This window comes from Psychrobacter sp. TWP2-1-2 (genome assembly GCF_049896785.1).
Classification (GTDB): Bacteria; Pseudomonadota; Gammaproteobacteria; order Pseudomonadales; family Moraxellaceae; genus Psychrobacter.
Window position 1 is genome coordinate 288,357 of the sequence record NZ_JAFCVA010000001.1, and the last position, 57,671, is coordinate 346,027.

Genomic DNA, 57,671 nt, shown 5'->3' on the forward strand with positions numbered 1-57,671 from the left:
ATCAACCTGTGCTATCCAATCAAAATAGTACAATTAGTCATAAGAATAATAGCGAGAACAAACTTTTACCTGATTCAGAAACCGATGTTTTTGCAGATATGCTTGCCGACTTAGCAGATGAAGTGTTGCACCAACAGCTTTAAAAAATAATACGTCACACACCGCATTTTATGTAAACTTGACACAAACCCATTAAGAGAAGAGCAGTAACATATGAGAGACTACAAGCTGCTACTGGCTGGGCTAATTTTACTGCTGCTGATAATCTTTATTGCAATCTTTACGTGGTTATGGAGCAGTAACCGTAAAAATATAGACCCCCTACCGATCATGGCAAATGCAAATGAGCCGTCAGCCACCACTCAAGACGAGGTAAATACCCTCACCGACAGTACGCTGTATATAAAGGCAGAAGAGGATTTACAAGCGCCCTTAGACGATATCATCGTTAGCTTCGAATCTCGTTATCCTCATGTGCAGGTTGTGCCAAGTTATGTACCTGCCAGCGACCTCTTAACATTATCAAACGCCAATCCTAGCCATGATAAACGCTCAGAATTAGTAGCTGATATAGACATGATCATCGCTAACGACAGTCTATCTGCAGATAGACTCACACCGTTACAAGCAGAGCTAAAAGCGGCTCAAGATAAAATAAACCTAGACAAAGAAAATATCAACAATACTGATGATAAGAAAGTAGATACTGCTGAGACTGACAATGCAGAGGCACGTACCCTAAATTCTTTCAGCTATGCACTGAGAGACAAGCAAGCGCTTGAAGGGGTTATCTTGACAGAGAATACTGCTGCTACTAACTTCCGTAATTTTTTACTTTCGAGTACGGGACAAGATATATTAGAAAAGTACGATTATTATAATATCGAAGGTTATAAAAACAGTGTAAATGACTTGTTTAATCCAACATCACGTGCACAAAAAGCAGCAAATGCCAACACTGTGAATGTCGCTGACGCCTTGAGTAATGGCAAGTAATGATAAAATCTTTATATTTTGTTGATTGCTTTTATGAGCGATTTTTCCTACAATGTTATTCTAAAATGCGCCTATAGCTCAACAGGATAGAGCAGTTGCCTCCTAAGCGATCGATCCGAGTTCGAGTCTTGGTGGGCGCACCAACAAATATTATCAAAAGTAATCAAAAGACCTCACAGCCTATCAGTTGTGGGGGCTTTTAATGTCTTATCTCATCATAACATTGCATAACTTACAATATATTTTCATACAGCATACCGTCAAAACACAAAAAAGCCTTTCAAGCTTTATATCTCATAGCTTGAAAGGCTTTTTCGATCGCATATTTTTATCCAGTTAAGCGTTTTAATATTAGGATTTGCTTACCGTTTAGAGCCGCTCTTACTCTATGTTCAACATCGATTTTGCCACGGCTTCTGCCACTTTAATACCATCAATCCCTGCTGACAATATGCCACCTGCGTAGCCAGCGCCTTCGCCTGCAGGGAATAAGCCTTCGGTGTTAATGCTTTGGAATTCTTTATTACGTTTGATGCTGATTGGTGACGATGTTCTGGTTTCTACGCCAGTTAGTAAACCGTCGTCAGATGAAAATCCTTGGATTTTCTTATTAAACGCTGGAATGGCTTCACGTATGGCATCCACGGCAAAGTCAGGTAATGCTTTGCTTAAGTCGGTTAAGGTAATGCCCGGTGTGTAAGACGGTTTTACATCGCCCAATTCTGAGTCTGGTTTGCCTTTTAAGAAATCACCAATGGTTTGCGCTGGTGCACTGTAGTCTTTGCCGCCCAATTCAAACGCTAAGGTTTCTAGTTGTCTTTGTAATTCGATACCAGCAAGAGGATGGTTTGGGTAATCTCGCTCTGGGTCGATGCCTACCACAATAGCACTGTTGGCGTTACGCTCATTTCTTGAATACTGGCTCATGCCGTTAGTGACCACACGGCCTTCTTCTGATGCTGCGGCAACCACGGTTCCACCTGGACACATACAGAAGCTATAAACAGAACGACCATTTTTGCAATGATGAACCAGTTTATAATCCGCAGCGCCAAGTATTTCGTTTCCGGCATTGTCACCAAAGCGTGCTTGGTCTATGGTTGACTGTTTATGTTCAATCCTAAAGCCAATTGAGAAAGGTTTTGCTTCAATATACACGCCTTTATCATGGATCATTTGGAAGGTGTCACGGGCGCTATGACCAACAGCAAGAACAACATGGCTAGTTTTTAAGGTTTCGCCAGTATTAAGGGTCACGCCAGTTACTTTTGAGTCAGTAATGTGCAAGTCGTCTACGCGAGTCGCAAAACGGACTTCCCCACCGAGTGCTATGATCTCGGCACGCATTTTTTCTACCATGGTGACTAACTTATAAGTACCTATATGCGGTTTACTGACAAATAAAATCTCATCTGGTGCGCCGGCTTTAACAAACTCGGTCATGACTTTACGGCCATAATGATTGGGATCTTTCACTTGGCTATATAATTTGCCGTCAGAAAAAGTACCTGCTCCGCCTTCACCAAATTGCACGTTAGATTCTGTGTTTAATTTACGCTGACGCCAAAAGCCAAAGGTGTCTTTGGTGCGTTGTCTGACTTCATTACCACGTTCAATGATAATAGGTTTAAAACCCATTTGAGCAAGGGTAAGTGCTGCTAATAAACCACAAGGTCCAAAACCAATCACAACAGGACGCTCAGTTAAATTTTTTGGCGCTGCACCTACATATTTATAACTGGTGTCTGGTGTTGCTTTAACATGGTTGTCTGACTCAAACTGAACCAGTAAATCATTGGTCAAATCCGAATCGGTCAGTGTGATGTCTAACGTATAAATTAATTGGATATTTCTTTTATTACGAGCATCATAACCACGTTTAAACATCACAAATGACGCCATTTGCTCAGCAGAAATTTTAAGTCTTGTGGTTATAGCAGTCGTTAGATCTTCAGGCGCATGATTTAACGGCAATTTAATTTCAGTTAAACGTATCATTGGTTACTCATAAACTCGTGTAGAAAACAGTCTCGCATTTTACTGGTACTGGTACAAATAAGCGAATAAATATTTTGCTTATAAAGGGTAAATTTACGGTTTCTTAAGCATAGCTCAGCACCCTCTTATAAAAACTAAATGTCAGACTTCACCCCAAGCTAGCTGCCAAGCCTAATGGCTAACGTGCTTTAGCCAAAAACAAAACTTATCTTTAGTTGAGTTGACATCATTTAGTACGTTTGCTTCTTAATTTCCTTCTGTTCACACTTTCTGAACTCAAAAAAACATCGCTTCTGATGTCGTCATTTTTTATACCACTTTAGCATTTCTTAACCAGACATAAATGGTGCATAGAAAATCATAAAAACCAATTATGGTGCACAAAAGTGCCCTAGCTCCTGATAAAGACCAATATTGGTGCATTTGTCTAGTATTTTATATTGGCATAGATATTGAAGTATTAATAATAGTTAGGAATGGCTCGTTCACTCGGCCTACCATGCTGCTACTTTATCTTTCTGGAGAAATATATGTCTTTATTGCCAACGCTTATCACTGCTACTCCTATAAGCACAAATTATCGTATCGACTCAAAATTGACATCACGTTTGTCTCTACTAGCAGTAGCCGTTGTCGGCAGCTTAAGTCTTATGGGTTGTCAAAAACCTGCGGAAACCAGTGCAGAAACCAATTCTACCGCCACAAAAACGGACACCTCTGAGACGGCTGCTACCACTGCGGCAGATGGTGACACCATCAAAGTTGGTATCTTGCATTCTTTATCTGGAACGATGGCCATCTCTGAGACGTCATTAAAAGATACGGCGCTCATGACCATTGATGAAATTAATGCCAATGGCGGTGTGTTAGGTAAGCAGCTAGAGCCAATCGTCGTAGATCCCGCTTCTGATTGGCCGTTATTCGCTGAAAAAGCTCGTCAGCTGTTAACCCAAGATAAAGTGGATGTGATATTTGGGGGTTGGACGTCGGTGTCACGTAAGTCTGTGCTACCTGTCGTTGAAGAACTAAATGGCCTCATGTTCTACCCCGTGCAGTATGAGGGTCAAGAACAGTCAGAAAACATTTTCTACACTGGTGCTGCACCAAACCAACAAGCTATTCCTGCCGTTGAATACTTAATGAGTCCAGAGGGTGGTAGTGCAGAACGCTTTGTCTTACTTGGGACAGATTATGTTTATCCTCGGACTACTAACCAGATACTGCGGGCTTTCTTAAAATCTAAAGGCGTCGCTGAAACAGATATCATGGAAGAGTACACCCCTTTCGGTTTTAGCAACTATCAGACCATCGTTGGCAATATTAAGAGCTTCTCGACGGGTAAAAAGACGGCGGTTATCTCTACCATTAATGGGGACTCAAACGTACCCTTTTATCGAGAGCTTGCCAACCAAGGTATTAAAGCCTCTGATATCCCAGTCATGGCATTCTCAGTAGGAGAAGAAGAGCTTCGCGGTATCGATACCAGCTTATTGCAAGGGCATTTAGCGTCATGGAACTACTTTATGTCGGTTAAAAATCCTGTCAACAGCGACTTCACTAAAAAGTATAAGAAATATGCGCTGGACCATAAGCTACCCAATGCTAACAAAGTCGTGACCAATGATCCTATGGAAGCCACCTACGTGGGTATCAATATGTGGAAACAAGCAGTCGAAAAAGCTGGTACGACTAATGTCGATAAAGTGCGTATTAGTATGGGAGGTCAGACTTTTGACGCGCCATCAGGGTATACATTGAAAATGGATGAGGAAAACCATCATTTATGGAAGCCTGTCATGATCGGTCAAATCCGTGCCGATGGTCAGTTCGATGTAATTAGCAAAACGCCAACAGTCATTCGTGCTGAGCCATGGAGTCAGTACATCCCTAAATAAGGTTGTGGTCACTTAAACCGTAATCCTTAGCCCCTTAATGGTATCAAAACCAGCAACCCTTTAACTTCTACTGATAAAACAGTTTTTAGTAGAGGTTAAAGGAGTGTTGACTGCAAAAAAGGAATCATCATGTCACATTACTCTTCCTATTATAAAAGTGACGCGCAAGCCAATTATTCTAATAAGACTTTTATAATCGCCTTATTATCTTTACTCCTCCTCATTGCTATCACATCAGCTGCTCATGCTCACGAGACGCCAGTAGTACACAGCCACGAGCGCGATGAGGCAGTATCTACTAATACTGTGGCAGCGACATCCAATGCTGTAAGTGAAGAGACCTTACTTGCTCAAGACGACACCTTACTTGCTCAGAACAAGCAGTCTGTAACGACATCAGCTGATCTTGCGATAAGTAAAGGGGATGCTATCGAACAGTTCGTTGCTGCTGACTTCACCAAGCGCCAAACCATGCTCAATCAGTGGCCGGGGTCAGTTGAGAGCTTGGATACTTTAGTTGAGCTTATAAAAAACGATGAGCTATACCAAGATAATGCTGGGCAAACCTACCTACTTAACAGCGAAGATGAGCTATTTACTTATCCTGCTAAGCAGCTGACCACCGAGTGGCCTAGCGACTTGGCGCAAGTGACTTTGACCAATACGCTACGCTCAGCCTTAGTCTTTGGACAAGCCAAGGTTAAGCTTGAGTCAGACGATCCTACGCAACGTGTGCAGGCAGTTGCCATCTTAGCGGACAATATCGAACAGCTAGATCCAGCACTCATAAGTACTGCTGCCACTAATGAGGAAGACGACGACGTCAAAACAGCGTTGAGTACTTTACAAGCGAGGATTGATTTTGGAGATGGCGACGTTACTACCCAAATTGCCGCGCTTACTGTGCTCGCTGATAGCGATAGCCCGCAAGTCTTAGTTGATGTCAAAAAAGCATTGACGGCAAATGATATCGATCCTGTACTCAAATCTGCGCTGTTAGACGCTGAAGAAAGTATTGAGCAGCGCATTACCCTCAGTACTTGGATAGGTCATCTATTCACGGGGCTTAGTACGGCAAGTATCTTACTACTGGCGGCATTAGGGCTGGCCATTACTTTTGGGCTACTGGGTGTCATCAATATGGCTCATGGTGAGCTCATTATGATTGGTGCTTACGCCACTTATATGGTGCAAAATCTCTTTCAAGCGTATTTTCCTAGTATGACTGGATGGTATTTGGTTGCCGCTATACCCGTCGCTTTCTTAGTCAGTGCCATTATCGGCATGATTATCGAACGAATCATTATTCGCCCGCTTTACGGTCGTGAGCTTGAAACCTTACTGGCAACCTTCGGTGTCAGTCTGATTCTCATGCAGTTGGTTCGGATGATATTTGGCGCGCAAAATGTCGAAGTCAGCAATGTCGACTGGTTGAGCGGTGCCTATCAAGTGTCTTCTAGCCTTGTACTTCCCTTCAATCGTATCGCTATTATCGGCTTTACCATCATTATTCTTATGCTACTGGTGTACTTACTGAACAAGACTCGCTTTGGGCTATTTGTGCGCGCTGTGACTCAAAACCGGCAAATGGCACGTGCAGTTGGTATCTCATCTGCTCGCATCGATATGTTGGCTTTTGGACTTGGCTCAGGCCTCGCAGGTCTCGCTGGCTGTGCTTTGGCGCAAGTAGGCAATGTCGGACCCGACTTAGGTCAAACTTATATTATTGATGCGTTCTTAGTCGTCGTGGTTGGCGGTGTTGGGCAAGTATGGGGCGCGGTATTGGCATCTTTAGGTCTTGGTGTCAGTGGTACGGTGCTTGAAATTGGCATTGGTGCTGTGATGGCTAAGATTGTGTTACTGGTTCTTGTGATTTTGTTTATTCAAAAACGTCCACAAGGTTTATTCGCCCTCAAAGGCCGTTTTGTGGATTAAGGAGAACCTCATGCGTTTGACTCAATTATTATCTGATTCCCCACGTAATGCCATTTTGATTGGTTTGTGTTTTTTAGTGCTACTGATATTGCCTTGGCTCCATTTACTACCTGAAACTTCTAGTTTTCACCTGTCTGCTTATTGGATAACTTTGATTGGTAAAATAATGGCACTCGCCATGGTAGCCCTGGCTTTAGACTTGGTATGGGGCTATGCAGGCATCCTAAGCTTAGGTCATGGTCTTTATTTTGCGCTAGGAGGTTATGCTTTTGGTATGTACTTGACGCGTGAAACTGCTGGCACGGGCTTGCCAGATTTTATGCGTTTTTTGAGTTGGACTGAATTGCCATGGTATTGGGCAGGCACTCAACATTTCTGGTGGGCAATGGCTTTAGTGGTGCTAGTTCCCGGTCTGGTCGCTTTTATCTTTGGCTATTTTGCTTTTCGCTCAAAGATTAAAGGGGTTTATTTTTCGATTATTACTCAGGCCATGACCTACGCGGCAGCTTTACTGTTTTTCCGTAACGAAACAGGCTTTGGTGGTAACAATGGCTTCACAGGTTTTACGACGCTACTAGGTTATGACATCACTGCCTCTTCAACGAGGACTGTGCTGTGCTTTACGACCGCTTTGGCGCTGCTACTGTCATATCTTGGACTACGCTATCTGATGAGCCAGCCTTATGGGCGTGTACTCGGTGCCATCCGTGATAGTGAAAATCGCTTGCAATATCTAGGCTATCGCACGCTTTGGTACAAGCTTTCAGCTTGGGTATTGTCTGCAATAATAGCTGGTATCGCTGGTGCTCTATATGTACCGCAAGTTGGCATCATTAATCCAGGTGAGATGAACCCCGTCAACTCTATCGAGATGGCAGTATGGGTGGCTGCTGGAGGTAGAGGTTCATTAATCGGTGCCATTGTAGGCGCTGGTACAATTAATGTGATTAAAACGTATTTTACCGTCGCCTATCCGGAGTTTTGGTTACTTATTCTAGGCGGATTATTTGTAGTGGTTACTTTATTTTTACCTAACGGCATCATTGGCGTACTTGATCGTCTTAAGAAGGAAAAAGAATAATGTCAATAATATGTAATAATACTGCTTCCCAAAAAACAGCTAACGATGCGCTTACTAAAAATAAAAATGATCCTAGTATACATAAGCCAATGGGAAGTTTTGACAATACAAATAACATAACGATTGCAGAAACCACGCCTACCCGACCAGTCACTAGTTTGGCTGAAGATTATGGAGATAGCGGTGGCTTAGCGCATCCTGTTTCTAAATCAGGTCCAGATATGAGACATGGTATTGCGCTATATTTAGAAGGCGTTAGCGTATGGTTTGACTCATTCCGTGCACTCAATGATTTGTCTTTATACATTGAGGCAGGCGAGCTGCGCTGCATCATTGGTCCTAATGGTGCAGGTAAGACGACTTTAATGGATGTTATTACGGGTAAAACGCGCCCGACCACAGGCAGCGCATTTTTCGGTCAAGTACATAATTTAGCCAAACTATCTACCGAAGAAATAGCGGAAGCAGGCATTGGCCGTAAGTTTCAAAAACCTACCGTGTTTGAGAAATTTACCGTACTCGATAACTTAATGCTGGCCGCGCCAAAGGATAAGCGAGTGTCAAAAAGCTGGCTTACTCGTATTGATGCAGAAATCCAAGATACCCTTGACTCAACGCTTGATCAAATACGCCTAAAAGAGCTGATTAACAAGCCAGCAGGACTATTGTCTCATGGTCAAAAACAGTGGCTAGAGATTGGAATGTTACTGATGCAAAGACCAAAACTTATCTTACTTGATGAACCAGTAGCAGGCATGACAGATGCCGAAACTGAACATACCGCTGAGTTATGTCTACGCCTTAAAAAGAATCATACTTTAATCGTGGTTGAGCATGACATGACCTTTATTGATGTAATAAGTGAGAAAGTAACGGTCTTAGCAAATGGCGCTATTTTGGCTGAAGGGACGTTGAGTGAAGTACAGAACAACGAAGCCGTTATTGAGACCTATTTGGGTCGGTAATAAGCTCAGGTCGATAACAAATAGTAACACTTAAAAATAGACCTAAAAAATAGAGGTGCTTATATGTTAGAAATTAATGCCATAAATCAATATTATGGTGGCAGTCACATTTTACGTGATGTCACCCTCGCCGCCCCTGTAGGAGAATGTAGCGTGGTGCTGGGTCGTAATGGCGTCGGTAAAACCACCTTGCTTAAATGCTTGATGGGCATCCTACCAATAAAATCAGGTGAAATTTTATTAGACGGTAAGGACATTAGTCAGATGACGCCTGAGCAACGTGTACGCGCAGGACTCGCTTATGTACCGCAAGGACGTGATATCTTTTCCACCTTGACCGTTGAAGAAAACATTCTGATTGGCATGGCGAAATTCTCTCAACGTAAAGCAAGCAAAGTACCCAAACACTTGTATGATATCTTTCCCGTGCTAGATGAAATGAAGCATCGCCGCGGTGGCGATCTATCAGGCGGTCAGCAGCAGCAGCTCGCTATTGCTCGTGCGCTTGCATCAGAGCCTCGAGTACTAGTACTTGATGAGCCGACTGAGGGTATTCAGCCCTCTATCATCAAGGACATCGGGTGGGTGATTAGGGATTTAGGTTATCAAGGTGAGATGGCAATTGTACTGGTTGAGCAGTTTTATGATTTTGCAGAAGAGCTTGCCGATAACTATACCGTACTTTCTCGAGGACAAGTGGTTGCTCAAGGGGCTGGAGTTGACATGGCAAAAAACAACATTCAAGAGTTGGTGGCAATCTAAAAGGACACTTTATAAAAAGACACTTTCTAAAAGGAAATACAGTTTTGACTTGGCAATCCTCACTACAGCTTCATTTCGACTGCGCCTCTAATGCTGCAAAAACTCGGCTGTATCATCGTGCCCATACTGGCGCACTCATGGTGCAGCGTGCGCTTTATCCTGAGCCTGATACTGATAACAGTCAAGCAGGAATTTGCCATATTTATGTGTTGTATCCTCCTGCTGGTATCGCCGATGATGACCGCTTAACATTGGAATTTAACCTAAAATCTAATAGTCATGCGGTGATTACTACTCCTGGAGCCGGTAAATGGTACGGGCAACGGCAGTCATTACGATCCTCTAAACCCAACGATTTATCAAAACCTACCGAGGGCACTCAAGCGACAACTAGCAACGACTCCGACCATCCTCTCGACACTACTTTCAACAATGCCGTCAGCGCAGAACAGCATATCGACGCCCGCCTCGATGACCACGCTGTCCTAGAATGGCTACCCCAAGAAAGCATTTATTACGATTATTCCAACTCTAATGCGAATAACCGCTTTTATTTAGCTAAGACAGCAAGTTTATTGACTTGGGATATTGCTGTGTTCGGACGTCAAGCGTATCAAGAGACGTTTGCTAATGGTCATTATGCCAACCGCTTAGAGATATGGCGTGAGGGCAGTTTATTGGTCAGCGAATGCACCTCCCAGCAAGCAAATACGCGCTGGTTTACCTCACCATTAGGACTGAACAATCAACATGTGCATGGCTCTTTTTGGGCAATACCTAGCACAGAGGTCATTGCACCTGAGTTACAGAATAATCCGCTCAAGCTTGGTCAATATTTAGATGCCACTATTACCGAGCTACGCCATCTCATTGATCAGCAGTCACTCCCCATTCACTGTACTCATAATTTTCAAGGTATCAATTGCCGTTATTTAGGGGCAGATGTGCGCGCTTGCTTTGAGGCTTTTTACCAAATTCGCGAGCTTATCAGGTCTAAATGGTACACGCTTGAACCTCATCGACCGAGAATTTGGGATACCTAATACCATGTGCTCCTGCATACTATCATCCTTAAACAGTGCTGAATCAAACCAGAATAACTCTACTTATCCTATTTACTTTATAAAGATTAAAACGAATTATAACCTTCAGAAGACAATAATTATTAAGGAAGTTTTATGCAGTTAAATCCTACCGAAAAAGATAAACTCTTACTATTTACAGCCGGTATGGTAGCGGAACGTCGTAAGAATCGTGGCGTCAAGCTTAATTATCCTGAGTCTATCGCTTATATCAGCATGCTACTGATGGAAGGCGCGCGTGATGGCAAAACCGTGGCGCAACTAATGAGTGAAGGAGCCACTTACCTCTCTGCCGATGACGTCATGGAAGGCATTGCAGAGATGATACATGATGTCCAAGTTGAAGCCACTTTCCCCGATGGCACTAAGCTGGTGACGGTACATAACCCCATCGTGTAGCTTACTTGCTATAAAGCCGTATAAAACGATATTGAACGAGAGCCATTGCCATAAGACGATTAAGGATAACAAAAATGACGATAAAAGCAGGCGAATATAATATTAAAGCAGGCGATATGGCTTTGAATGCTGGTCGATATGTTCAAACCATAACGGTAATCAATACCGGCGACCGCCCTATTCAAATCGGTTCTCACTATCACTTCTTTGAGGTAAATGCAGCACTGAGCTTTGATCGAGAGTCGACGCTTGGCTATCGACTCAATATCTTATCTGGTACTGCGGTACGCTTTGAGCCAGGACAAGCACGAAAAGTTGAGTTAGTCGCTATCGCCGGTAAACAACACATCTATGGTTTTTCAGGCAAGGTTATGGGCGTTGTAGACCCTAAAATCTCTCAAAATACCTCGAAAAAACGCATTGACCGACGTATTTATGCTGAACATTTTGGCCCTACCTCAGGAGATAAGGTACGCTTAGCCGATACGAATTTATGGCTTGAGGTTGAATATGACTTGACCAGTCACAGTGACCAACATACTGATAGCATCAGCATTGGTGAAGAGGTTAAATTTGGTGGCGGCAAGGTAATCCGCGATGGTATGGGTCAATCACAGCTAATAGGTGAGCAAGTTGCCGATACTATTATTACCAATGCTTTGATTGTGGACTACAGCGGTATCTATAAGGCAGATGTCGCTATCAAAGAGGGTCGTATCAGTGGCATTGGTAAAGCTGGCAACCCTGATATTCAGCCTAATGTGACGTTACCTATTGGCGCTGCTACCGAAATTATCGCAGGAGAAGGTAAAATATTAACTGCTGGTGGGATCGATAGCCATATTCACTTCATTGCACCGCAGCAGTGTGAGACGGCATTGATGTCTGGTGTAACCACGATGTTAGGCGGTGGTACGGGACCTGCTGAAGGTACTCTTGCCACCACTTGTACGCCTGGTGCTTATCATATTCACAGCATGCTAAAAGCCACTGATGCTATTCCGATGAACATCGGATTCTTGGGTAAAGGCAACGTCAGTTTATCTGCCCCCATTGTAGAGCAGATTGAAGCGGGTGCTATCGGGCTTAAGCTTCATGAAGACTGGGGCTCCACGCCCAAAGCCATTGATAACTGCCTTAGCGTGGCTGAAGAATATGATGTGCAAGTGGCGATTCATACTGATACGTTAAATGAAAGCGGCTATTTAGATAGCACTCTAGGCGCGTTTAAAGACCGCTGTATTCACACCTTCCATACCGAAGGCGCTGGCGGCGGTCATGCCCCAGATATCTTAAAAGCTATTGGCGAAACCAATGTTTTACCCTCATCAACCAACCCGACGCGCCCTTTCACCATTAATACCATTGACGAGCATCTCGACATGCTCATGGTTTGTCACCATTTAAGCCCAGCCATTGCTGAAGATGTCGCTTTTGCAGAAAGTCGTATTCGTAAAGAAACCATTGCCGCCGAAGATATTTTACAAGACATGGGTGCCATCTCCATGATGAGTAGTGATTCGCAAGCGATGGGACGCGTGGGAGAAGTCATTATTCGCACGTGGCAAACGGCTGATAAAATGAAAGCCCAACGTGGTCATCTGGCTCCTGATCAATCAGCTAAAACTGAGCAAGCATTAGAAAATATCATGCTCAGTCCTACGGACTCTGATAGCAGCAATGATAATTTTCGTATCAAACGCTACCTCGCAAAATACACCATCAACCCTGCCATCACTCATGGCATTAGTGACGAAGTGGGATCCATTGAAGTAGATAAATGGGCGGATTTAATTTTATGGTCGCCGGCATTTTTTGGCGTAAAGCCCGACCTTATTATTAAAGGCGGCTTGATTGCGGCAGCGTCCATGGGTGACCTCAATGCTTCCATTTCAACCCCGCAGCCTGTGCACTATCGCAGTCTGTTTGGTAGCTTCCCCAAGACAGTAGCGCAGACTTGCATCACCTTTATGTCAAGTGCGGCTATTGATAAGGGTGTTGATAGGCAATTAGGACTAGAAAAGGTCATTAAAGCGGTACACAACATTCGTAAGGTACGTAAACAAGACATGAAGTTTAATAGCTACTGTCCTAAGATGGAGGTTAACCCAGAAACCTATGAAGTGTACGCCGATGGTGAGCTGTTGACCTGTGAGCCTGCCGACTATCTACCGATGGCACAGCGCTATTTTTTATTCTAGCTACTTTTTATTGTCGTGCTGATAATCTACCATCAGCTGTCAACCATCTACTTTAACGGACTATAAACATAATTATGAACATTTATACGCAACGTCTTGATCTATCAACCCTTAGCGCTGAACAACAAGCAATTATTGATAGGCAAAAACAGGCAGAAAACTTTTTATATTTAGATTTCGATACCCGTCAGCGTAGCCGTTTTAAAGCAGAAACCCAGCATCAAGAATCCATTGGTGTTGATTTGCCACGTACGGAAACCATTAAAAATGGCAGTGTGCTGGCAGACCATCAAGGCAACTTGATACAAATAATAGCTGCTAAGCAAGCTTTGATAGAAGTAACCGCTGATAATGGCTTTGACCTTATGAAAGGCGCTTACCATTTAGGCAACCGCCATGTTCCTTTAATGCTGACACCTAATGCACTGTACTTTGAGCCTGATCATGTTTTAGAAGCGATGTTAAATCAACTTGGCCTACATACCCAAGCCGTACAAGCGCCATTTGAGCCAGAAACGGGTGCGTATAAAGGTGAGCACGGCGGACATTCTCACTCTCATAGCCACAATCGTGATCACAGTCACAGTCATGAACATAGCGGTAACCATCAGCACAATCACTCTGACGCTCACAGCCATAGCCATAGCCGTAGCCGTAGCCGTAGCCGTAATCATGAGCATACTCATGACTAATCACGCCACGCACTCCCAGCATCCTGCCAGTACCGCACAAGGTATAAATGATCTGAATAATACAGAGGTAACTGGACGTTTGCTCATGCTGGCGTCAAGCAACCTACCTATTGGCAGTTATACCTACTCGCAAGGCATAGAGCCTGCTATCGAGTCAGGGCTCATTCACGACGAAAGCAGTGGTTTAGCGTTTATGAGTGACTATTTGGAGCTGGCATTGTGTCGTTATGAGCTACCGCTACTGGCGCTGATGATAGAGGCAATTATGATTAATGATGTGGCGCTGACTGATGCTTTAGGTGCCGATTATCACGCTAGCCGCGAAACCAAAGAGTTCGTCTATGAGTCAAGTCAATTGGCGCTGTCTTTATCCGCATGGCTAGATAATGTTCTTGAGCTTAATGTGCCTGATAGCTTACTCGCTCATGGGTTTTTGCCACTGTTTGCCCATATCAGCTCGCACTGGCAACTTAAGCCTGTACAAGCCATGACCACCTATGCCTTTGGTCAAATTGAAAACATGGTGCTGGCTGCGGTTAAGACCGTACCGCTTGGACAAATGGCAGGACAGCGCATCATTTGGCAGCTGCAACAGTTATTAAGTCAGCAAATACAGCCACTGGCTGCTAACGTCCAGCAAAAATTTTCGCACGTTCAACATATGGCGTTAATGACTGATTGCTCTGATATAACAACATTTAAGCGAAATCTTCTCTATCAACAGCTACATATGTCCGCCAACCTACCAAATTTAGCCATACTGTCTTGTCAGCATGAAAGGCAATACAGCCGCCTATTTCGCTCTTAATCGCTAATAAACATAACTCTCATCAAGGAACTTTATTTATGGCCCTAACACCCAAAATCGAAAACAAAAATTTAGAAACGACGCTCTCTCCTCTACGCTTAGGTATTGGCGGCCCTGTAGGCTCAGGAAAAACGGCATTGACGCTGAGACTATGTCAACGCCTGCGGGATGATATCAATATGGCCGTGGTAACTAATGATATTTATACCAAAGAAGACTCTGAATTTTTAACCCGTCATGAGGCGATGCCAGCTGAGCGCATTCGCGGTGTTGAAACTGGTGGCTGCCCGCATACTGCCATCCGTGAAGATGCCTCAATTAACTTATCTGCCATCGCCGAATTACAGCAGCAATTTTCAGGTCTTGAGCTTATTATCATCGAGTCTGGTGGTGATAATTTGGCAGCAACTTTTAGCCCTGAATTGTCCGACTTGACACTATATGTCATTGACGTATCAGCAGGCGATAAAATTCCTCGTAAAGGCGGCCCTGGTATCATGAAATCGGACTTACTCATTATCAATAAAACCGACCTTGCCCCTTTCGTAGGCGCGTCACTTGAGGTGATGGCGCATGATGCCAAAAAAATGCGCGGTGATAAGCCTGTGGTATTCAGCAACATGAAAACAGGCGAAGGTCTTGATGACATTGTTACTTTTATCTTAGATAAAGGCATGTTAAGTATGGCGTAGAATGCCTTAGGTGATGGTATCAATAAGTGCTCTACAAACCGCTGATGGATCAGTGGATTATCAGTCAGTTTTTATATCGATTTGTTTATTTATTAAGGATTTATCATGACAACAGACACAGCCAAAACGATGACACGCAAGAACCTCTTCCAAAAAACCACCATAATCAGTGGCTTAGCACTGTTATCATTACTACCAACACTCGCATTTGCTCACCCTGGGCATGGCTTGATGGCAGCAGATGGCTCATTTAGCCTTTCAATATTGTCTGGTATATTGCACCCTTTGACTGGGTTCGACCATATGATGTTAGCGCTGGGCATGGGCATGCTATTTACTCAAATGCACAGCTTTAAAAAAGGCTTTGTAGCACTGTTAATTGGTCTAGTAACAGGATTTGTACTGAGTTTAAGTGTGAGCTTGAATAGCCTGTTTATTGAATACGGTATTCTACTCTCTATCGTACTACTGACCATGGCACTTATGAGCCGCTACTTTAATGTGACATTGAATCAAAGCCACGAGATGTCCGTCAAAACTGTGTATAAATTCTTAATCATTGGCTTTGGTGCGCTTGCTATGTTCCACGGTGCTGCTCATGCAATCGAAGTGCCTGCAAACAGTAATACCGCTGGCTTCTTTACGGGTATGATTGTTGCCATGCTAGGTCTATATACTATCGGCAAAGGATTTGCCACTTATCTAAACACTCACCTGCAAGACAGTTTGATTATTCAACGTGTTATAGCTGTTTTCGGTTTATGCGGTGTGCTGTTAGGGTAACTTTGTTAATTTATACACAGAGTTATTTAACACGGTAGTAAGCTGAAGTGTAATGCACGCAGGTGACACTATATAAATTGCCTTGTGACATTGCCTTATGCCCCTGATCTTATGACAGCTCTTAAAGAAACTCTTAAAGAAATAAGGCCGCTCAAGCGACCGCTTAGCTCACAGCAGGATTAGCATTCAAAAAGGTTTGGGCTATAAGAAGCTTTAGATAATAAGTATGAAATGGTCATCAGAAAAAAAGGACAAATTAATGTCCTTTTTTTGGCTTTTGGTTTACTCAATGCTTACCAGCTAAAGCCCATACCCATGCCACCAGAGTTCTCATCTTTCGTGAAAGCGCCACCGAGACTAAAGCTGGTATTGGGATTAATGACACGCTGATATCCTAAGGAAACCGCTTGCTCGGAACCCTGAAAACCTGCACCCACGCCTATGCGGTTCTTACCTTGTAGACCTGACGTGCTGGTTGCCATGTTTAACATCGCAGCACTCATCGCACCTTGACGATCAAAACGATCATCAATTTCCTTAAAGCGCTGTCCATTGTCTTGCAGATAATTGTGAATAGAGTCATTTAGAGCATTAAATTTAGTATCAGTATAAGTGTTCGAGGTTTCGATAGCGCTTGTTTTTGCGTCTTGTAACTGACTGACATTGACTGCGTCATTATCAGCGGTACCATTAGCAACATTGATAATCTGACGCTGGTTAATATCCGAACCAACCGACACTGTGTTTTCACGGTTGGAGCTAGAGTCATTGCCGAGTACCACGGCGTTTTTTGCCGAAGTATTGACATTATTGCCAAGCACAAAAGTATTGTCGCCAGACACGGTATTATTATTGCCCATACTATAGCTGTTATTGCCACTGACCGTACTTGGATCGCCAATCGCACCTGAATGATTTCCAGTCACTTTATTACCAGTGCCAATGCTGATAGCTTGCTCGCCGATTGCTTGAGCACCATCTCCCATTGCAATAGATTGCTTGCCCTGCGCCGACGCGTTAGTGCCTAAAGCCATTGCGTTGTCTCCACTAGCAATCGCTTCTGCAGACGTACCACCATTGATGCTTAGGTATTTATGCTGTGCAGCAATGTCCTGTTTAACGATCAACACCTGATCATTCGTATAACTTTGTGACGATGCTAGAGTCTCGGTTGCTTTGTCGTCGGTGTAGCCTTTGGAGGCGGTCAAAGTTTCGGTGGCTTTGCCATCAGTGTAACCTTTTGATGCGGTTAAAGTTTCAGTCGCTTTACCATCGGTGTAGCCTTTAGAGGCGGTCAAAGTCTCAGTCGCTTTACCATCGGTGTAGCCTTTGGAGGCAGTCAAAGTCTCGGTTGCTTTGTCTTCGGTGTAACCTTTGGAGGCAGTCAAAGTCTCAGTCGCTTTACCATCGGTGTAACCTTTGGAGGCAGTCAAAGTCTCGGTTGCTTTGTCGTCGGTGTAACCTTTTGATGCGGTTAAAGTCTCGGTTGCTTTGTCGTCGGTATAGCCTTTGGAGGCGGTCAAAGTCTCGGTTGCTTTGTCGTCGGTATAGCCTTTGGAGGCGGTCAAAGTCTCGGTTGCTTTGCCATCGGTGTAACCTTTTGAGGCGGTTAAAGTTTCAGTCGCTTTGTCGTCGGTATAACCTTTTGAGGCGGTTAAGGTTTCGGTTGCTTTGTCGTCGGTATATCGTTTATTTACCGCATCTGTATCATTTGTTGCATCTGCCACGTTAGTGATACGTTTTTCGAAACCCTTGCTACCAACTGAAATCGTATCTCTTTCATCTGCAATAGAGAAACTACCGATGGCGGTTGCGCCTGTCGCAGTTGCTTGGCTATTACTGCCAAACACGCTGCTGTCTGTACCTGATGCGGTATTCTGATAACCAACTGCAACACTGTAGTCACCCTCTGATGTATTTTCAAAACCGACGGCACTACTGTCTTCACCTGATGCTGTATTATTATAACCGACGGCACTGCTATTTACATTCGAGGCGGTGTTTTTATAGCCAATTGCACTGCTATTTATGTTCGATGCCGTGTTGTTATAACCAAATGCACTACTATAACCCTCTGAGGCGATATTATTAGAGCCTACCGCACTGCTATTGATACGCGATGCGGTATTGTTATAACCAACGGCACTACTGTACTTAACTGATGCTTCATTATTAGCACCTAACGCACTACTATAATCACCTGATGCGGCATTAGTATAACCAACCGCACTGCTATAAATACCCGAAGACTCATTAGAAATACCTGTTGCGCTGCTATAACTGCCCTTTGCTTTATTTGCATAGCCTAGCGCAGTAGCTTCACTCAATGCTTCATTATCAATACCTAAAGCACTGCTATTGAGACCGTCTGCTGCATTATTTATTCCACAGGCTAGTGCAATTGCACCTGTTGCCGTACTTCCTCCAGAAACAGGATCCGTTACGCACACCACGCCTGCCCACACTGTCGAACCACTGATCACTGCGATACTGAAAACAAGCCCTTTTAGAGTCAACATCTTATAGTCATTTGAGCGAGCTATCAGGGCGATAGTGCCAGTCGTGCCACTGGTCTTACCAGCGCTCTTAGTATTTTCAGATACCACCACTATACAACCTAGTGATTGACTCCAAATCTTTTTAAATACTTTATTCATAGCTCGCTCCATAAGTCCAAAAACTACTCGTTGATAAAATCAAGGCTATCTATTTCACTTACTATGCCACTTACATTAACCATGCTCGTAAATGACAGCTGTCACTTATTAAAGCACAAAGCTAACATACCTGTATATTTATATTAAAGGATGTTTAATCTTCAGGGCTGTCTTAGATAAGCAAAATAATCTGGGATAGTTTTATGGGGAAATAGCGTTATGAGTAAGATTCACCCACCCAAATGCTCACTGCACAGTGAGTATAACGATTGTTATATCGGTAAGAGTGAGCGCGTCTGGTAGGATTACAAGTGCCGTTATGGCACTCGCAAGGTCTGGTAGCAGATAAATCTGAGGGCGTATCTAAGGAGATTTGGAATGGCATAGAGAATGTTGAACAAGTAACACTTGAGTGGATAGACTGATTTCATAACCCAAACAATCCATCTAAATGATTCACTCACGTAAATCATCCACGACTGCCAACATAGCCACTAATGAGGCTTCCCCTAATTTCATAGAGCGCTCTGGTGACCAACCTGTATCCGCATCGGGGACATTATTGTTGTCTATAAATGGCATCTCCAAGGTATTGGCAAGGCAGTCAAAACGTTCGGCAACCCAGTGAGTCGCAAGCGTCATGTTCGCTGTACCCGGTGCATCTACGTCATAGCCCTCTTCCGTCTGAAAGTCAGCACTGGCGAGCTTTAACACTTCTGAAAATCTATCGCGTAGACGCGCGAGACGGTCGCTATAATTTGGCGTACCCTGCGAGCCAGCAAGGAACACAAAAGGTATTTCTTCATCACCGTGTACATCATAAAACAAGTCAACGCCCGTTTCTTCCATTTTATTAATAACATGAAAGACTTCAGGGCTGGTCTCTAAACTTGGATTTGACCAAGCACGGTTTAGGTTAGTCCCAACTGCGTTGGTACGCAAATGACCTCGCACGCTGCCATCTGGGTTCATATTGGGCACGATGTAAAAGTTAGCTTTATCTAATAATAATTTACCCGTGGCATTATCACCATCTAATAGGCTATGCAGTAGACCATCGACCAACCATTCAGCCATCGTTTCACCGGGATGTTGACGTGCCGTAATCCAAATATTGCGTTTAGGCGCATCGTTATTGCTAGCGCCATCACTAATTTTGACTAAGGTTAAATCGCGCTTATCAAGGGTTTCTCCCAAATGCTCTAACGTCACTAATGGATGCATTTGTACCGCTGCTAATAAATCTTGATGACGCTCATCACTGTAAGGGGCAAAAAAAGCAATTTGAATGGTTTCACATTCCAACTCTGCCGTTATGGTTAGTTTGCCGTCTTTATAAGAGGTGGGCAGACGGAACCAATAGTCACGATCGTACGACGCCACCGCTTGGTAATTCTCCCACCCTGCAGGGAATGCTGCATCCCCTGCATTCATAATATTGAGCACATATTGCTCACCAACCTCACCTGTCAAGCGAAAATTAAACCACTGAAAAAACTCGCCACCGACGTCTGGACGAATAGCCAATTGGATATTTTTTTTATCTTCTAAATTAATAACCTCAATATTACCAGCATCGAAATTAGCAGTGATATGCATAAATTTTCCTTAATTATTTTTTAGATATCTTAGTGAGTATTTGTAAAGTACCTGAGCATAAACGATTAAAAACAAGCAGGATAGAGACGCTAACAAATCATCTTAAAGAATAGTAAAAATGATGATTAATAATTGTAGCATCGCTGCTTTTTTTAATTAAAATAACGTAAAAACATTCCAAACACTATGACAGACATAGCATTAGCCAATTTTTTATATTTATCACATTACTGAATTAATGTGCCAGATATTGGATGTTATAGCTCATGATCCTATATAGCACTGTTTGTCTATAGCTACAAAAGCCACTCAACTGGCAACCACCCTACTATCGTTAAGATAATATTACGCAAGGCACTTTGTCCAGGCTCCGAGACGCTCATCGATCCAGTATAGGAATCGATCCAGACGAGCCTTCCATTACGCTGCTCTACTCGCCAAGTAAGACCAACTATGCCCTCGTCAAATGCTTTGTGCAGTTTCTGTGCCATCTGTTCACTGTTAATCATTAAACCCATTTCGATATTGAGCGCAGTCGAACGGGGGTCAAAATTGAACGAGCCAATAAAAATGCGCTTTCTATCTACCGCAAAGGTTTTCGCGTGAAGACTGGCTTTTGACGATCTGAACGCTCCTAGATAGTCAGCGGGTGCACCAGACGCAGCTTGGCTACGTAGCTCAAAAAGGGTGACGCCACTTTCAAGCATGGCCTTGCTTTGTTGTTATTTTATTAGCTAGCGAGCTGAAGCTTTTTTACGTTACCCATAAGTGCGCTAAGATTTTTCTCAAGCTTACTTTTTTCTAGCTTCATTCTAACGACAACCTTAATAATCTCATCTGCTATCTCTTTATTGCCTTCAGCCACTGCCTGCTGCAATGCTAGGCCTTCACACATAATAGCAACCCTTAAAGGCTCGATCTTATAAATAATACGGTTGATAGATTTATGCAGATCCGACTGTCTATAGCACTCTTTTACCTTAGATGATTTATATAAGAGACTGTTTTTATCACTTTTTGCGCGGGCTAATGTCTCGATATAATCAGCCGCTATCTTGTCAGCATAATCATCTTGAATACCAATCTCTAAAATATTTTTTACTAATATGATATCGATTTTTTCTAATTCAGTCTCTTTAATGGCACTTTTTAACATTTCAAACAGTCCTTCGTAAATGTTGGGATTAGGGTTGAATTAAGTGGTTATCGCGTATAAAAAGCAAAGCCATCGGCGTCACTATAATTAGCATGTGGATTCGTTGTTTGCGCACTCTTATATTCACACTCGTATAAAAGTTACTTTAACAACCATGACAATCAATTCGTAATTGAGCTCACTCAAGAATATTTATATAATGATACACTTATGTTCATTCTAACCTAAGAGTACAAGTGTACACAATAGACATTCAACCCTTTTGATACAAAGGTTATGAAAAGCGGCTATCAAACCACCATAGATTGATATTTATTTTGAGAATAGTACTGTTTAGGTCTATCAAAATGATGAGGGTAGACAACTCCCTCACTATTAGGAATTGTTTAATGACGCGTGGATTCTTGCTAGACATATCTAAAATAGATTGATGAAATATTTACAAAGCAAAGAATGAGCCACTTTTGCTAAGAAGGGAAAATCACTGGCTCATCGCCATCTTGCCAAGGTTGAAACTTGGTCATGGCTTGTATAAATAATGGGTGCGCTAGCCAGTTTTTTAGCCATATTTGCAGCTTCGGATAAGGCAAACTGTAAAACACGTCGCGATCTACATGAGCAAATTGGCGGACAAATGGCATAATACCGATATCGGCAATGGTCACACTGTCTCCTAGCAAATAAGTATTTTTAGTAAGCAACTCTTCTAAAATCTGTAGAAATGCTTCACCTTTTTGCCGATATTCTGTTTGGGTCATTTCAAGATGACGGTCAGCATATTTATAGCGATCTAGCCAATACTTAAACTCCTGATCGTTTTGCTCAATTAACGTATTACCTTGATGCAAAGTCTTAGGGTTCATCAGCTCTTGTGGATCTTGCTGTTCAAGTGCCCACTCCATTATGTCCCGACTCTCTTCAATCACAACACCATCAGCGAGCTGTAAAACGGGCACGGTGCCTTTTGGGCTAATCGCTAGCATTTTCGCAGGCTTATTTTTTAGCGTTATCTCCCGTAGCTCTACCGGCAACTCGGCAAACAGCAGGCCGAGACGCGCGCGCATGGCATAAGGACAGCGACGAAAAGAGTAAAGACAAGAAAGGGAGTAAGCAGTCATATATTTTTTCACAGTTAAAACGAGATCGGTAGGCTTAGAGTCACTGACATCAAGAGTCATTTAGTTTCGTTACTGATTTCTATTAAGGGTTGGTAAAATTAATACTTCAAAGCATTGAACAAAGCCAGTATCATAGCGGCATTGAAAAACCCTTACCTTATTTATTATAAACAAAAGGAAGATATAGTGTCGCAGGCTCAGACAACTATCACAGAAACACCTAATCTCACAAAAGATCAGAACTCTGTATTAAAGATTCTTACGATCATGGGTTACTTGGAAGGCACGTCCTTTTTATTACTACTTTGCATCGCCATGCCGCTAAAGTACATGATGGGTATTGCAGAAGCGGTCACCTACATAGGGATGGCTCATGGCGGATTGTTCATCGCGTATATTTTAATGCTGTTGATAGCCACCACCAAAATCAAAATGCCGCTTTGGGCGATGCCAGCAGGGGTACTCGGATCCTTTTTACCCCTTGGTCCGTTTATATTCGATCATTTATTAAAAAAGAGCTTGAATAAAAAAGTTTAAAACCCCTTCAAAGTAATGTCAAATGACTTACTGAATATGACGAACATTGGTAATTTTAAGATATAGCGCTATTTAAGCGCTGGACGGTATGTATTAATGACTGATCAGGATTATTCGTCAGTCATTAATTTCCCATAAAAACTATCCACTTACTGCGACTGGCACTTTACGAATCAGCCATAAAAAGTATGCGCCGCCAATGATAGCCGCAATCGTGCCTGCAGGCAGCTCATAAGGGAAAATGACATAACGCCCAATCCAGTCTGCTATTACCATCACCCCTACGCCTAACAAAGCGGCTAATGGCAGTTGGCGCTCAAGCCTTACCGCACCGAGTGACGTCGCCAAATGTGGCACCATTAGACCAATAAAGCTCAATGGCCCAACCGCAAGCGTACTGGCAGTACTTAGCGCCGCCACCAACACCAATAACGCGAGTGTCACTGGTTTCACTGCCACCCCTAAATTACGAGCGACTCCCGTACCCAAACCAAGCACTCTTAAGGGTTTGATAAGCAATAAGCTGAGGGTAAATAAAATGAGAGCAATGCCGATAAGATACCATACGGTACTAGGCTGAGCGCTATAAGTGGTTCCCGATAGCCAGCTAAGCATCGCCTCTAAACGAGGGTCGCCAGACAGCTTGACCATGTGCATCACCCCATCCATCATCGCGGCAATACCGATACCGACCAGCAACAGATAGCCAGAACTTACCTTACGTGCCAGCCAAATAACCAGCAATAACACAGCCATCGCTCCTGATAATCCTGAGATTAATAAAGTACCAGCTCCGGCAGATAGCCCTAAGCTTGGTAGCAGTAAAAATCCTAAGATAACCCCAAGCGCCGCGCCCGAGCTCACACCCAATACTTCTGGACTTGCCATCGGATTGCGGGTGAGTGTTTGCAATAACACACCAGCGATGGCCAACATCAGACCTGTTGCCGCAGCGCTCAAACTGCGCGGTAGCCGATACTGCTGGGTGATCGCCCAATCGGTACTTAGTCCCCAGCCACTGACGTCTTGGACAAAGAGACAGGCAAGTATGATTATCATTACCACGCCAAGAGTCCAGCGCCACCATGCCACAGGTGCATGCTTGCCCGTTAGCATCGGGGTTACTGTTTCTATCCGCTCGCGGCGCTGACGCAAAATCAGCCAAATAATCAGTGGTGCACCAAGAATACCCGTCATCGCCCCTGCTGGAATTTGCATATTTAGTATGGGTTCGAGTAATAAAGCAACATTGCTAGTCAGCCATAAAAGCAACGCCCCTAAGACAAAGGCTGCAAGCAGACGTTTGCTAATAGAAGCGACTCCCAGTGCATTGACCAGACTGGCAGCGCCAAGACCGATAAAACCGATTAGACCAACTTCGCTAACCACCAAAGCGGTAACGACCGCCACAATAAGCACTACCAATGCACGAATACCGTTAATCGGCACGCCCAAGCGCTTGGCTTGTGAGTCATCGAGACTCATCAAGGTTAATGGTTTTAACAAGGGTAGACAGACAACCGCCATCACGACGGCTGTTATCGCTAGCATCGTACTGGTATACCAGCTATTCTGTGCCAAAAATCCCGCCGCCCACGACAGCATACCATTACTACGTTCAGCAAAAAACAACACCAAAACATTGGCAACGGCGGCAAGTAGAATGTTTACCACCAAGCCTGCCAATATTAAAATGAGCGGATTAAAACGACTGGGTGCTGACAATACAAAGACCAGTCCCATACTAATAAGCGCGCCGACAAAGGCCACATAAAGTCCGCCATAAATCGCTAAGCTTGGCAAAAACAAGGTCACAATGAGCATGGCCAATTGTGCACCAACGCCGACGCCCAATGTGGTGTCTGACGCTAATGGGTTTTTGACCAGCTGCTGTAGCAAAATACTGACAACCCCAAGCAGACCACCTGCCAATAGCGCCACTATGCTAGTCGCCACTATATGCAGCTGCGTCGCAAGACTGATAATGTCCAATTGCGAGCTTGGAATAAACAAATCACTGATTGGGCGTGTCCACTCCTGAGCGATTAATGCCCACGTGCTCCATACTGACAATATTACAAGGATAATCATTACTGCCCAGATGCGCCATGTATCCTCAAATACCGAAGGTAGTTTCCTAGGTAATTTTGGTGCTGGATTGGGAGGTTTTTGCATAAGCTTGGAGTGTTGCTCTGATGGTGTTTTCAATGTGGGCGACTGAGACGCTGCAAGTGAAGTCATAGGTTTGACATAATCAGTAGTATTATTGGTATGAGAGTGATGAGTCTGTGCGGCAGTATTAATAGTCATGATGCTGCCCCACCTTTTAATGTCACTGTTGATAAATTATTTGCCAAGCCGACCAGTGACGACATGCCACCATAAATCCATATGGGTGGCAGCTCACCCACGCAGCGCTCGTCGCCATAGCCTAGACGCTGCCAAACCAAACTGTCTTTAATCTCAGCTCGGGTTATCGGACTTAAAGGATCGATGATTAATAGGCAGGTCTCATTATCCAATTGAGCCAAGTCGCCCATTCGAATGGGGACAAACCCCCATTGATTGCCTTTGCCCAATACATCAAGCCCTTTGCCCATCTCTTTTAGCACGGGCTGAAACAAACTATTTTTGACATACATGCGCATGTTATTGGCATCAGCAAACTGTACAACGGCAAATCTCTTTACTTTTGGATAGCGCTGATGCAGACGCTCACTTGCCAGTTTGATATCTGTCTGACTTTTTTTAATATAGCTTTCAGCCAAGGCTGGTTCATCAATTAGCTGTCCCAACTGACGAGTTGGCTCAGTATAATCTGCCCAAGTTGCAGTATCACCTTTGGCGGCGAACATGACCGACTCAGAGGGCACATCTCCATAGAGATTGCGGGCATGCTCATAAAAAAAGTTATCGACGACCAAATCGACAGGCAATTGGGCAACCAATTCCGCATTAGGCTGATAGCGAATGCCCAAATCAATGATTGAGGTTGGCAATTCAGGCGTACCTACCCATCTGTCCCACACCCTCACATCACCCGTCGCTATCGGGGGGTAACCCATAGCGGTCAAGGTTGCCGCATTGCCCCAATCAGGTGAGACTATATTGATGTTAGTGTTATCTACATTGCCCACTTGAGCGTCTTTTTGTGCCGTTATTGGTTGGTGACAGGCAGTCAGCACGGTGGGCAGTGTTAAGCTTGCTATGAGCGGCAAACACTTATATTTACTGATAGTGAGATTTGAGCCAGCTTTTATACAAGGTTTTATGAAAGATTTTATGGCTATTAAAGAGAACAGAGATTTATAAAGAGCAGGAAACATAGCGGCCTATCTTTTGCGCGAATAAGAGAAAATAAGAAATGAAAAAGATGAGGCAAATACTAGGGCATGCCCTCATTTTAAAAATGGTTATAAAAATTTAACCCTTTTTAGCCTACTTATTCATTTTCGTTCAGATTGATGATATGCCTGACTAGGCAACGGCGACTGGCTGCCCCGTTATAGGATGACTAAGCAGCTGCATATCGACGTTAAAAATCTTGTGCAATACTGTCGGTTGCATGGTGCTGCCGATATCACCATTATGGCAAATACGACCGTTTTTTAAGGCGATAACTCGATCGGCATACTGCGCGGCCAAATTAATATCATGCAAAATAATAACCACACTCAAGCCCTGCTCATCCACTAAACGACGTATAAGCTGGATAACTTCAAGCTGATAGTGCATATCAAGCGCGGCTAATGGCTCATCAAGTAATAAATATCTGGTGTCTTGTGCCAGACACATAGCAAGCCAAACGCGAGCGCGCTCGCCACCTGAAAGCGTGGCCGTAATGCGGTCAGCGAACGCCTCTGTTTGGGTGATGCGCATGGCTTCTATTACTTTATCTTTGTCCATTTGGTTGGGCTTTTGCAGCCATTTTTGATGCGGATAACGTCCTAGCATGACCAGCTCACGTACCGAAAACCCAGCGGCTTCTGGTAGTTGCTGTGGCAAATATGCCATTTGTCGCGCCAGCGCTTTGCTACTGTAATCACTGATACGGCGATCATCCAAGCTGATGCTACCGCCATTACTCATCATCTCGCCTGCCAACGCTTTGATTAAAGTCGATTTTCCTGAACCATTATGTCCAACCAAAGCGACCAATTGGTTGCTATCAATCTCACAGCTTACATTGTCTAGTAAGGTATTTCCTTGGCGACTGATGGTCAATTGGTTTGCACGTAACATATCGGTACTCATCATTAATTTAAATCGTTGTGTTTATATTGGAAAGCCAATAAAAACCGATTTTACTCGTAAACGATAATAAAAACAATTATCATTAACTTAAAATACCATTCTTTTTATTCCAGTTCGCTGTTGCTTGCAAGTATCTATACGACCGATTTTCTTTTATTTGTGACACGCAACCCTTAAATACAAGCATAATTCTTTATCATTTTTGAACTCGCACAAACCATTACTCATATCAATCAAGAACACTTCGATGAGTTGAGATAAGCTGATTGGGTTTTTATTCGTTTTTATTTCTTTAATCACCGAAGAGCTGTCGAATACCAACGTCAGTAACGGCTATCTATGCCGAAGCGAAGTCTGTACAAGTATTATTAAAAGACACAAAAAAACGTCTGCTCACTCTCTTGAACAAACGTTTTTAATCCCCTGTACAGCACCTACTACTCAACTTAGCAAGCTGCAAATCTGGTATATCATGCTCCACATCCATCAGCTTGTCTCAAATGATTGCAAGGGTATAAATAAAAACTAGGGCTTGTTGTGTTGTCTTAGAAGACACAAGCCCTAGCGTTTTAATGCAGAATTTAGAGACAAAAGTTTTTCGGGTCACTGACTCTTGAGTCGGCTGATGGTAATCCCCGTAAAACCAAATAATATCGTTAGTAACAGCGATAAATAACAGAAGAACGCATAAGGCAGATAATCAAGCACGGGCACGCCTAATGCTTGGCTGATAAACACGCCGCACACACTCCAAGGCACTAGAGGATTGATGACCGTACCTGCATCTTCAATGGTACGAGACAGATTCTTAGGGTGTAAATTCAAACGCTCAAACGTCGGACGAAAGGCAGTACCAGATAATAAAATACTCAAATACTGCTCGCCAATAAGCACGTTAATACTCAGAGCAGACATGGCAGCGGCAAATATGGCGCGTCCTGATGTGGTTAATGTGTCTTTAATCCCTGATAACAGTGCTGGCAAAATACCCAATGCTGTGAGCAAGCCACCGAGACTGAGTGCCAATATCACAATCGCTTGAGTGAAGAACATACTCTGCACACCGCCGCGCGATAGCATACCACCGACTTCACCCAGCTCTAACGATTCAGCCGGTGCATAGCCTGCAAATAAATAGCCGCCTAATTGTCCAAAGCTCGGCGAGCTGTGCAAATAAGTAATAATCAATGCTGCCACAATGGTACAGATAATCGTATAAATGGCATTGACACGAAAAACCGCCAACCCAACCAGTACCACAAATGGTAATACCGCATAACCATGTACCAAGCCACTTTCAATCAACTGACCTTGCAATATGGTTACTTGACTCAAGTCAGAGCCTGCGGTCTGCCCAGAAAAAAACCAAAAAATAATGACCGTGAGTATCCACGCTGGTACCGTGGTATACATCATATTGCGAATATGCTCAAACAAATCAATACCCACCACCGATGAAGCAATGGTACAGGTGTCTGATAACGGCGACATTTTATCACCGAAAAACGCCCCTGAAACCACAGCACCAGCCGCAATCGCCACGTTGGCATCAAAGGCATTACTCATACCAATAAAAGCCACGCCCAATGTCGCCGCGGTGGTCAAACTACTGCCCAAGGCAATACCAATAATGGAGGTCAATACAAAGGCTGAAATGTAATAATACTCTGGCGATATCAACTGAAAACCAAAATACATCAGCGTTGGAATAGCACCAGACATCATTAAAGCGGCGACCATCAAACCAATAAAGAAGAATAGATAGATCGCACCGATACCGCGCATGACACCTGATGCCATTTGCGCTTGCATATCGTCAAAGGTCAAGCCTTTAAACAGACCAATGCCCAGCAAGACACAAATAGCGAGTATCAATGATAAATGCGGTACCCAGCCAAAACCTATCATGGTAACGCCCATAATAGCGATGACAATGGCAGAAATCATAAATGCCAGTTGAGGTGAAATTTGGGTTAATATTTTTGGAGGCATCACACATCCTTAGCTTGCCAGTCAAATCTGGCGTTAGGGTTGGCTTTGAGTCGGACAAGTTTAATGAGTTGCAATAGCGATTGCTACCCTCATTATTGATCCAGCAGACTATCGGTCTTAGCTGCCATGACAAAATCATTGCGATGCAGACCTTTAATGCTGTGTGACCACCACGTTACGGTGGCTTTACCCCACTCTACCAATATGCCAGGATGATGGCCTTCTGCTTCGGCGATGTCTGCTAATTGGTTGGCAAACTCCATCGCCTTGACGAAGTTTTTGAATTTATATTGACGTTGTAATTGCTTGATGCCATCAACCTCGATCAATGACCAATCTGGAATTTGCGGTAATAGCTCTTGTGCTTCGATGTCGCTGACCGTTGGCGCGCCAATGCGGCAGGCCTCACAGCTGGCTTGTGATAATGTCGTCATTATAATGTCCTTTTATGTTAACTATTCATTTTTTTAATACTGTTATGTTTAATACAGTTACGTCCATGTTGACGCTGTCATTTACGACTACATTATTCAAATGATGCCGTTTTTCTTAACCATGCATTAGGCGTTTTTTACTGCATAACTAGGCTCGAACAATCCTAGCGACATGGCTTGTTTGACCATTCCCATGATATCGCTATTGACGATATCAAATAATGTATCCAAATCATCAATGACATAATAAATCGGCTGGATATGATCGATACGATAAGGGGTACGCAACACATCAAGCAAGTCAAACGCTCGGTGCTCTGGTTGATTTTGCGGTTGATGCTGAGATTCTGCTTGCTGCTCAGAACCAGCATTGAGTGCATAAACCGTCTCAGACGGTGAGCTTAAAATGCCACCGCCATAGATTCGGCGACTGCCTTTATTTTGTCCCACCAAACCAAACTCGATGGTAAACCAATAGAGCCGTGCCAAAAACCACCGTTCTTCTTTAGTGGCATTAAGACCCAACTTGCCATAAGTTTCATTGAACGTCGCAAAGGCAGGATGGGTCAAAAGCGGACAATGTCCAACGATTTCATGAAAAATATCAGGCTCTTCGATATAGTCCATATCATCAAATCGACGGATAAAAGTTGCCACCGGAAAGGATTTATTGGCAAGCAATTTAAAAAACTTACCAAAACTGATTAATGCAGGGACAGCGGCAGTTTGCCAGCCAGTGGTGGCTTGCAATACTGCATCAATATCTTGCAGCTGCGGAATACGCGTAGCGGGCAAATTCAGTTTTTTTAAACCATCTAGATAAGCTGAGCAGGCACGGTTGGGTATTTGCTCGGCTTGACGCTCAAGCAATGCCTGCCACATACCATTTTCATCATCACTATAGTGAATATGACCATGGCTATCTGGCTGATGCGACACGTAAGGTTGTTTTTTAGGCATAGAATCCTGCTTTTTATGAGCAGAATTATCGTGACTGGCAGCATCAGTGCCTAGCGTTTTGCAAGCAACGCTGTTGGCACCGATAGCTTTATTAACAGAATTCGTATGTGGTAGGCGTTCCATGCCTGTATTCCTTTTATTGCCATTGGCACTCTAAATGGCACTCTGAATTTTTGCTATTCGTTTTCAATCATGACTGAACCATAGCTCAGTGATCGCATTGAACACACGGCATTACAGAGCGTAGTGGTTATTAGGGGCAAGACAAACTCCTTTTGCCCTGCCCGTTTATTTTATGGATTTTTCCCTAAATGTAGAGGCGCTTACGGTGTTTCAGTTTCTGGCTGACCAACCGTGCCACGACGGACTTGATCGCGCTCGATGGATTCAAATAGGGCTTTGAAGTTACCTTCGCCAAAGCCATCTTCGTAATCACCTTTACGCTGGATAAACTCGAAGAAAACAGGGCTACCTAAAATAGTTTCAGAGAAAATTTGTAGTAGCAGACGCGGTGTGCCGCCTTCAGTGGTGCCATCTAACAAGATACCGCGCATCTGTAGCTCAGAGACATTTTCGCCATGATTTGGTAGACGCTCACTCAGCATTTCGTAGTAAGTCGCAGTTGGAGCGGTCATGAGCGGGATACCCGCTGCTTTTAATTTATCGATGCTGGCAAACAAATCATCGCTGGCTAAAGCAATATGCTGAATACCTTCACCGTTGAAATGCATCAAGTATTCTTCAATTTGACCGCCGCCCTGCTTTGACTCTTCGTTCAATGGAATACGGATTTTGCCATCAGGCGCTGTCATGGCTTTACTGGTCAAACCCGTATATTCACCTTTGATGTCAAAAAAGCGGATTTCGCGGAAGTTAAAGATGCGCTCATAAAAGTTTGCCCAATAGGCCATACGACCACGGTAGACGTTATGGGTTAAATGGTCGATAACTTTAAAACCATGCCCGACAGGACGACGGTCTACATCAGCAAAAAACTCGAAATCGACGTCATAAATAGACTCACCATCTTTATAACGATCAATAAGATAAATCAGTGAGCCACCGATACCTTTGATAGCAGGCAAGCGCAGCTCCATTACACCAGTGGGCACGTCTACTGGCTGCGCGCCCATTTCGATGGCACGCTCATAAGCTTTTTTGGAATTCTGCACACGAAAGCCCATGCTACAAGCACCAGCACCATGCTCTTCAACGAAATAACTCGCTTCGCTTTTTGGTTCACGATTTAGAATAAGATTGATATCACCTTGACGGTATAGCGCCACATCTTTTGAGCGATGGTTGGCGACATGGGCAAAGCCAAGCTGTTTGAACAATGCGTCGACCGCATCCGGTTGAGGTGAGGCGAATTCAACAAAATCAAACCCATTCAGGTTCATTGGGTTGTCAAATAAATCTGCCATTGTAATCATCCTTAATTTCAATTGGTGGTAAAAATGCAATAAAAAATGTCTTCAATCAATAATTCTTATTGACGATGTATTTATATTAGATTAGGTTTATTTATAAGACTAATTGTTTTTTATGATTTATTTATCAGGTTTACTTATGAATATCAGCATTCGCCAATTAACCGCTTTCATCCAAGTCGCTGACAATGGCAGTTTTACCCGTGCCAGCGATCAGATGCATTTGACCCAATCTGCCGTTAGCGGCTTGATTAAAGAGCTAGAGTCCAGCCTCGGTATTGTGCTGTTCGACCGTACTACCCGCCAGCTGTCGTTGTCGGTAGTAGGACGGCATTTATTGCCGCAAGCACGGCGTATCTTGAATGAGATGCAGCTGTTTGAAAATGAGGCAAGCAGCTTAACGAGCTTGGCGCAAGGTCAAGTACGACTCGCTGTTTCGCAGTTTGCAGCCTCCTCTATGCCAGCGGTCATCGCCCAGTTTTCCAAACAACACCCCGAGATTGGCGTATCGTTATTAGATTGTTCGGCAGAAAACTTACTCAGACATATTCAGGACATTGAAGTAGATTTGGGTGTCGGTACTGAGCTTGGATTTATGGAGGCTGAGGACGACATCAATGCTGATTTGTTATATCAGCTGCCATTTTGTGTGGTGATGCCTGACAACCATGCGCTGGCACAAAAACATGAAATAACGTGGCAGGATTTATTAGACATTCCGCTCATCACGCTGCAAGGCCCTTTCATTGAACAAGTGACAGCCGAATTGGACGACCAGATCGCCAGTCATATTCAACAGGCGCGTTACAAGGTCAATTTTATGTCCACCGCGCTTGAGATGACCCGTCAAGGCTTCGGCATTACCTTATGTTTGCCCTATATGCCCGAAGTCATCGACTGGGTTAGCGCCAATGGTTTACAAATGAGGCCGCTGGCACAACCCGTTAAAATGCGGCAGTTTTTTATCTATCAGCGTGCTTCTCGTGCGTTATCGCCTGCTACCATTGCTTTCAAAGACTTCTTGCAGAGCTATTTTTCCAGTCATTTTAATGACTTACAGCATACTTAAGTATCGCTGATACAGAGATCATCGGTGCTTAAAAAGCCTTGAAACACAATGGTTTCAACCAACTATTTTATTAATTATGCAAGATAATTGAATCTCATATTGAGTTAACCGTCAATTTGCTCTATGATTTTTGGCGGCTTGATTTATATTTCATAAGGAAACAACATGTTTGAACGTATCGACTATTACGCTGGTGATCCAATTCTAGGGCTGATGGAAAAATATACAGCAGATAACAATCCTAAAAAGGTCAATTTAGGCATTGGTATTTATTATGATGAAAATGGTGTATTGCCCGTACTTGACTGTGTAAAAACAGCCGAAGAACGCATTGCCGATCCTATTGCGCCGCGTCCATATCTGCCGATGGCAGGCTTGCCAGGACATCGTAAAGGCTGTCAGGAATTACTGTTCGGTAAAGACGCGCAGATTTTAAAAGACGGTTTGGTCGCCACTATCGCTACGATCGGCGGTTCTGGTGCGTTAAAAGTCGGCGCTGAGTTCATCCATGAATGGTTCCCACAATCTAAATGCTATGTGAGTGACCCAACATGGGGCAACCACATTGCTATTTTTGAAGGCTCTGACGTCGAAGTGGGTAAATACCCGTACTACGACAAAGCCAACAGCAGCATCAAGTTCGATGAAATGATTGCGTTTTTTGAGACGTTGAACAAAAATGATGTGATCTTGCTGCATCCTTGTTGCCACAATCCAACAGGTCTAGATTTGACCCGTGAGCAATGGGATACCGTGCTGAACGTCGTTCAAGCGCGCGAACTGATTCCATTTATGGATATTGCCTACCAAGGCTTTGGCGAAGACATGGACAGCGATGCTTATGCGATTCGTAAAGCTGTCGATATGGGCTTGCCATTGTTTGTCAGCAACTCATTCTCTAAAAACTTATCGCTATATGGTGAGCGTGTCGGCGGTCTATCAGTTGTTTGTCCAACGGTTGACGAAACAGAGCGCGTCTTCGGTCAGCTAAATGCTACCGTACGCCGTATTTACTCAAGCCCGCCATCACATGGTGGTCGTGTGGTCGATATCGTTATGAATGACGAAGCACTACATAAGCAATGGGTTGGCGAAGTTTATGCGATGCGCGACCGTATCAAAGCCATGCGTTTACAGCTAAAATCAGTGTTAGAAGCCAAAATCCCGAACCGCAACTTTGACTATATTACCCGTCAAAACGGCATGTTTAGCTTTACTGGTCTGACGCCTGAGCAAGTCGAACGCTTACAAAGCGAGTTTGGCATTTACATGGTTTCCAACTCACGTATGTGTGTGGCTGGACTGAACACCAGCAACATCGACTATGTTGCCAATGCCATGGCAGACGTCTTAAAAGACTGAGTGAGCACGCATTAAAACGGTGCGATAGTACGTAATATAGATTCACAAAAAGGTTGAGCGACTGCTCAGCCTTTTTTTATGTCCTGCGTTTTCCTATTTATTTTACTAAAGAACATCAATGTCCCTAGTATCACGTCTCTTTTAAGAAAACACTGCACAAAAACCCTTGCAATCTCCACTTTGATAAATTACATTATGCGTAAGTAGTTAATTATAACGTAATTCATTATATGCTTTAGCAAGGAGCAACCTATGTCAAAGATTGACAACACCCTCACATCCTTCATCGATATCGCCGCTGATTCTGACTTCTCCATTCATAACCTACCTTATGGTATTTTTAGTGATGCCAAAGACGCTGTTGGTAATAACAAGTGCCGCGCTGGGGTGGCTATCGGTGAGTACGTATTGGATTTGTCTGTGCTCGAAGCAGAAGGTTTACTGAGCTTAGAGGGCGGTCCATATTTTGATCAACCAACGCTAAATGCTTTTATTGACTCAGGTCGAGACAATTGGACACAGGCACGCTCAACCATCCAAACCCTACTATCTAGTGTCAGCGACACCTTGCGTGATAATCAAGACTTGCAGAAAAAAGCGCTATTTAATCAAGCAGACGTCACCATGCATCTGCCTATTCACGTACCAGGTTTTACCGATTTCTATTCGTCTAAAGAGCACGCTACCAACGTCGGTACTATGTTTCGTGATCCAAACAACGCCCTACTACCTAACTGGACTGAAATGCCAGTCGGCTATAACGGACGCGCCAGCACCGTCATCGTCAGTGGCACTGATGTGATACGCCCCTCTGGTCAATTAAAGCCAAACGCTGACGACCGCCCTATTTTCTCAGCCTGTAAGCGTTTAGATTTTGAGCTTGAGACTGCTTTTGTGGTTGGTAAAGGTAATAGCATTGGTCAACCAATTGCAGTAGACAGTGCCTTTGAGCATATTTTTGGCATGGTTTTACTCAACGACTGGTCAGCCCGTGACATTCAAAAATGGGAATACGTGCCTTTAGGCCCATTTAATGCCAAAACCTTTGCTTCTGAAGTCTCGCCTTGGATTGTGACTATGGATGCGTTGGCACCTTTTAAAACAGCATGCCCGATTCAAGAGCCAAAACCATTGGCATATCTAAACGAAAAAGACAGCAATAATAGCTATGACATCCATCTATCAGTTGAGTTATTGCCTGAAAATTCAGATAGCGCCACTGTGGTTTGTGAGACCAACTTCAAGCATATGTATTGGTCAATGGCGCAGCAGCTCACCCACCACACCATCACTGGCTGTAAAGTGGAAGTTGGCGATATGATGGGCTCAGGTACGATTTCAGGACCAACGCCAGATTCTTATGGCTCAATGTTAGAGATTGCTTGGAATGCGACCAAACCTGTCACTTTAAAAGGCGGCGAGACCCGCAGTTTTATTGAAGATGGCGACACAGTAATCATGAAAGGCTATAGCGAAAAAGACGGCATTCGTGTCGGGTTTGGTGAAGTACGCGGCAAAGTACTGCCCGCGCTTAACTTTGATTTTGACAAATAGTCTAGAAAAAATGTGAGCACTATTGTTTTGAGCTGCCAAGCAACCATCGACCTATAGTCAATCGGTACTGGCAGCCTATTACTCACTGCATTCCCTATCAAAAGGAGTTTGATATGAGCTTTAAAATTGAAAAAATCCATCATGTGGCCTATCGCTGTAAAGACGCCAAAGAAACCGTTGAATGGTATCAAAAATACCTAAACATGGACTTCATCCTTGCATTCGCTGAAGACCACGTGCCTTCGACCAAAGCCTTTGATCCTTATATGCATGTGTTTTTAGATGCTGGTAATGGCAACGTATTGGCATTTTTTGAAGTGCCCAATCAGCCTGAAATGGGTTTTGATCCGAATACCCCAAATTGGGTGCAACACTTAGCCATGAAGGTAAAAGACCGTGATGCCTTAATGGCAGCAAAAAAGCATTTAGAAGAAAATGGTATTGATGTGGTCGGCGTGACCAATCACGGTATCTTCCATTCTATCTATTTCTTTGATCCTAATGGCCATCGTATGGAACTCACCTATGATGATATTACCTCAGAAGAAAAAGTCTCGATGATTACTGAAGCCATGAAGTATGAGATGTTAGAAGAATGGTCACGTACCAAACGCGCACCCGCTCATACTCAGTTTTTACATGCAGAGGAACTGGCTGAAGCAAGAGAAGTCGCGCCTGTCGGTGAGTGATTGACCTGTTATTGTGTTTGCTATCTCTTTTTATATGATTAATTAGGGCGTACCATCATTTTAAGACCACTAAATGTATCAATATACTAATTGATGACACGCCCTAGGTAGCGAACAATATCTAACCATCATGAAAGGATTCAATGATGAAAATAAAAACCCCTTTAGAAATACTCTTAGCGACCTCGCTCGCGATGACTGGTTGCTCTAATAATGACCCAGCAGTAAACGCTGATGTAGATACAGGCGATGTGACTACTCTAAGATTCTCACACTTTATGACTGCCAATGACAACATAAACACCGAAGCATTGCAGCCATGGGCAAAGAAAATTGAAGAAGAATCAAAAGGCCGCTTAAAGATTGAGATCTACCCTTCTGCTACTCTTAGCAAACCGGGGGCTACCTATGATGCTACCGCAAAAGGTATCGTTGATATTGGTATGCAAGCGCAAGGATATACAGCAGGGCGATTTCCTTTAACTCAAATTGTAGAGCTGCCAGGTATCACCAATACTGCACAGCAGCAGAGCTGCATACTTCATAAACTGTATGATGATGGTGTCATTAAAAATGAGTACGAAGATACTCACCTGCTCGCGCTGATAGGCACTGGACAAGGCGCTCTTCATACGGTTGATAAACCCATTCGCACGCCAGCCGATATGAAAGGTTTGCGTATTCGCCAACCTTCGGCCGTTGCTAGCCACATTATCGAGGCGACTGGTGCCGCACCCGTTGGCATGCCTGCCAGTGATACTTATACCTCGCTTCAGCGCGGTGTCATTGACGGACTCAGCTTTACTTGGCAGCCCATTCAAGCTTTTCGTCTTGATGAGCTCATCAATACACATACCAACATACCTTTTTATAATTCTACTTTTGTTATCAGTATGAACAAAGATAAATATGATAATTTGCCCGATGATCTCAAGAAAGTAATTGATGACAATTCAGGGGCGGAGATGGCAGCACGTGTCTCCAAAGTATTTGACGTCAGTAACGCCAAAGCAATGGCTGCCGCTAAAGAAAAAGGCGATATCATGATCGATATTCCTGACCCACTCAATGACCCAGACTGGAAAGGTCCATTAATGGAAGGCTCGCAGCACTATCTAGATGAAGTGAATGCCACTGGTCTAGATGCTAATAATGTATACGAAAAAGCAAAAGCTGCCAGTAGCGCCTGTGTGGTCTAAAGGGTGAATATCATTAAATGATATTCGGACAAAACCCCATTTACGCGATAGCCGGTCAATTTATATGCTTAAAACTTATATAGTAAAAATACCAGCTACGCAATTTGATAACGCTGCGCTATCGCTAGAATTTGCTCAACCACGTTGTGTTGCTCACTCATGGGCAATTGCTCTGTCGTTCCAATGATAGTGATGGCGTATTCTAGTGGTAGTCCTTTGCTAGCAGTTTTGCCACTAACAGCAGATAGATTAACAGCGCTATTAACAAACGGCGGCAATATGACAGGAATGGTGATGGCATTAATCCCCATGAGCATATCACCCGTGACCGTCGCATAGCCTTGGGTACGAATCTTGGCTTGCAAATGACTGAAATTCTGCCATTTTTCTGTAATTATTGCTTCATTGTCTGTCTGCCATTCAGCTGTTACCAATGGCTGAATGACGGCATCTGGCTGATAACTGGCAAATAATTGCCCCGTCGCCGATGTCGTCAGCGGCATACGTGAACCGATACGAGTGATAATACTAATCGGGCTATCTGGTTCAACGGACTGAATAATAATAGGACCTTCGCTAAACCATTTGGCAATCTGCACACCGCAATTCAGGGTGTCTTTGATTTCATTAGCGATGTGCGTCAGCCGCTCTAAAATATTGTTTTGACTAAATCCAGAGTGCCCCAATGCTGCCAATGTGTTAACCCTATCGCCTAGCCCGTAGCGACCATCATCAAGCTTACGCGCATAGTTTTTACGTATGAGGCTGACCAAATAACGGTGACACTTTGCTGGATGCATTTGCATCACTTGCGCAATATCTTTTAGCATCATAGGCTCGTTATGATCAATAAGAACGTCTAATACCGACAATCCAATCTCCAGTGACTGGACGCCACTTTGACTTTTATTGGTTGTCACGGGATTTTCTAAAGGGTTTTCAGCTGCTGGCATGTTTTGCTCAATGAGTAATTTACTTGGCATATTAATCTAATATATTCATAAAAACTGAACTAAAGAGGTAACGTCATAAGAGTTTTTTAATTGTATAAGATACATTTCGTACCATTAATTATAACCGCTTATCTCATTCACAACCTACCATAATAAAAGGAATTCACAATGATGACACTTTATGGCTACTTTCGTAGCAGCACCTCGTATCGTACTCGTATCGCGATGAATCTCAAAGGCTTAGATTATGACTATATTTCGGTCAATTTAGCAAAAGATGAGCAGTTAGCAGATGCGTTTAAATCACTCAACCCACAAGGATTGGTGCCTGTTTTACAGACCGATGATTTATTACTATATCAAAGCCCAGCCATTTTAGAATGGTTAGAAGAGGTTCATTCAGAAAACCCGCTATTGCCTAAAGACGCGGCTGGACGTATGCAAGTACGTGCCATTAGCGCTATGATTGGTTGTGACATTCATCCTATTAATAATCGCCGTATCTTACAATACCTACGCAATGAGCTGGCAGTAGACGAAGAAAAAGTCATGGCGTGGTGCAACCGTTGGATGAGTGAGGGCTTTGCGGCGTTAGAGAAAATACTAGCAAAAGACAAAAGCCGTGGAAAATTTTGCTACGGTGACAGCCCTACTTTTGCAGATTGCTATCTGATTCCTCAGGTCTCTTCGGCGCGACGTTTTAACGTGGATTTAAGTGCCTATCCCAATATCGTCGAAATTGACACGCATTGCCGTACGCTTAAAGCCTTTGCTGACGCTGATCCTAGCATGCAGCCTGATGCGCCCAAGTCTCAATAAACAATCAAACAGGGTGCTTTCAGTAAGGGTGTTTTGCTATTAGATGATTAGAAAATTAAATGATTAGAGAATTTAATAACAAAACGCCCTTATAATTTCTGGGCTCAGGGCTCAGGCAAAGCAATCAAAGCGAATGACTGCCTGAAAATAGACAAAGCATCGATACTCTTAAGCCAAATACAGCATTCAATATTTCATCGAATCATCACTTCCACTTTTTATCTCAATATAATATTTAATATATTCAAATTATTGGTTGTATAGCAGTCAACTGTTGGCTATTCTTGGTATAGGCGTTGTTATATCTCAAATTTAGAATGAATTTTAGATAAACATACTGTTTTATACATTAAAATAAGGTTGGATATTATGAGTTATACACCTTTATCAAATAACAAAGACTCTCTACCATCCCATGCCGCTCAAGATATTTATGATTTAGCCCTATCGGCTAGAGAAGAAACAGAAACCTGTAGAAAAATTGCACCGATAGTGGTCAAAAAACTGTCAGAGTTGTCGCTATTTAGGATGGGACTGCCAAAATCGTTGGGAGGATGGCAAGGCAATCCTGTGGAAACGTTAAAGGTTTATGAGACGCTAGCCAGTGCTGAAGCCTCAGTTGCTTGGATCGTTTGGAACAATCATTTGGCCTGCACATTTGGACGATTTTTAGACGAGCCTAGCATGAAGGAAATATATAGTGACCCCTCTCATGTCTATGCCAACTCAGCACGCCCTGAAGGGATTGCTAAACAAACCGCTGAAGGATATATGATCTCAGGTCAATGGACATTAGTATCAGGTTGTGAGTTGGCAGACTGGTTTGTGCTGCGCTGCTTGGTAATATCCGAAGGCTCGCCTACGACCCTTGGACCGGGTGCAAATCTAAAGTTGTTCTTTATTCCAAAAAAAGATGTGGAGGTGATTGATACTTGGCATGTTGGTGGACTAAATGGTACAGGCAGTCACGACATCGTTATCAAAGACGCGTTTGTGCAGGAACGTTATGCGGTCGATTTTGATAGCCCTGTCGCCATCGATAATGCGTATAGCCGCCTACCAATCGGTTGTATTAATGCCGCTGGCTGTGCAGCGATGGCACTGGGTGTCTTAAAAGCGGCGACAGATGAGTTAATCGAAATTTGCCTTAAGAAAGTAACGCCCGGTAAAAGCCCAGATTTGCGTGATCGTGCAGCAGTACAAGCGACTATCGCTAAAAGCAAGACACTATTAGCGTCTAGGCGCGCACAACTACACAATAGTGTCGAGATATTATGGAACGAAGCACAGCAACAGAATGCCTTTACCGATATACAGCTGGCTGATGTGTGGGCAGCAGCTTGTGAGGCAGCGAGAGAAGCCAGAGCCATGGTATCGGAGATTTATGCGGTCGCTGGTACGGTCTCGCTATATAAAAAACATAGAATAGAAAGAGCGCATCGAGACATTCATGCTATTTTACAACATGGTATTGTGCAGCCACATTGGATGGAGCAAGCTGGCATGGCTTATGTCGGATTGACCCCAAATGCAGCCATGTTCAGAGTATAGAATTGTTTTTATAAAAATAAATAAGCCCTCATAGAATGAGGGCTTTTTATCGATTGGCTATTGAGCTAAAGAAAAACAAATCATTGTTAAAAATCATATAGTGATTACCAAATCATCACGCTGAAAACGTCTTCATGCTCATGTCGCAAAAAAGCAAGACATCTGATGCCTTGCTTTTTTACGACTAATTTTTATAACTAACAAATCACTTTACTTGATAGTAGGCTTGATTGCTTTAATCAAAATGGAAGCCTGCACCAATCGAGCCGCCAGCATTACCTTGAGTATCAGCGGTGCCGTTTACCTTCATGACCCAACGACCATCATTGGATAACTTCGAGAAGCCAATAGCAACTGCACTTTCCCCATTGTACGTTCCTATACCGCCACCGATTAAGGATTTACCAGCGATGTAAGCTTGCGGTAGTGAAGACATTGCCATGGCGGCTGAAATACCAGCATTTGCATCGTCTTCGACTTCACCAATTTTATAACCTAGCTCATTCATGTTGTTGCCAAGTCTTTGACTAACAGCATCTAATTGACCCATATTCACAGCGTCTCTGGGTGCCATTCCATCAGCCACATCAGTGATCTTGTTACCAGCGGCGTTGATACCGCTTGCAGTCATACTAGGACCACCGACAATGCTGACGCCATTATTGTTGATTGTCGTATTGCCAGTTTTGACGCTATCGATATTAATATCACCGTTTAGATCAAACTTAATACTACTACCTGCTGCTGTTGTGGTGATGTTATTACCACCTGTGAAGGTGAGGACACTGCCATCGCCTACTGGTTTGTTGATGGTAGCACCGCTATCAGCACCAAAATTGAGACCCGCATCTATTTTATCCCTGTTCACTTTGATATTGGTCGTATTAGTGTCGATGTTTGTTTTATTCGTGGCAATATTCGTGGTATTGGTTTGGATATTAGTAGTGTTGGCTTGGATATTTTCATTGATAACGACTTCTCCTTGCTTAATAGAAGCAATCGCACCGTCGATACTATTTTGACCAGTACCACCAATATTACTATTGGTAAAGGTGCCATCTACAGGATTGTAGACTGTCTCACCGCCAATGATACTACTGATGCCACTGCCTTGTGCATAGAGCTGACCACCATTGATGGCATCTTTGCTACCTTCAGAGACATCGCCATTCACAACGTTTGTAATCTTAGTGTCAGCAGCATTGATACCCGCTTTGGTGACACTAGGTCCACCTGTAATAGTCAGCCCATTATTATTCATAATGGTATCACCCGTCGTTACGCTATCTAAATTCAGGTCTGGATTTAAATCGAAGCTAATGTCATTGACGCCTGCCAATGGTGCAGCAGCAAGTAGGCCAGGGCTAACATTATTGTCCGCTGATCTAGACACTTTAATATTACCATCTGTGCTGTTTAGATCGATGGCGCTGCCTTGTTTGATCATAGTGGCAACATCACCCTGAGCCGTTAGTCCCCAACCTTGATCAAGGGCAAACGTCGTGGCATTCAACTGTCCGACAGTCGCCGCATCTGTATCTGCAATACCAGCAGCTACATTGGTGATTCTGTTAAAACCATTGTCAAGACCACTACTGCTCAGTCTAACCGTTCTACCCGGACCCTTATCGGTAAAGGTAAAGCCATTACTATTCATAATGCTATTACCAATCTGCATGCTACCCTCATTGCCTAAATTCAACTGGTTATTCAGTTTCACCTGAACACCCGTTGCTGAGGCCATCGTCGTAATGTTGCTATCACCAGTGACGTTGATGGTATCACCTAAAGCAAACTGCTGGTCGTTGGCACTATTGCCATCACCGATTTTGATGCCTTTAGCCACGAGACTATTGGTTGCTGACAATTGGTCGAAGTTTACCGCATCCTTACCTGTGGTCGCTTCTGCAACGTTAGTAATTTTATTGCCACCATTGTTTAGACCATTGGCTGAGATGCTGACACCGCTACCAAAGTTTGCGCTGTTAAGACCAGTTAAATCTTTCGCAAGTTTCACGGTCAATGTGCTGGTACCGTCAGCAACGACGCCAATGTTGTTGCCATTTGACAAGTCACTTGCCACGGTCGCGCCACCTTTGATTGTCAGCTTGTCACCAAGCTGACGATTAACGGTAGTACCCGTGTCACCATCGAAATCAAAACCTTTATCGATGGTCGTGGTCGTGGCTTGTAGTTGACCAAAGTTTACGGCATCGCTGGCTATTGTACCGTTAGCGACATTGGTAATTTGATTGCCACCATTGTCTAGCCCACTATTACTGAGTCTGACCGTTTGATTAGTCCCACCCATAAATGTGACACCATCAGCGTTGACGACTGTATTTCCTGTAGTCAAGCTGGTTGAGACTAAGTCGGCAGCAGTAGCAACTTTGATACCGCCATTGTCAGCGGTCAAGACAATATTGTCACCAGTAATAAAGTTGGCTGTATTATTGTCTTTATCCAAAGTCTTGACATCAGCACCATTGATTTGTGTCACTACCGTTTGCATCGCACTATCGGCTTTTACCAAGCTTGCCTTACTACCTTCGCTTAGATCAACTTGATAGTCGGTGATATTGGTATCAGGATCTTTGACACTAGTGCTAACTGTTAGTGCATTAGCATCGGCAGTAGAAACACTGGCGCCATTGGCATTGACAGTATAGACATCCTGTCCAGTATCGCTATCGGTTGAAAAGTCAACACTGGCAACATTTGTACCTTTAACTACTTTGGTTCTCGCTCCTGCGGCTGCCATCTGTACATCACCAATATTCGCCGCATTGGTTACTGTATCACCACCGCTTTTTACTCCCTTGATCTGGGTGTCGTTGGCATTGATACCAGTAGTAGAGATACTAACACCACCAAAATCTGCACTAGTGAGGCCCGTTAAAGTTGGAGACAGACCGAGAGCAATTCCATCGCCCGTTGATAAGCCAGTAGTGGTCAAATTGCTGTCCGTATCAAACTTAATTTCTTCACCCAAGGCAAAGGTTTTTTTGAGAGTGCCGCCGCTACTTGCATCATTCACATTAAACTTGATGCCTTTAGCAATATTGTCAGTGTTGGTGCCAATATTGGTGGTATTGGTTGAGATGTTGCTAGTATTGGTCGTGACTTGTTGGTTGGTATTAAATAACTGACCACCATTGATGGCGTCTTTGCTATTTAGACTGACCGTACCATTAGAAACATTGACGACCTTCTTATTACCCGCATTGATCCCGCTTTTGGTGATGCTTGGACCATTTAAAATGGTCAGACCATTACTGGTTAACGTGGCATTGGTAGGGTTAAATATGCTTCCACCCGTTACCGTGACACCTGCACCACTAACGGTAGTGACGCCAGTAAGCACGCCGCCAGTGACAATACCTAGACCATTGACCGTTGTACCGTTTAATAAGTTACCTGTGCTAACGCTGCCTGTTGTACCTAGGTTTAGATTGTCATTGAGCTCAACTTCGATTTTGCCATTTTTTACTCGGGTGTCGATGTTGCTGTTAGAGCCAACCACCTCAACGGCTTGTCCCAATGGTTTCTGTACTGTATTACCATCAGCAGCTTTTAGCGCAAATCCTTTGTTAATAGTCGTGGTATTATTTCCGACCGCTTCATTGGTCGCATACAATTGACTACCATTCACGGCATCTGTACTAGCCACAGTGACAGCTCCACCAGCGACGTTTTTGATCTGACGCTCAGATCCTACTACGCCCACGGATACTTGCGCACCCTCTCGTAGCATACCCTTATCATCAATGACATTACCGGCGATATCATATACCACGCCACCAACTGTCATCGTCTTTTCAGAGCTTGCACTTTTTGCTGTTGTTGAGCCTGCACCTAAAGAGACTGAACCATCTTTGCTCGCTGATGCACCAACACCGAACGCTGAAGAAGCCGTTCCCGAGGTATTGGAATGAACACCAACGGCTGTAGACAGATCACCTTTAGACAACGATTTTGCACCAATGGCTATCGACGCAGCACCTCCAGCTTCGGTATTGACATCGTACTGATTGGTTTCTACCAAATCTTTACCTACGTAGGATTTGAAAACATCGTTAACTGTGCCACTATTTAGTGGTGACAATGGACTACCATCGATATTGGTTCTCGATGCAAAATCTAGATCATCACCGCCTATCGCGATCGAGGATGCCCCTCTAGACACGACGTTAGCACCGATAGCAATCGATTGCTCACCACTTGCCATCGTCTGTTGCCCAAATTCTGAGCTGCCAATCGCAATGGTTTGGCTACCAGTGGCTTTTGCATTTCCGCCCAGCGCCATGGCGTTATAACCTGTCGCTCCGTCGTTATTAGCATTACCGACAGCAGCTGAGTCCACGCTATAATACTTGGTTTTATTATTAGCGACAGTATTCGACAGCCCCGTTAGCTGAGCCACATTGACAGCATCACTGTCACTACTACCTGCTGCGACGTTTACAATCTGACGGTTGCCACCCGCTGCTCCTGTTCCTACAGAGACCGCGCCAAGCGTAACGCTATCCGTTGCTTGGATGACTGAGCTATCTGCTCCTACTGGCACAAAACCACTGGCACCACCAGCACGATTTGCAATAGAGTTTGAACCTAATGCGATGCCATTTACTGCGTTAGATCGAGAGCCGACACCAAAAGCAAGGCTGTTATCAGCAGTCGCTTTTGCATTACTACCAAAGGCAATCGTATCACTGCCAACTGCTTGAGTCTGTCCATCCGCTCTATAACCTACATTTGCTTGATCAGCCACTGTACCTGCATTTTCAAAATCAGTTGAACCAATCGCAATACCACGTTTGCCTGAGGCAAGTGCTGAATGACCAACAGCAAGAGAGCCTTGACCCGTTGCTGAGGAGACGTTACCAATAGCCTGAGCAAAGTCAGCAGTCGCTGCCGATTGACGTCCAAGCGCTAACGAGGTATTCCCATTAGAATACGCTGCCGCCCCAATTGCCACAGATGACCGACCAATGGCTTTTGCTTGAGTGCCTAGAGCAGTAGCGACGTCGCCGGCTTCTGTCCCAGTGCCAATGGCGGTACTACCAGAGTTGTTTTGTGAACCACCCGTCCAAGTAAATGACGGATTGCCTCTATCGACCAGATTGAAGTTTTGCCCAGCGTCCGCTTCACAGCCAATGGCAACCGAATAGCTGCCTTCAGCATTCGCTTCAGTACTGTTTGTATTACAAGAAGAAATTGCCGTACCAGATCCCGTACCACCGCCGACATTCACTTGCGCAAAAGCTTGCGGTGACATTGTAAATCCAGCCGCCAGCATCCCTATGGCGATCGTGGATAGTCGGAAAAATTGGGTAGAAGAAAGATTAGAAGTCGTATTGATGGTCGCGTTTGCGCTCACGCTAGATTTGGAAGATTTGCCGCGCCCCTTTGCATATTCACCAACTGCGGTAAAACAGCTCAAGGCTTCATTCCATATTACTTTATAGATGCGGTTCATAGTGTGCACTCCCTTACAGACTGGTCAGATTTAAAAATCAGAGATAATATCCATCTTGCAGAGAGTCGATATCACAAAATAAAACACGTTATCGGCTGGCAATGAGTAAATATTTTTTGTTCATCATTTATCTTGTTAACCAACAACTAACACTTTTTATCTTGAAAAGCCCTAATCGCTCTCTCTATATATTAGTATTACCGAATATAGAGAGAGAGACAATGCCGCTCATCGGGCATTTATTACCGTTCATCCAATTATATAACAAAAAATGAATATATAGATGTTTTTTGCTCCTTGCTTATATTGAATGCTCCCACTTTTTTGAAATAATCCGCTTTGAAACTTAATAAAACACACGCTTATACACACACTTTAGAGATGTTTTAAGCGCGTGTTCGCCACTTTATGCTGCTCTTAGTCCCCTTCAGAGTTAACAGGCAATGTTATTTGCATCACCAGCCCTTGGATATCATCTTGGCGATTATAGACATGAATCTGACCCTTGTGTGCCATTACCACGGCATGAACGATTGCCAGCCCCAAACCATAACCCCCCGTTTCACGATGGCGAGCCGAGTCAAGCCGTACAAAGGGCTGAAAAATACGCGCCAAGTCCTTATCCGCGATGCCACCACCCTCGTCTGTGATGCTGATTTGAAGTGCAGGCTTATTGCCTTCCATCTCCACTTTTTTAATGTCAGCAATGACTGTTGAATCAGAGGCCGTATGCATAAAAGCATTACGAATGACATTTTCAAGCGCACTATGCAGCTGTTCTTGATTGCCAAGTACTGTCCAAGGAGTGGCTGAGTGAGCCGTTGATAAAGAATCTGTCATGGGTGTGTGACTCGGCTGCCATTGCCAACGCACATTTTTATGCTGAAACTCAAAGCAAACGTCTTGTCCAATCTCACTGATGATGTCAGAAATATCAACCGCTTCGTTTTCTATATTGTCGATGGTATATTGCTGCATTTGTAGAGATTGAATATGAATGATTTGCTCAATCAACTCATTCATCCGCGCCGACTCTTTATCGATACGGTCGAGATAACGACTGGCATTCGGTGCAAAGTCGCGAGTCAGCTCAGTCGCAACGTCTAGACGTGCCAGTGGCGATCGTAGCTCGTGCGAGATATCACTGAGCATCTGTTTGCGTGCTAGCTCACTCTCAGCCAACCGTTTTGATAATTTAGCCACGTCTTTTGCGAGTAAACCAAGCTCATCATCTCCCATTTTTGATAGGTCTGGGTGGGTCTGATAATCGCCATCAATCAGACGGTGTACGGTATTTTGTACACGGCGAATACGCTGAGTCATTGTACGGCTCAGCCAAATACAAACCAAGACGCTAAAAACGAGAATAAATAGCAAACGTATGGGAAAATTGCCACGTTGCAGCGCCATAACATCAGCAAAACGCAAATGCGGACGTAATTGTATAATGACAGACTGCTCATCTGGTAAGACGACCGTCACATCAGCCAGCTCAGGGCGACTGTCGAAATCAGCTAGCGTAGCGCTATTTGGCATCATCGGTTGCAGAATATGGTTTAAGAATGACGACTTATCATTCGACATTTTATTATTATCATCGTGACTATTAACCCTGTTATTGTCCACATTGGGCTGAGCTGCCATTGGTTGCATTGATGATTGCATTGATAGTTGCCCTACTTCACGCCGACTACCCTGCATACCTTTTTGCCTACGCTCATCTCTATTGCGATAACGCGGAAATATAATCGCCCCTTCTTCATCGTAAACACTTATCTGATTCATGAGTTGACGGTCCTGACGATACATCTGCTTAACTGTACTTAAATCACCCGCTCTTAATGCCTCAACCATTTCTTGACGCTTAATCAATAAACTATCAGTTTGTACGTTCATGCGAGCCGTTAGTGCTTTTTCGACCAGCCAACGCTCCACCATGATCGATAAAATAGAGGTGATTATAATTGTTAATAATAGACTTAGAAACAAACGCCAAAATAGTGTGATTCGCACTTTAAACTTTGGTGTTTGCTTAAGCATTTTATGGTTAATAGCTTTCTTGGAAGCGTTCATCGATGAGTCCATCATTACAATACCAGCTGATAACCTTTACCACGAACCGCCTTGATAGGCTCATCATGAAAAGGTTGGAGTTTTTTGCGGAGTCGTGAGACATGCACATCAAGGCTACGGTCGAACGGCTGTAATTCACGTTGTAAAACATGCTCTGACAGCCACGCTTTGCTCACCACCTCACCTTTTTGTTTCAGTAGCGCAACCAACAAATCAAACTCTGTCCCCGTCACTTGTAGTTCTATGCCATCTATCTGACAAAGCCGCTGGTTTTGATTCAGATGCAAACGGCTCTCTGGTAACGGCGTATGCTCTGATGTCGCTGCGCTAGTGCGTTTGATGACGGCATTGATACGTGCCAGCAGCTCTCTAGGATTGCAGGGTTTGGTAATATAATCATCAGCACCAAGTTCAAGCCCAATGATACGATCAATCTCCTCCCCTTTTGCGGTCAGCATAATGACAGGGATATCACTGATATTGGGTAATTGACGCAAGACACTCAATCCATCTATTTTTGGCATCATAATATCTAGCACCAGCAAATCATAAGCAGCAGCGCCATTAAGCACATTATTGCTTGCGGTTTTGAGTTTCTGTATGACAGCCTCACCATCGTGAACGCAGTCGCATGTCACCCCATGATTGTGCAAGTATTCTTGTAACAATTGGGTCAATTCTTCGTCATCATCACCTAGTAGTATGTGTGGCACATCTTTCTCCTTAAGCGTTAAATCGCTTTATGAGCCATATTATCAGTCAATTGCTTATCGATTCGCTATAAACGTTACCTTTCTTAATACTTCATAAATGTTCGTAACCTTTAACTGTCGTAATATAGCGTCTATCAGCGACAAATACTGATAACAAGCTGTGATGGATAGTGGCTATCCGGGACACTTAGCATTCATAAGCTAATCAGATAAAAACTGACTTTTTCGCAACCAATAACGTATGCACCATAAATTAAGGTAACGATGATGAAAAAATTATTAATGGGCTCAGTCTTAGCAATGTCTAGCATTTTCACCGTAACGGCTTGTACCAGTGTTAATGCAACCACTGATACCACACCAACGACCAGTAAAATGCAGCATAAAGATGGCATGAAAAAAGCCATGAACAAAGGCGGCATGAGAGGTCCAATGTCGCAGCTAGATCTAACAGCAACGCAACAAGCGCAAATCAAAGCCATCATGCAAGCACAACACGGCGATCGTAAAGCTGACCGTACAAAAAACAAAGCAGAACGGGCGCAAATGCAGCAACAAATGCAAGCATTAACTAATAGTAGCACTCTAAATACAGCCGCAGTTAATCGCTTAGCTGATCAGCAAGCGGCTAAAACCAAGCAGCGCTTCATTGAGCGAGTACAGACTCAACATGCTATCTCTCAAGTATTGACTGCTGAGCAACGCGCAAAACTCGCTACATTAAAAGCTGAAAAAATGGCGAAAGGTCATAAAGGCTCAGAGCACGGTAAAAGGCATGGCAAACCACATCAAGGCATGTAATTCGTCATTAATAGGCTGTTTCGCATTCATGCTGACTGTCCTATAAGACTGATTATGAACACATAAAAAAGCGCATCGTATAAACGGTGCGCTTTTTAGTTTTAATGTTGAGGCTCACATTACTTTGATATTTTAATTAACTGTAAAAAGGCGCGCTCTTCAAGAATTTTGATATCTAAACCACTCTGAATCAGCTCTTCCACTTTTCGATGCTTACTACTTTTTTCATGACCAGCAAGCAACGTTAAATCTTGAACACCAACCACAAGATAATCTAATGTCTTCGAAGCACCCGCTTTGACATTAAAACCATTTTTGGCTGCTATCTCAGCAATATCTGCTCGACTGATACTAAGATTGCCTGTAAAGCAGATATTGAGTCCTGCATATTGTCCTGACTCATTTCCAACTTTTGTGATATGACTGGGGTAACTTCTATTATTTGCGCTTGGTTGCTGAGGATAATTACGACTGTATTGACTATCTTCTACCCAATCATGAATTGATAAACCATTTTCTCTAAGAATGGTTACGATTATAAAGCCACATGCTTTGGCATCTTCTAGCGCGTCATGATGGTTAAACCGATAATTCCATTCTCTACAAACATTCGCCAGATTATAACCTTTAACCGAAAAGCGCTGACACGTCTTACGTACCAATACCGTGGCATCGACCCACTGTAACTCTGGTATTGGTAATTTGTGAAGCTCTAGACTTTTTGTCAACGCCCTTTGATCAAAGTCAGTATAGCTAACGACAACATTTTCACCGATAAATTTTAATATTTGCCCGTAAATGTCATACATAGACGGCGCATCTTTTACCATACTACTGGTAATACCATGCACTTCTATATTTTGACGACTAAAAGACGTCTGAGGACATACTAACTTACAGTAGGTATCAATTAACTTACCGTTCAAATATTTAGCCAAGCCTATTTGACAAATAGACCCTACCTCGCTGTTTGCAGTTTCAACGTCAATGGTCACAAAATTCACTAGCTCGTCCTCAATGTCATAGATTTAGTCTGATTTAGTTTTGTTTATTCAATCGCCCCAAACTTCTCTTTAGCCATTGGCATGACACTAAACATCATCTTACCCATTGCAGTACCATTGCCATCACGATAATACTGCATCAACTCGCTACCATACTCGCGCATATCAATACTGTTACTGGCATTAGGCACTTGTACATCACTTGGTAAATTGGGAAATACCATGTTTTTGGCGCTTACAGCGGAATACTGCTGCAAAACATCTATGACCATGTTCTTACTAGCGGCGGTTTCGCTCGGAAGCTCACTGCGCATATGCTGCCATTTGAGCTGACCACGCTTATCAAATCCATACAACTCTTGCGTCTCTGAATTGGATAGCATTGCACTTTCTGCCGTCTTTTCTTTTGCCTCTGCCATTGTTTCCTCTACTGCCTCACCGCCACTATCCATGCCACTCTTTATCATTGCTAGCATCTGCTGCACTAACGCTTTACTGGTAAATTTATCAGCATCTGTGTTGCCTACCTCGTCAGCCGCGCTTTCTTTAACCAGTTCTGGATATCGCTGACTCATCCGCTCGTAAATGATGCGCATATAATCTTGATAAAACTGCTCATAACTCTCAGCACTTTGTACACGGCGAATAACTTGTTTACTTGCTAGCATTGCTGGCAGCTGATGCGCGGGTAACTTGGGAGAGAACGAGGCTAGCGTATTAGGAGCAACATAATCAAACTGGCTAATCGGTGCGGCATCAAATGTGGCGTCTAAGGCGGCAAAGTGGCTTTTTATCAACTCACTACCAAAGCCTTTAGGTAAGGTGCCATCATCAATGGCTAGCTTTAACCACTTGTTGCGCCACTTTGTGCCGAGCTTGTCATCTAATAGCTCTGAATTAAACATCGCAAAATTATCTGCCCATAGATAAATATTACCGTTTTTCAAATCCAGATAAATCGGCTGATTCATGCTGCTTTGATGATTACGCGCTTGATACTGCACGCTCGCCAGCATCGTCGCCTTGCCAGCCATTGGCTGATAGACGCCTTGTGCATTGATAGACAGCGGCTTTAGCACATAAGCATCTAGCAACTTTGCTTTTTTGATATCTTGCGCTGTCGATCGGTCGTCGTAATTGTCAAATAACTGTTGGTAAAACGCTGGCACATTGATTTCACTATCATATTTACTCTCTACCCATGCCTCATAGGCATCCGTACACTCAAGATAGCGGTCTTTGAGCACCGTTCGCTGAGCATCATAATCTGCCACCAAAATATCTTTATTTTGCGTTTCTGCTTGGGTAATTAAGGTGGCATACGCTTGATCGTGTGTGTCTTCGCAGTATTCATCGATATAAACTGAGGCGACTGGCGCTTTGGCATCTATTTCCATATTTATATCGCTAAACTGCTGCTCGTTACTGATCTCCAGATTGCTATGATAGCTAAAGGACTGGCGGCGCTGTTTCTGTAACGCAGTCGCCAATGCTGTTTTGGCTACCACTGGCGTTTGCTTAGCAGTCGCAGCATTAGATTGGTCAAGACTGGTAGATTGGCAGCCCGTTAATAACAATGCCCCTGTGACTAATGCACCAGCAAATAGGCGATTGCCATTAAGAACTGATGCAAGGCTCGCTGACGAAAGACGACTTGCAATGATTTGATGTGATTTTTTCATTTTTTATCCTTATTGAATATGTGCTTGAATATGACAAGATAGCGTTATTGACCGTCTACCCTGTTGTCAGCATCATCTGCGGCATCGTCTTCGATATCAGTGTCATCTTGACTATCAGCACTGTCATATTCTGCTGCCTCATAGCCGCTATCACCATCTGCATAATCGCTACTATAGTCATCATCACTGCTCCCACTATAGTCATAGCGGGCATAACGTGCCGCTTGCAGTCTTTCTTTTTGTTGGCGTTGCTCTGCCATCCATGCATTGCCATCGATAGCAGCTTTAGCATTTGGGCCAAAAGACTCGGTCAACAAAGGCGTTAGTGCATGTTTATTAAAACTGCTTTTATCATAGCGTACTTGATTCAGCACGCTGGTTGTCGAACCCATCAAATCGCCACCGATATTTACCCGCTGCTGCTTACCAAGCAGGCGATCTGAGCGGTCTAAATAATAGTAATTTATCTGATTAAAAGAGATCGGACCGATGGCCTCAATAAGCTGCAATAGCGCACCCACATCCGCACTTTGGTAGCCTTTATTGTATAGCTGCACTTTCGCAAGCGCAGTTTTTAGCATAGCGCCATCAGGATATTTCTGTGGATTGGCATCGACATAATCCTGTAGCGATTTTGTCATGTATTTTAGAGTTTTTCCGATCATCTCACCGCTTTGCTTGCTGCCAAAATAGACTTTTACCGCTTGGCTCGCCCCGACTTCTTTGGCAAATGCATCATTATGAATATCTACAGCACTAAAGTGCTCAGGCGCAAGCTCTGCCATGCTGCTCTGTATGGCAGTGATGGCGGCATCATAAAGCACTGCTGGCGGCAGCTGCGCAGTAATACTCTCAGGCAACCCAAAACTAACGGTATGTGAGGTCATTTGATTAGGTAAAGGGGTGTTTTCAGGATTAACAAGCGCCACAATAGGCATGATTGCCGATGGGTCTACCGTGATACGGCTGTTATTAAAATCGAACGCTAACGGTATCTGGATGGATGAGCTAATCGTCGGCGTCACATAGTCATAGCTATAGACGCTTTGCAGTTGTCGCTGTTTGGGTTTGTACTGACTGACACTATTGAACGTTAAATTTTGATATTGATAAGCATTTGACGCAGCTATCTGTTCCGGCGTGCGATGGAACATACTCAGCATTTGACCAATGACGCCCGTAGATGTTGCTGATTGGCTACCTTCTACAGCCTCTGATTGTTGCTTAGCCATTTGTATGGCTTCATACTGCTCTATCATGCTTTTTGGGTTTAATTTTGATAACTTTGAAAAAGCACTGTCTGATTCATAATCATCGGTGTCATAGTTCCCTTCGCCGTAACTCTCTGATTGATAGTCACTGCGACTATAACCGTTTTCGTCATAGTTAACATCCTCTACAACACAGACTTCATAAGCGTCATCGTCCTCATTATCATTGCATTTATTCGACTCTGCACTTACCGCTGCTAACTCTGCCATAGCCTCAGTTTGCCTGTCCTCATAATCACTTTCATCATAGTCACCGTCAGGCTTATAAACATAGGCTTCTATAATTGTTCTAAGCAAGCTACTAGAGCCTGCATCAATGCTGTCTGGATCAATAAAAGGTACCGCTTGATAATTGGCTTGCGCGACTGCTACGTGTTCTGTTGCCAGATGCTGACGAATAGCTGCCAGTAAATGTGATTTGGCTTGATTGTCCGTATTGGGATATTTTTCTTGGTAAAATAATTGCTGATAACGCTCAGATTTGGCAGTAAGGCTAGCATTAAATGCGCGTCCTTGTGCTTGGCTCTGCGCGCTATCAGCGGTATTAAAATCAATCATACTTTTTGATGCCGCAGTCGACGACACCGCTGGGCTTGATTGACAGCCCAAAAGAGCCAGAGACGTAGTGCCAACCAGCAAGGCGATAGACGTCAATTTACCTACCTGATATACATGATCGTTATTATTGATAGACGAATGATGACTCGTCATCTCAGAGTAGCGCTGTCGATTATGATTATTAATATGATTTGATGACATAGTAATCTCTTTGTATAAATAGCCAGTCTATAATTAGTGTACATTAGTACCGTTATTTATATCACAATGCGTTACAATTTAGTAATATTAGAACCTATTTATTAAGAAAATACTTAGATTTTTTTATACAAAATAACTTTCTCACTACTGCTTTCTCGCCCAAGTAAAAAGGACTTTACAATGCCAACCTCTATATCAAAAAACAACATACGCACTGCTGACAATAATCCTCAAGGTAGAGCAAATATTAAAGCGGCTATTTTGTTAATCAGTAGCACATTTTTAGTATCACTGTCTGCTCACGCGCTTGAGCCGACAACCAATCAATCAACTACTATCAACCCAACATCGATTAACACTAGCGCCATCAATCTCGCGATTATGGCTGATAATCCTACTGTAATATCTGAAACTCAGCGTGTGACAAGAGCCAAAATCAATGCCCTCACTTCCACGATTAACAATGCCAAGACCGATCAAGCCATCTATTCTGAAGATGCGATTCACCACCCTGTTTGGGCAAAGAACGGTATGGTCGCCACCCAAGAAGCCCTCGCCTCTGATATTGGACTCAAGATTTTAAAAGACGGTGGTAATGCGGTTGATGCTGGCGTCGCCGTTGGCTTTGCCTTAGCAGTAACTTTGCCGCGCGCAGGTAACATTGGCGGTGGTGGATTTATGATGATTTATGATGCCAAGCAAGGCAAAACGGTGGCACTCGATTACCGTGAAAAAGCACCGAGTAGCGCCTCGCGTGATATGTATCTCGATGAGGATGGCAATGCGGTCAGCGACTTGTCTCGTTATCACGGTCTAGCAGTTGGTGTACCGGGAACGGTCGCAGGATTACTTAAAGCATTAGAAGATCATGGCACCATGAGCCGCGGACAAGTGATGGCACCAGCGATTGCACTGGCTGAGGACGGTATAGAAGTCACAGCAGGTCTGTCTGAGTCACTCACAGCATTAAGCGATCGCATGCAAAAATGGCCAAGCACGAAAAAGATATTTTTTAAACCTGATGGCAGCGCCTATCAACCCGGTGAGCGTTTAAAACAGCCTGAATTGGCAAAATCGCTTAAGCTCATTGCCGCAAAAGGGGCGGATGGATTCTATAAAGGAGAAACCGCAAGTAAGTTGGTCAAAGCGGTCAATGAGGCTGGTGGTAGCATGAGCTTACAAGATTTAGCCAACTATGAAGCCATCGCTCGCGTGCCCGTCAAAGGCGATTATCGTGGTTATGAGATTGTCTCGATGCCACCGCCGTCTTCTGGTGGTATTCATATTGTGCAAATCTTAAACATTTTGGAAGGTTATCCGCTAAAAGACTACGGTCAAAACAGCGCGCAAACCATTCATTTAATGGCCGAAGCGATGCAGCTCGCTTATGCGGATCGCTCAGAGTATTTAGGTGATTCTGACTTTATCGATGTGCCTGCTAGCGGTTTAGCTTCTCAGGCTTATGCGGATAAACTGCGCACCTTAATCAATCTAGACAAAGCCACACCAGCGTCTACCATCAAAGCCAACAACCCTCTACCCTATGAAAGCGATCAGACCACGCATTTCTCCATTGTAGATAAAAATGGCAATGCCATAGCCAATACTTATACGCTAAACTTTTCTTATGGCACAGGTCTTGTCGCTGAAGGTACGGGGATATTGCTCAATAATGAGATGGACGATTTTTCTGCCAAACCGGGTGTGCCAAATGGTTATGGATTATTGGGCGGTGAAGCAAATGCCGTTGAAGCCAATAAACGCCCATTATCTTCTATGAGTCCGACACTGGTCTTTAAAGATAGTAAACCATATATCGTCACGGGTAGCCCTGGTGGTAGCCGCATCATTACCACTGTCACCCAAATAATCTCGAATGTCATCGATCATGATATGAATATCGCTGAGGCCACTCACGCACCGCGTATCCATGACCAATGGCTGCCTGATGAGATTCGGGTCGAAAAAGCACTGAATATTGATACGGTTAAAAAGCTTGAGTCAATGGGTCATACGGTCAGTCCAAAATCTGCCATGGGCTCGACTCAGTCGATTATGATTACGCCAAATGGTATCTACGGCTCGTCTGATCCGCGTATCGTCGATGCGGCGGTGGTTGGGTATTAATCATAAACTAGAGGGTATTATGCAGACAATCAAACTCACACTAATATTGACCAGTATATTAGGCCTCACTGCCTGTATCGATTTGGGTGCGCGGTTTATGTATGAACAAGACTATTTAGAAACTGACTCTGGCAATGCAG

45 protein-coding genes and 1 tRNA gene (2 of these 46 cut by a window edge) are annotated in these 57,671 nt (G+C 43.7%); 26 read left to right on the plus strand and 20 right to left on the minus strand.

Annotated features, from left to right (window positions below; genetic code table 11):
* From ACP7AE_RS01160 to ACP7AE_RS01170, 3 genes are all read left to right on the plus strand, one after another.
* Window positions 1–143, plus strand: the final stretch of a protein-coding gene (locus tag ACP7AE_RS01160) for a hypothetical protein (protein ID WP_426241069.1). Its footprint begins 379 nt before the window's first position; 143 of the gene's 522 nt are visible here — the last part of the coding sequence; the start codon falls outside the window, past its left edge; its stop codon occupies window positions 141–143.
* A 70-nt stretch (window positions 144–213) separates the two neighbouring features.
* The gene (locus ACP7AE_RS01165; RefSeq protein WP_426241070.1) at window positions 214–996 is read left to right on the plus strand and encodes a hypothetical protein; all 783 of its coding nucleotides are present in this window, start codon (window positions 214–216) and stop codon (window positions 994–996) included.
* A gap of 67 nt (window positions 997–1,063) precedes the next feature.
* Window positions 1,064–1,139: transfer RNA gene (locus ACP7AE_RS01170), tRNA-Arg, on the plus strand.
* A gap of 238 nt (window positions 1,140–1,377) precedes the next feature.
* Here ACP7AE_RS01170 and ACP7AE_RS01175 read toward each other — a convergent pair.
* The gene (locus ACP7AE_RS01175) at window positions 1,378–2,994 is read right to left on the minus strand and encodes an NAD(P)/FAD-dependent oxidoreductase (RefSeq protein WP_426241071.1); all 1,617 of its coding nucleotides are present in this window, start codon (window positions 2,992–2,994) and stop codon (window positions 1,378–1,380) included.
* Between the two features lie 584 nt (window positions 2,995–3,578).
* Here ACP7AE_RS01175 and urtA point away from each other — a divergent pair.
* The 12 genes from urtA to ACP7AE_RS01235 all read left to right on the plus strand — a co-directional run bounded on the left by urtA (window position 3,579) and on the right by ACP7AE_RS01235 (window position 16,289).
* Entirely contained in the window at window positions 3,579–4,889 is a 1,311-nt protein-coding gene (gene urtA, locus ACP7AE_RS01180) for an urea ABC transporter substrate-binding protein (RefSeq protein ID WP_426241170.1), read from the plus strand.
* Window positions 4,890–5,018: 129 nt separating this feature from the next.
* On the plus strand, window positions 5,019–6,824 hold the full coding sequence (gene urtB, locus ACP7AE_RS01185) for an urea ABC transporter permease subunit UrtB (protein ID WP_426241072.1): 1,806 nt from the start codon (window positions 5,019–5,021) through the stop codon (window positions 6,822–6,824).
* Window positions 6,825–6,834: 10 nt separating this feature from the next.
* Window positions 6,835–7,905 carry an urea ABC transporter permease subunit UrtC gene (urtC, locus tag ACP7AE_RS01190; RefSeq protein ID WP_426241073.1) on the plus strand — a complete coding sequence of 357 codons (1,071 nt, stop codon included), beginning with the start codon at window positions 6,835–6,837 and terminating at the stop codon, window positions 7,903–7,905.
* Entirely contained in the window at window positions 7,905–8,870 is a 966-nt protein-coding gene (urtD, locus tag ACP7AE_RS01195) for an urea ABC transporter ATP-binding protein UrtD (RefSeq protein WP_426241074.1), read from the plus strand. The genes urtC and urtD overlap by 1 nt, the downstream gene beginning before the upstream one ends.
* A 63-nt stretch (window positions 8,871–8,933) precedes the next feature.
* Window positions 8,934–9,632: an urea ABC transporter ATP-binding subunit UrtE gene (urtE, locus tag ACP7AE_RS01200; RefSeq protein WP_426241075.1), complete on the plus strand. Its 699-nt coding sequence runs from the start codon at window positions 8,934–8,936 to the stop codon at window positions 9,630–9,632.
* Window positions 9,633–9,676: 44 nt separating this feature from the next.
* Window positions 9,677–10,675, plus strand: coding sequence for an urease accessory protein UreD (locus tag ACP7AE_RS01205; protein ID WP_426241076.1), 999 nt, complete (start codon window positions 9,677–9,679; stop codon window positions 10,673–10,675).
* Between the two features lie 135 nt (window positions 10,676–10,810).
* A complete protein-coding gene (ureA, locus tag ACP7AE_RS01210; protein WP_010200554.1) occupies window positions 10,811–11,113 on the plus strand; it encodes an urease subunit gamma in 303 nt (100 codons plus the stop codon).
* Window positions 11,114–11,187: 74 nt separating this feature from the next.
* Window positions 11,188–13,314: an urease subunit alpha gene (gene ureC, locus ACP7AE_RS01215; RefSeq protein ID WP_426241077.1), complete on the plus strand. Its 2,127-nt coding sequence runs from the start codon at window positions 11,188–11,190 to the stop codon at window positions 13,312–13,314.
* A gap of 74 nt (window positions 13,315–13,388) precedes the next feature.
* Window positions 13,389–14,006: an urease accessory protein UreE gene (gene ureE, locus ACP7AE_RS01220; protein ID WP_426241078.1), complete on the plus strand. Its 618-nt coding sequence runs from the start codon at window positions 13,389–13,391 to the stop codon at window positions 14,004–14,006.
* Window positions 13,999–14,814: an urease accessory protein UreF gene (locus ACP7AE_RS01225; RefSeq protein ID WP_201539143.1), complete on the plus strand. Its 816-nt coding sequence runs from the start codon at window positions 13,999–14,001 to the stop codon at window positions 14,812–14,814. The genes ureE and ACP7AE_RS01225 overlap by 8 nt, the downstream gene beginning before the upstream one ends.
* A 38-nt stretch (window positions 14,815–14,852) precedes the next feature.
* Window positions 14,853–15,506 (plus strand): urease accessory protein UreG, encoded by a 654-nt coding sequence (gene ureG / locus ACP7AE_RS01230; RefSeq protein WP_426241079.1) that lies wholly within the window; start codon window positions 14,853–14,855, stop codon window positions 15,504–15,506.
* Window positions 15,507–15,611: 105 nt separating this feature from the next.
* Complete coding sequence (locus tag ACP7AE_RS01235; protein WP_426241080.1) at window positions 15,612–16,289, plus strand: HupE/UreJ family protein; 678 nt, start codon at window positions 15,612–15,614, stop codon at window positions 16,287–16,289.
* 293 nt (window positions 16,290–16,582) lie between these two features.
* Here the strand turns inward: ACP7AE_RS01235 and ACP7AE_RS01240 are convergent, their stop codons facing one another.
* From ACP7AE_RS01240 to ACP7AE_RS01260, 5 genes are all read right to left on the minus strand, one after another.
* A complete protein-coding gene (locus tag ACP7AE_RS01240) occupies window positions 16,583–18,946 on the minus strand; it encodes an ESPR-type extended signal peptide-containing protein (protein WP_426241081.1) in 2,364 nt (787 codons plus the stop codon).
* A 456-nt stretch (window positions 18,947–19,402) separates the two neighbouring features.
* Window positions 19,403–20,545, minus strand: coding sequence for a M14 family metallopeptidase (locus tag ACP7AE_RS01245; protein WP_426241082.1), 1,143 nt, complete (start codon window positions 20,543–20,545; stop codon window positions 19,403–19,405).
* A gap of 296 nt (window positions 20,546–20,841) precedes the next feature.
* Window positions 20,842–21,252: a phospholipase D-like domain-containing protein gene (locus ACP7AE_RS01250; protein ID WP_426241083.1), complete on the minus strand. Its 411-nt coding sequence runs from the start codon at window positions 21,250–21,252 to the stop codon at window positions 20,842–20,844.
* 23 nt (window positions 21,253–21,275) lie between these two features.
* Window positions 21,276–21,701: a hypothetical protein gene (locus tag ACP7AE_RS01255; protein WP_060491009.1), complete on the minus strand. Its 426-nt coding sequence runs from the start codon at window positions 21,699–21,701 to the stop codon at window positions 21,276–21,278.
* Window positions 21,702–22,168: 467 nt separating this feature from the next.
* Window positions 22,169–22,819 carry a glutathione S-transferase gene (locus ACP7AE_RS01260; protein ID WP_426241084.1) on the minus strand — a complete coding sequence of 217 codons (651 nt, stop codon included), beginning with the start codon at window positions 22,817–22,819 and terminating at the stop codon, window positions 22,169–22,171.
* Between the two features lie 186 nt (window positions 22,820–23,005).
* On the opposite strand from ACP7AE_RS01260, the gene ACP7AE_RS01265 reads away from it, so the two are divergent.
* Window positions 23,006–23,356 (plus strand): DUF3817 domain-containing protein, encoded by a 351-nt coding sequence (locus ACP7AE_RS01265; protein WP_426241085.1) that lies wholly within the window; start codon window positions 23,006–23,008, stop codon window positions 23,354–23,356.
* 141 nt (window positions 23,357–23,497) lie between these two features.
* On the opposite strand, the gene fhuB is transcribed toward ACP7AE_RS01265, so the two are convergent.
* The 7 genes from fhuB to hppD all read right to left on the minus strand — a co-directional run bounded on the left by fhuB (window position 23,498) and on the right by hppD (window position 32,420).
* The gene (gene fhuB, locus ACP7AE_RS01270; protein ID WP_426241086.1) at window positions 23,498–25,666 is read right to left on the minus strand and encodes a Fe(3+)-hydroxamate ABC transporter permease FhuB; all 2,169 of its coding nucleotides are present in this window, start codon (window positions 25,664–25,666) and stop codon (window positions 23,498–23,500) included.
* On the minus strand, window positions 25,663–26,574 hold the full coding sequence (locus ACP7AE_RS01275) for an ABC transporter substrate-binding protein (RefSeq protein ID WP_426241087.1): 912 nt from the start codon (window positions 26,572–26,574) through the stop codon (window positions 25,663–25,665). Before ACP7AE_RS01275 ends, fhuB begins: the two co-directional genes overlap by 4 nt.
* Window positions 26,575–26,833: 259 nt before the next feature.
* Window positions 26,834–27,598 (minus strand): ABC transporter ATP-binding protein, encoded by a 765-nt coding sequence (locus tag ACP7AE_RS01280; RefSeq protein ID WP_404642986.1) that lies wholly within the window; start codon window positions 27,596–27,598, stop codon window positions 26,834–26,836.
* Between the two features lie 615 nt (window positions 27,599–28,213).
* Window positions 28,214–29,602: a Na+/H+ antiporter NhaC family protein gene (locus ACP7AE_RS01285; RefSeq protein WP_201553765.1), complete on the minus strand. Its 1,389-nt coding sequence runs from the start codon at window positions 29,600–29,602 to the stop codon at window positions 28,214–28,216.
* Between the two features lie 92 nt (window positions 29,603–29,694).
* Entirely contained in the window at window positions 29,695–30,036 is a 342-nt protein-coding gene (locus ACP7AE_RS01290; protein ID WP_426241088.1) for a 4a-hydroxytetrahydrobiopterin dehydratase, read from the minus strand.
* A gap of 126 nt (window positions 30,037–30,162) precedes the next feature.
* The gene (gene phhA / locus ACP7AE_RS01295; RefSeq protein WP_426241089.1) at window positions 30,163–31,119 is read right to left on the minus strand and encodes a phenylalanine 4-monooxygenase; all 957 of its coding nucleotides are present in this window, start codon (window positions 31,117–31,119) and stop codon (window positions 30,163–30,165) included.
* 200 nt (window positions 31,120–31,319) lie between these two features.
* A complete protein-coding gene (gene hppD, locus ACP7AE_RS01300; protein WP_201539157.1) occupies window positions 31,320–32,420 on the minus strand; it encodes a 4-hydroxyphenylpyruvate dioxygenase in 1,101 nt (366 codons plus the stop codon).
* 145 nt (window positions 32,421–32,565) lie between these two features.
* Between hppD and ACP7AE_RS01305 the strand changes: the two genes are divergently transcribed.
* The 5 genes from ACP7AE_RS01305 to ACP7AE_RS01325 all read left to right on the plus strand — a co-directional run bounded on the left by ACP7AE_RS01305 (window position 32,566) and on the right by ACP7AE_RS01325 (window position 38,299).
* Complete coding sequence (locus ACP7AE_RS01305) at window positions 32,566–33,495, plus strand: LysR family transcriptional regulator (protein WP_198330808.1); 930 nt, start codon at window positions 32,566–32,568, stop codon at window positions 33,493–33,495.
* Between the two features lie 165 nt (window positions 33,496–33,660).
* On the plus strand, window positions 33,661–34,857 hold the full coding sequence (locus ACP7AE_RS01310) for an aromatic amino acid transaminase (RefSeq protein ID WP_201539159.1): 1,197 nt from the start codon (window positions 33,661–33,663) through the stop codon (window positions 34,855–34,857).
* 252 nt (window positions 34,858–35,109) lie between these two features.
* The gene (gene fahA / locus ACP7AE_RS01315) at window positions 35,110–36,411 is read left to right on the plus strand and encodes a fumarylacetoacetase (protein WP_426241090.1); all 1,302 of its coding nucleotides are present in this window, start codon (window positions 35,110–35,112) and stop codon (window positions 36,409–36,411) included.
* 113 nt (window positions 36,412–36,524) lie between these two features.
* Window positions 36,525–37,100, plus strand: coding sequence for a VOC family protein (locus ACP7AE_RS01320; RefSeq protein WP_055124084.1), 576 nt, complete (start codon window positions 36,525–36,527; stop codon window positions 37,098–37,100).
* Between the two features lie 146 nt (window positions 37,101–37,246).
* Window positions 37,247–38,299, plus strand: coding sequence for a TRAP transporter substrate-binding protein (locus ACP7AE_RS01325; protein WP_426241091.1), 1,053 nt, complete (start codon window positions 37,247–37,249; stop codon window positions 38,297–38,299).
* Window positions 38,300–38,394: 95 nt separating this feature from the next.
* Here ACP7AE_RS01325 and ACP7AE_RS01330 read toward each other — a convergent pair whose 3' ends face one another.
* Window positions 38,395–39,282, minus strand: coding sequence for an IclR family transcriptional regulator (locus tag ACP7AE_RS01330; RefSeq protein WP_426241092.1), 888 nt, complete (start codon window positions 39,280–39,282; stop codon window positions 38,395–38,397).
* 141 nt (window positions 39,283–39,423) lie between these two features.
* Here ACP7AE_RS01330 and maiA point away from each other — a divergent pair, with 141 nt between their 5' ends.
* Together maiA and ACP7AE_RS01340 are read left to right on the plus strand one after the other, a co-directional pair.
* Window positions 39,424–40,071, plus strand: a complete 648-nt coding sequence (maiA, locus tag ACP7AE_RS01335) for a maleylacetoacetate isomerase (RefSeq protein WP_426137682.1) — start codon at window positions 39,424–39,426, stop codon at window positions 40,069–40,071.
* Window positions 40,072–40,440: 369 nt separating this feature from the next.
* On the plus strand, window positions 40,441–41,622 hold the full coding sequence (locus ACP7AE_RS01340) for an acyl-CoA dehydrogenase family protein (protein ID WP_426241093.1): 1,182 nt from the start codon (window positions 40,441–40,443) through the stop codon (window positions 41,620–41,622).
* 235 nt (window positions 41,623–41,857) lie between these two features.
* Here the strand turns inward: ACP7AE_RS01340 and ACP7AE_RS01345 are convergent, their stop codons facing one another.
* From ACP7AE_RS01345 to ACP7AE_RS01355, 3 genes are all read right to left on the minus strand, one after another.
* Entirely contained in the window at window positions 41,858–47,101 is a 5,244-nt protein-coding gene (locus ACP7AE_RS01345) for a YadA-like family protein (RefSeq protein ID WP_426241094.1), read from the minus strand.
* Window positions 47,102–47,518: 417 nt separating this feature from the next.
* Window positions 47,519–49,174, minus strand: a complete 1,656-nt coding sequence (locus ACP7AE_RS01350; RefSeq protein ID WP_426241095.1) for a sensor histidine kinase — start codon at window positions 49,172–49,174, stop codon at window positions 47,519–47,521.
* Window positions 49,175–49,188: 14 nt separating this feature from the next.
* Window positions 49,189–49,887 (minus strand): response regulator transcription factor, encoded by a 699-nt coding sequence (locus ACP7AE_RS01355; RefSeq protein WP_201539167.1) that lies wholly within the window; start codon window positions 49,885–49,887, stop codon window positions 49,189–49,191.
* A 267-nt stretch (window positions 49,888–50,154) separates the two neighbouring features.
* Here ACP7AE_RS01355 and ACP7AE_RS01360 point away from each other — a divergent pair, with 267 nt between their 5' ends.
* Entirely contained in the window at window positions 50,155–50,688 is a 534-nt protein-coding gene (locus tag ACP7AE_RS01360) for a Spy/CpxP family protein refolding chaperone (RefSeq protein ID WP_201539168.1), read from the plus strand.
* Between the two features lie 119 nt (window positions 50,689–50,807).
* On the opposite strand, the gene ACP7AE_RS01365 is transcribed toward ACP7AE_RS01360, so the two are convergent.
* From ACP7AE_RS01365 to ACP7AE_RS01375, 3 genes are read right to left on the minus strand one after another with little or no spacing between them, the layout of a single operon-like run.
* Window positions 50,808–51,692 carry an exonuclease domain-containing protein gene (locus ACP7AE_RS01365; RefSeq protein WP_426241096.1) on the minus strand — a complete coding sequence of 295 codons (885 nt, stop codon included), beginning with the start codon at window positions 51,690–51,692 and terminating at the stop codon, window positions 50,808–50,810.
* Window positions 51,693–51,736: 44 nt separating this feature from the next.
* Entirely contained in the window at window positions 51,737–53,374 is a 1,638-nt protein-coding gene (locus ACP7AE_RS01370; RefSeq protein ID WP_426241097.1) for a hypothetical protein, read from the minus strand.
* Window positions 53,375–53,418: 44 nt separating this feature from the next.
* Window positions 53,419–55,404, minus strand: coding sequence for a hypothetical protein (locus ACP7AE_RS01375; RefSeq protein ID WP_426241098.1), 1,986 nt, complete (start codon window positions 55,402–55,404; stop codon window positions 53,419–53,421).
* A 180-nt stretch (window positions 55,405–55,584) separates the two neighbouring features.
* Here ACP7AE_RS01375 and ggt point away from each other — a divergent pair, with 180 nt between their 5' ends.
* Both ggt and ACP7AE_RS01385 read left to right on the plus strand, forming a co-directional pair.
* Window positions 55,585–57,531, plus strand: a complete 1,947-nt coding sequence (ggt, locus tag ACP7AE_RS01380) for a gamma-glutamyltransferase (protein ID WP_426241099.1) — start codon at window positions 55,585–55,587, stop codon at window positions 57,529–57,531.
* A 19-nt stretch (window positions 57,532–57,550) separates the two neighbouring features.
* Window positions 57,551–57,671 carry the beginning of a hypothetical protein gene (locus ACP7AE_RS01385; RefSeq protein ID WP_201539179.1) on the plus strand. It continues 281 nt past the right edge of the window, so only the first 121 of its 402 coding nucleotides appear in the window; it begins with the start codon at window positions 57,551–57,553; the stop codon falls past the right edge of the window.

What these genes read in the sequence shown, in the direction of transcription:
- maiA (WP_426137682.1), top strand. Translation starts at nt 39,424, where the DNA reads ATGACACTTTATGGCTACTTTCGTAGCAGCACCTCGTATCGTACTCGT.
- ureE (WP_426241078.1), top strand. Translation starts at nt 13,389, where the DNA reads ATGAACATTTATACGCAACGTCTTGATCTATCAACCCTTAGCGCTGAA.
- ureG (WP_426241079.1), top strand. Translation starts at nt 14,853, where the DNA reads ATGGCCCTAACACCCAAAATCGAAAACAAAAATTTAGAAACGACGCTC.
- ACP7AE_RS01310 (WP_201539159.1), top strand. Translation starts at nt 33,661, where the DNA reads ATGTTTGAACGTATCGACTATTACGCTGGTGATCCAATTCTAGGGCTG.
- fhuB (WP_426241086.1), bottom strand. Translation starts at nt 25,666, where the DNA reads ATGACTATTAATACTGCCGCACAGACTCATCACTCTCATACCAATAAT.
- urtC (WP_426241073.1), top strand. Translation starts at nt 6,835, where the DNA reads ATGCGTTTGACTCAATTATTATCTGATTCCCCACGTAATGCCATTTTG.
- phhA (WP_426241089.1), bottom strand. Translation starts at nt 31,119, where the DNA reads ATGGAACGCCTACCACATACGAATTCTGTTAATAAAGCTATCGGTGCC.
- hppD (WP_201539157.1), bottom strand. Translation starts at nt 32,420, where the DNA reads ATGGCAGATTTATTTGACAACCCAATGAACCTGAATGGGTTTGATTTT.
- ACP7AE_RS01280 (WP_404642986.1), bottom strand. Translation starts at nt 27,598, where the DNA reads ATGTTACGTGCAAACCAATTGACCATCAGTCGCCAAGGAAATACCTTA.
- ACP7AE_RS01370 (WP_426241097.1), bottom strand. Translation starts at nt 53,374, where the DNA reads ATGAAAAAATCACATCAAATCATTGCAAGTCGTCTTTCGTCAGCGAGC.
- ggt (WP_426241099.1), top strand. Translation starts at nt 55,585, where the DNA reads ATGCCAACCTCTATATCAAAAAACAACATACGCACTGCTGACAATAAT.
- ACP7AE_RS01375 (WP_426241098.1), bottom strand. Translation starts at nt 55,404, where the DNA reads ATGTCATCAAATCATATTAATAATCATAATCGACAGCGCTACTCTGAG.
- ACP7AE_RS01175 (WP_426241071.1), bottom strand. Translation starts at nt 2,994, where the DNA reads ATGATACGTTTAACTGAAATTAAATTGCCGTTAAATCATGCGCCTGAA.
- ACP7AE_RS01165 (WP_426241070.1), top strand. Translation starts at nt 214, where the DNA reads ATGAGAGACTACAAGCTGCTACTGGCTGGGCTAATTTTACTGCTGCTG.
- ACP7AE_RS01345 (WP_426241094.1), bottom strand. Translation starts at nt 47,101, where the DNA reads ATGAACCGCATCTATAAAGTAATATGGAATGAAGCCTTGAGCTGTTTT.
- ACP7AE_RS01245 (WP_426241082.1), bottom strand. Translation starts at nt 20,545, where the DNA reads ATGCATATCACTGCTAATTTCGATGCTGGTAATATTGAGGTTATTAAT.
- ACP7AE_RS01285 (WP_201553765.1), bottom strand. Translation starts at nt 29,602, where the DNA reads ATGCCTCCAAAAATATTAACCCAAATTTCACCTCAACTGGCATTTATG.
- ACP7AE_RS01330 (WP_426241092.1), bottom strand. Translation starts at nt 39,282, where the DNA reads ATGCCAAGTAAATTACTCATTGAGCAAAACATGCCAGCAGCTGAAAAC.
- fahA (WP_426241090.1), top strand. Translation starts at nt 35,110, where the DNA reads ATGTCAAAGATTGACAACACCCTCACATCCTTCATCGATATCGCCGCT.
- ACP7AE_RS01340 (WP_426241093.1), top strand. Translation starts at nt 40,441, where the DNA reads ATGAGTTATACACCTTTATCAAATAACAAAGACTCTCTACCATCCCAT.
- ACP7AE_RS01240 (WP_426241081.1), bottom strand. Translation starts at nt 18,946, where the DNA reads ATGAATAAAGTATTTAAAAAGATTTGGAGTCAATCACTAGGTTGTATA.
- ACP7AE_RS01305 (WP_198330808.1), top strand. Translation starts at nt 32,566, where the DNA reads ATGAATATCAGCATTCGCCAATTAACCGCTTTCATCCAAGTCGCTGAC.
- ACP7AE_RS01360 (WP_201539168.1), top strand. Translation starts at nt 50,155, where the DNA reads ATGAAAAAATTATTAATGGGCTCAGTCTTAGCAATGTCTAGCATTTTC.
- ACP7AE_RS01350 (WP_426241095.1), bottom strand. Translation starts at nt 49,174, where the DNA reads ATGAACGCTTCCAAGAAAGCTATTAACCATAAAATGCTTAAGCAAACA.
- urtE (WP_426241075.1), top strand. Translation starts at nt 8,934, where the DNA reads ATGTTAGAAATTAATGCCATAAATCAATATTATGGTGGCAGTCACATT.
- ACP7AE_RS01320 (WP_055124084.1), top strand. Translation starts at nt 36,525, where the DNA reads ATGAGCTTTAAAATTGAAAAAATCCATCATGTGGCCTATCGCTGTAAA.
- ureA (WP_010200554.1), top strand. Translation starts at nt 10,811, where the DNA reads ATGCAGTTAAATCCTACCGAAAAAGATAAACTCTTACTATTTACAGCC.
- urtB (WP_426241072.1), top strand. Translation starts at nt 5,019, where the DNA reads ATGTCACATTACTCTTCCTATTATAAAAGTGACGCGCAAGCCAATTAT.
- ACP7AE_RS01255 (WP_060491009.1), bottom strand. Translation starts at nt 21,701, where the DNA reads ATGTTAAAAAGTGCCATTAAAGAGACTGAATTAGAAAAAATCGATATC.
- ACP7AE_RS01290 (WP_426241088.1), bottom strand. Translation starts at nt 30,036, where the DNA reads ATGACGACATTATCACAAGCCAGCTGTGAGGCCTGCCGCATTGGCGCG.
- ACP7AE_RS01325 (WP_426241091.1), top strand. Translation starts at nt 37,247, where the DNA reads ATGAAAATAAAAACCCCTTTAGAAATACTCTTAGCGACCTCGCTCGCG.
- ureC (WP_426241077.1), top strand. Translation starts at nt 11,188, where the DNA reads ATGACGATAAAAGCAGGCGAATATAATATTAAAGCAGGCGATATGGCT.
- ACP7AE_RS01260 (WP_426241084.1), bottom strand. Translation starts at nt 22,819, where the DNA reads ATGACTGCTTACTCCCTTTCTTGTCTTTACTCTTTTCGTCGCTGTCCT.
- urtD (WP_426241074.1), top strand. Translation starts at nt 7,905, where the DNA reads ATGTCAATAATATGTAATAATACTGCTTCCCAAAAAACAGCTAACGAT.
- ACP7AE_RS01225 (WP_201539143.1), top strand. Translation starts at nt 13,999, where the DNA reads ATGACTAATCACGCCACGCACTCCCAGCATCCTGCCAGTACCGCACAA.
- ACP7AE_RS01250 (WP_426241083.1), bottom strand. Translation starts at nt 21,252, where the DNA reads ATGCTTGAAAGTGGCGTCACCCTTTTTGAGCTACGTAGCCAAGCTGCG.
- ACP7AE_RS01235 (WP_426241080.1), top strand. Translation starts at nt 15,612, where the DNA reads ATGACAACAGACACAGCCAAAACGATGACACGCAAGAACCTCTTCCAA.